The sequence below is a fragment of the Streptomyces sp. NPDC111744 genome, from assembly GCF_055634995.1.
This window is the reverse complement of sequence record NZ_JBVKCG010000007.1, coordinates 336,153-393,823: the sequence shown is the minus strand read 5'-3', so window position 1 is coordinate 393,823 and position 57,671 is coordinate 336,153. Positions and strand designations below refer to the sequence as shown.

The following is a 57,671-nucleotide window of genomic DNA, read 5'->3' as shown; positions in this document are numbered from 1 at the left end:
TCACCGTTTTACGGTCGAGCCACTGCCACGCCGCTTTCGGGCAGCCGGTAGCAGTGGCGAGGGCGCTGTCGTCGGTGCACAGGTAGAAGTCGACGACCAGTTTGGCGTTGACCTTGTACGCGACGTCGCAGCCTTGGACGGTGAGCGTGCAGTTCTTCGTCTGCTTACCGGAGAGGATCTCCGATTTGTCTTCATCGATGACGTAGAAGACGCCGTCGGCGCCGGTACCGGCACCCGTGGCTACCTGCTTGTTGGCTTCGTCCTGTTCGGCCCGGTCGGCCGCGTCCTGGGCCTCCTTGGCGTATTTGTCGGCGTCCTTGGCGGCCTGTTCGGCCTCGGTGGCCGCGGCGTCCGCGCGGTCGGCCGCCGCTCGGGCGTCCCTGGCGTCCTGTTCGGCCTGGGTTGCTGCGGAGCGGGCCGCTTCGGCATCGAGTTCGGCCGCGTCGGCGGAGTCGCGGGCGTCCTTGGCGTAGCCCTCGGCGTTGCCGGCCGCCGTGTCGGCTGCTGCCGCGTCCTCGGTGGCCTGTTTGTCGTACTCGACGGTGCGGGCCAGGGACTCGGCCGCCGCCGAGGCGGCCTTGGCGGCGTCGGCCGCGTAGCCGAGGGCCTCCTTGGAGTAGGTGCGGGCGTCGGCCGCGTACTGGGCCGCGTTCGCCGCGTGCTGATATGCCTCCTTCGCATCCCCCTTGGCCTGGTCGGCGAGGTCCTCGGCCGCCTTGGCCTCGGCTGCCGCGTTCGTGGCGTGCGCGTCTGCGACCGCCTGCTGCTGGTCGGCGATGGACTTCGACGCCTGCCCGGTCAGCACCACCAGACCGGCCACCGAGTCGGTGTCGACGTACGGCGAGCCGAGCTGTATGGCGTCATTGGCCGGGGCCGCGACCTGCTCCGCCGCCTTGCCGGCGTCCACTGCGGCCTGGGCGGTGACATGCGCGTACCCCGCAGCCTTCGCCGAGGCTGCGAGTGCCTTGCCGGCTTCTGCGTTGGCTGCGTTCGCCTGGGTCTTGGCGTCCTTGGCGTGCTGTTCCGCTTCGTTGGCGAGTTGGACCGCGGTCTTGGCCTCGGCGGCGGCGCCCTGGGAGGCCCTGATGGCGTCCGCTGTCGCGCTGGTGGCGGTCTTCACTGCCGCATCGGCCTTCAGCTTGTCGGCCTGGGCGGCATCGGCGTCGGAGCGGGCGCGTTTGGCGGCTGCTTCGGCGCGGGTGGCCGCGGCGTCGGCGTCGGCGGCCGCCTGGGTGGCGGCGTCGGCCTCGGAGCGGGCCTTCGTGGCTGCTGCTTCCGCGTCGTCCGCGTGTTTGTCCGCCTCGTTGGCGGCGGTGCGGGCGGCGTTTGCCGCGTCGCCGGAGTCGAGGGAGTCGGCGTAGGCGTCCTTGGCGTCCGCCTTGGCGCGGGCGGCGTCGGCCTTTTGTTGGGCGTCCCAGGCGTCGTCGCGCTTGTCCTTGGCGTTGTCGCGGGCCGTGACCGCGTCGTCCCGCTTGTTCTCGGCGGTTTTCTCGGCGGCTTCCGCCTTGTCCTTGGCGTCCTTCGCGGCACTCGCCTGGGACTCGGCGTTCTTTTTGTGCTCGGCGGCCTCGGCCTGCTTGGCCGCGGCGGTCTCCTTCTCCGCCTTGGCCGTCTTCTCCTCGGCCTCGGCGGACAGGCGCTTGGCGTGTGCGTCGGCGGCGGCCGCCTTCGCGTCGCCCTCGGCCTTCAGGGCGTCGGTGAGCTTAGCCTCCGCGGTCTCCTTGTCCTGCTTGGCGTTGTCCCGGTGGATCTTCGCCGCGTCGGCGGCCGCCTTGGCCTGCAACTCGGCCGTCTTCGCGGCCTCCTTGCGGAACTCGGCCTGCACCTGCGCCGCCTGGGCGAGGGCGCGCTGTGTGATGGTCTGGCTGTCCCCGGCGGAGGCACGGGTGGCGGCCTCGGCCGTCTCGGCGGCTTTCTCCATCGCCTGAAGTGCGGCGACCGACCCCTTGGTCACCTGGTCCTTCTGCTGACCGACCAGCAGACCCCGGCCCCGCGGCGCGCCGTTCGAGTCGGCGATGCCGTAGGCGGTCTGGAGGGCCGTGTCCGAGGACGTGGCGGCCTGCTGCGCGGCGGCGAGCTGCGCCTTGACGACGGCGAGTTGCTTCTTCGCCTCCGACTGCGCGTTCGTAATGTTCGCCTTGGCCTTGTCCACGTCGGCCTTCGCCGGAGCGGTGCCGGTGTGGCCCTTCGGGGAGACCTTGAACTTCTGTGCGTCCGTGCCGTTACAGGTCTTGAGGAACGCGTCCTGGCTGTCGGTGAACGTCTTCAGATCCAGGCATGTGCCTGTTGCCGCGTTCTTCAGACCGGTGGTGGCGCGGACGCCGGCTTCCCAGGTCTGGGCCGGCGACTGGTTGCACGTCCAGATCTGGATCTTCGTCGCGTTCGAGGTGTCGCTGCCGGCGTCCAGACACTTGCCCGAATTGGTGTTCCTCAGGTGCAGGCCCTTGTCGTCCTGCTCGAGCTGCCATTCCTGGCCCGCGCTGTTGTTGCAGGTGTAGGTCTGCACGGGCGTGCCGTTGTCCTTCTTGGCCCCCGCTACGTCCAGGCACTTGCCCGAAGCAGCCACCACCTTGATCACATTGGCGGCGTCGCCGATCCAGCCGATGCCGCCCTCGGTGTAGTAGTCCAGCCAGCGGGTGGAGTAGTCAGCGATCCATGACTGGCCCAGAAGCTTGCCCAGGGCGAACGTGCCGTCCTGCAACGCCTTCGTGGCGCTGACGCTGGCCGTGAGGATCTGCTGCCGCTGCGTGGCCTGAGAAGCGATCTCCTGCTGCCACTCGGCGGACGCCTGCGCCACCTCCTTGCCGAGAACCCGGTCCGGGTCGATCGGGTCGTGCCACGCGCATGAGGCGAAGCGGGACTTCAAGTCCTCGACTGCGATGCGGAACTCCGGGCTGTCCGGAGCCGGGGCCGTACGCGGGAAACCACCCGAGGACAGAAAGATACGGGCGTCATCGACGAACACCCGGGGAACGAACAACTGATTGGGTTCGATCTTGCCGGAGTTCTTCTTCCACAGCGCCCACGCCTGCTGCTCCTCTGCAGTCCCCCCGGTGGTGTACAGCTGGTCGCCGATCGCGAGCGCGGCGGCCTTCGTGCCGTCGTCAGCGGTGGGTGACGTCTCGTAGAACGGGGAGAACAGGTCGACCGACTTGAAGTACGACTGGTACAGCCACGGAAGCAGCCCGATCTGGTCGAAGATCTTGTTCGCTTCCCGCGGTGCGCCAGGGTAGGAGTCCAGGCCGCTGACCGTGCTGGACCAGACCTGTCCCTGGTCACCGACCTTCTTCACCCACTGGTCACTGTTGGTGCCGTCCGCGTAGAACGCCTGGTGCAGAGGGGTGTTGTTGTTGGAGAGGTCCCGGTCGAGCTTCTGGTGGAGCTGATCGGGAGGCAGCCCGATGGAGTTCTGCGCAAGGGCGAACAAATTGGGTCCGCCCTTGCGGAGGGCATCAGTGGCCACGCACTGGTCCCCGCGCAGCTGTTCAGCCGCTTTGGTGTCGTAGCCGTCGTAGGAATCGCCGACCAGGCTGACATGGTCCCGTCCCGTGAGGTCGGCGAGGCCGGGCCGGACAGTGAGGCCGGCGACGACCGCAACGGCGGTCAGCAGAAGGACGAGTCGGGCAACCAGCCCTGATGGTCCGGCGGTTGGAATGAGAGATCTTCGTGATCGGGAAGGCAACGGAGCATCACTTTCTTCTTCAGAAGGTGCATGCGCCGGATGGTCGGCCGATGCTCCGCAGAGCAGTGGATCTCAAGGACTCTCACGGGGAATCAGAAGCGCAGGTCCCTGGCTGGGCTCACGCACATGGATGGCCACTGCGACGGCATGGCGATGCAACCCCTCCCCGTGAGCGACGGCGTTCCCCCGGTCGCTGGCTGATGTGCGCGCACGGAGTGGTCAAGCCCCGTCAATGCGCAGCGACACTTTAAGCACACAAAGGCGAACTCGTACAGGCGTTCACTTTCGTCTCGCGAGTGATGACCTATTTTCGATCCCCGTGTCGCGATGGAGACTGCTGCATGGTGGCGAGCCCGCTCGTCGTGCAGTATGCAACGACTCTCTGAGCAGAGTCTTGTGTAATCGCGTGGCAACCCCGGGTGCTGCGGGCCTCGTAAGTTGGCGACGGCGACAATGTCCGGCCGCCAGGGCACCGGCACCCTGGACGGGGTAGCGCCAGTCGCGTGATGTTGCGCGCGCAGAAAGCCCTGTTGCCGGACCCGACGGAGAACTACCAGCAGCAACTCGAAGCCCTCAGTCGTTAGGACCGACGCGAGCGCACCGCCGCGATCCGCAACCTTGACAAGGACTTCCCCGAAAGAGCCCGCCGACTCCGTCGGCGTGGGCCATTTCGGCTTCAGCTGTCCGCGCTGTTCCAGCCGTCACCGAGCACCCATCGCGGCGCCGGCAGCTGACACTCAATGATGTGGCCAGGCGCGGGCTGCCGTGCGTCGCCGTGAACACCGCCATGGCCTCCACCCCGCGCTTGTGGCGACGATCGTGCGCGTCCACCGTCATGCCGCCGACGCCCGGCGCGTTCTGTCCGGAGCCGCCGCGCTCAGTCGTTGGCTCGGCCCGTCACCTGCGGACGCGGTGCGCGGGACGCTCGCTTGGGATCGACCCTGCCGGGCAATCAGACTCCGTTCCCATGGCGTTCCCATTTCCTTACGGAAACAGGAACATTGAATCACCCTGCGTTAAAACAGCAGGTCAAGCGTGCCCCCGGCAGGATTCGAACCTGCGACACCCGCTTTAGGAGAGGGTCTATAGCTTGCCCTGTCTGTGATGGCCTTTCCTTGGCTTCACCGTTCCTGCTGGTCAGCGCGACTCGGTCTTCCGTCCCTGGCTGATCGTTCCCTGTCTTTACACGGCCTTCCGTTCCCATGACGTTCCCATTGAGGACCCAAGACCCCGTGGAAGACGAGGGTAGGAGAGTCGGATGAGGTCAGCTGCAGTCGTAGAAGCTGTGAGCACCGCAGGCCCTTTGGGGGCGACAGCGTTCGCAAGATGTCATGGGCCAAGAGGTGCTCGACCGGGGTGGAAGCGCCGTGCCAGGCCGCCTGATACAGGGCTGTGTAGCGGTTGCGCTAGGCGGACGAGTCTCCTGGGGATGCCCACACGTATGGCACCGATACCGAGCCGGTGGGGAGGCTACGGGACAGTACCGCGCTCAGGGTTGTTCCGCAGCTCACCTCGTCCTGTGCCGTGGCGGGCGGAGTGAATCCAAGCGCCCGGTAGAGCCGGATTCGGTGAACAGCGAAGAGGCTAGTGACGTGGCGGCAGTACGCGTCGACGCCGGCCTGAAGCGAACGATGCGCGCGCCAAACGAGCAGTGCGCTCGTGGCCACCCACAGCAGTCGTGGTAACACCCCCGGGATCACAACCGCCCAAAGGGCGGCGGCCGCTGCACACACCAGGCCCTGCACTCGGGCAAAGACTCGGGTCGCGGCGGCGGTGAGTTCGTCTCGGACGGGCGTCTCCAAGACCTTGACGAATGGGTCCCAGCAGACGGCGAGGTCGAGTCCGTACGTGCGGCGCACTTCGGCCGACACCGAGACGAGCGCGTTGCCCATAGCCGTAGGGAGCAGGCGTTGGGCGTCGCTTACCCGTGGGTAGCGCGCGTACGCGGCCCGCCTTTGTGTGGCGCGCCAACCGTTCTGGCTGTTCCAGGCATCGAGGTTCTCGCTGTTCAGACCAGCTGGCGGGGCCTGGCGCCAGGTGGCCAGGTCACTGCGGCGGGCGTGATGGCGGGCCATGCAGTGTCGGGTGTACGCGACAGCGATCCGGGAGGTGCCCCAACGGCCGGCGAGCACCTCGAGTGTGAAGCCTGCCGACGCCGACAGCGCCCATGCGGACAACACCACGATCGCGGTTGCCGCCGCAGTCAGGACGATTGGCCCCAACGGTCGCTGGGCGGCGATCGTGCATGGCACATCAGCGGGGAACTTGGGTGCGCGGCATGGGTGAGTGCCTGAGCCTCGCATCCACATCACGACCAGCGCGCCCGCCAGCCAGAACAGGAGTAGAGGGCCACCCATTACCGCGCTCCACCGCTTCGCGATGGGCTCGAGCAGTCCCTTGACTAGGTCGCCCAACTTCGCCGCCCGCCTATGCCAGGACGAAAACGTTGCCGGGGTGTACCGGGCAGCAGTCGGCGTCGAAGGGGGAGTCCATGTCGCCGTCGGCCTCCTGGGAGCAATCGGCCACTGGGCACCTCCATACGATGGCGGATGGATCCGGCCCGGGGAGGCTTGCGAAAATGGGGAGCCGGAGCCCTGGGCCATAGGCCGAGGAACCTGTGTTCGCGCCCTCGCCCCGATATTCCGGCAGTGTGGCGACGGCGGAGGAGACGGAGCCCGCAGGCGATGCCGCGTATCCGAGGCCCTGATGGACAAACGCGGCCCAGTGCGTAGGGTCTCCGGCTGGGGCCTTGCCCTTGGTGTTCTTGCCCCGGGTCCGCGCCCGGGCCTCGCGTAGAGCGCGTAGTTGTGCTGTGCGCAGTGCCTCGGCGGGGGGCATACCCTCCAAGTTGAGCAACGCGTGGAAGTCCCTCATCAGGGCAGCGGTCGTGGCATCGTTCACCGCCCACAGCGACCCCACTACGGCTGCTGCGCCCGCTGCTCCGAACGCTGTAGTCAGGCTCAACGCGCTGTCGTAGTGTGCTCCGGGTACGGCCGTGGCGCAGGCCGACAAGACGACCAGTGGGGCAAGGCTCGGTCCCGGGCTATTCCAACGGAGTCGTTCGAGGACTGAGGTGACGCTGAGCCGTTGTCCGCTTGCCAGCACCAGGTGCGACTCGGCAGCCAGGGCCCGACTGCGCGCATGGCAGGCGAAGTGGGCGACCGGGTAGGCGGGCGTGGGGTCGCCGACTGGGTTGCTCAGCGCGGACAGCACCGCTCGGGGCGTGGCGGGCACCGATCCGGGCTCGCCGGACCCCCCGAACCTCTGTCCTTTGGCGTAGTACCAGCGGTAGACGTCCTCGCCCTCCTGACGGGCATGTGGCAGATCCCGGGTTGGGTCGACGACAACCATGCCGCTCCCGGTTAGCGGCAGGAGGGCGCGCAAGGCGTACTGGGACAGAGCGTGTGCGGAGGGTGCGTAGCTGAACGCCATCGACTCGATTGCGAAGCGGTGCTCCCACCCGCCAGGCACCTTCACACGGTGCCGAGCTGCATGCCAGGGGACAAGGCCGAGGGCTCCAGATGGGATGACGACGACACGCGGTGTGTCTTCAATTCCCAGGGCGGTGAGGTGTTCGTGCAGCGGCTCGATCGCGGCCTTCCACGCCCAGTCGCAGACTTCGCGCAGTGCCTTCTGCCGGGTGGAGTCTGTCGGCGCATTCCCGACGCGTAACTGTACGTCGTGCACCGTCATGAGCTGCACCAACTCGGGCGCATGTAGAAGAAGGCGGGGAAGCCGCAGGGAGGTGATGCGCCCGTTGCGGTGGACGATCAGAGCCCAGCCGCAGTGTCGTCCGGCGAGGAGGTGCACCACGGCATCGATACCCAGAAAACCGCACCATTCAGCGATGTCCTGTGGAGCGGGCGTGGGGGCGACGTCATCGAGGACGTCGCGCAAGGATTCCCGCATGCTTTCCGGCAGGGGCAGGAGACGGTGCCCGGGAATGATTCCGAGAAGTGGGTGGTGTGAGAGGTCGGCCTGCGAGGCGTTTGCCGGGGAGTGGATGGCGAGCGCAGTGTTTAGCCATTGCTCACGCGGCGATGGAAGTCCCAGCCGGGCGATTCGATCACCGATCGCATCTGCTCCAGCGGCTGCTGTCGTCAGCACGGCTCGCCCCGACTCGGCGACTTCGAGAGCGGCGCGTGGCTCACCTGCCTCCAGACACCAGCGAGCGAGTACGCCCGTCTCGGCCGCGATGAGCCGGGCCTGTTCGACCGGTCCGGCGCCGGGGTGTCGCATCACCACATCGACGACACGGTGGTGCATCTCGTGGCGAATCCCTTGGGCGTTGCCGCGGAGTTCGGCTGCCGTCCGCGGCCGACGAGGACGCCCGCGCGACGTGGCCCACTCGTCAAGGGCGGTGCGAGCACGTTGCCAATCCTCGACGTCGACGCGTCGACGGTAGTTGTCTTCGCCGCGTCGCTCGGCACGGGCCATGAGTTCTGTGGCCAATGCCACGGCTCGCTCCAGTAGGCCGGCGGCCCGCGCCTTGATTACCTCCTGGACTCGGGATTCAACCAGGACCTCGGCGAGGGTCGTTGCAACATTTGCGAGGGCATCAATGCCGCGATGGCCGTCTTCGTCGTGGGCCGCTACCGGGTACGTCCGCACGTCGTGCAGGGTCAGAAGGGCGCGTCCGTACTCGATACTCTGCAGCGCGAGCTGTTCGGAGGGCTGATCGGCCCACTGTAGACAGTGCTTGAGTAGATCGGCGGCGACTGTCGCGTCGGCTGGGGCCCGCAGCACGTCGGCGCGGGCGAGAAGGCACTGGGCGAGTTCGAAGGCGGCCGGAAGGTGCGCACCGTCCGGCGTCACGGCGGCGCGCACTGCTGCGACCGCGGCCAGGACCGCGTCATCCAGAGCACATAGGTCGCTGGCGCGTAGATACTCGGCGTGGTGTGCGGTGGCTAGCGCGGCATAGGACCGAGCACGACTGAGGAGAGCGCGGGCCGTATGTAAGTCGTGGGCAGCATTGGAGAGGTCGTAGCGCCACAGCAGCGCCTCACCGAGCGCGCCGAGCCACGCTTTGCGGGCCACGCTCGTCTCCGGCAGGGTTGGGGACTCCAGGGCGCGGGTGAGCACAGTGATCATCTGTTCTAGATGAGTGGGGCTGCCCTTTCGCTCAAAGCGGAGCCGAAGGGCGGTGATGAACGTCCCAGTCCAATCCACCCACTCAGGTGGACCGGGTTCTGCGGAGCCAGCCATGGTGAGGGCCGTGTTCAGTGCGTCCGTCGCTTGGTCCAGTAGGCCCGGCTCGGCTGAGCGTTCGTACATGGCGAGGCAGCTGTAGCCGAGACTCGCATACACCGCCGGTGAGGCGGAGGCCTCTTGGACATCACGCAAATCCTGCGACGGCTGTGCCAGCGCGAGGCTGAGGTGGGTCTCGAGAGCCCTGTCCAGGTAGGACACTTCGTCTGAAAGCGCGTAGTAATACCGCTGCAATGCCCCGACAGCGCACAACCAGCCCGACGTCACGCCCTGTTCGGCGGGCGCCAACATCGGATCCCTGGTCTCCCAGAGGGCATCGGCTGCGGCTCTCAGATCTCCGATATCACCGTTAGCCTCGTGTCGCATTTTCAGCGCGGCCCCGAGCACGCCCGTCCACACCAGCGACCCGTCACGCTCACGGGCTCCCTGAGCGCGCCGAACAGCCGCCCTGGCGTTCTCGACCGCACGCTCAAGGTCTGATGGTTGCCCGACAGCCTTATAGCGCAGCAGGAGAGTCTGAGCCAGGTCGCCGAGCGCGAAGCTCCATGCCCAGGGGCGCGGCTCATCGGCGCTGGAGTCGACAGCCGCCTGGAGCATGTCGACTGTTTGGTCCAGTGTGTCGGTGTGCCGGACACGGACTGACCGGAGGAGTTGGCTGCGGTCGAGGGTGGAGAGTCGGACCTGGTCGGTGCGAGAGGAATTCTCGGTCTCGTCCATGGACGCGTCCAGCGCGTCGCGGGTCTGACAAGTGAGGATCAGCAGGGAGAAACCGGAGGCCTCGTTCCCATAACTGCGGACGGCCTCCAGGACGGGCCGGGGAGTTCGATAGGCGGTTCGGTTCCCGTCCGCGCCCACACGAAGCAGGTCCCCTAGTTCGTCAAACCAGTCCGAATCAGGTTCGGCTCGGGCTTGCATCGCTGCACTTGAGGGTGAGGCATACATAGCGGGCACGTCAGGGAGGCGATCGAGCCGCCGCCGCAGTATCGGAAAGTCGGAGCCGAGGTCACCAGCTACCCAGAGGGCCGCGACGGCGTCAAGGAGGGCACCTTCCTGCGCGCTGCTCTCGTACGCGTCGAGTGCCCGCTCTCCGATTAGCCCTACACGTGTCTCGAGTGGCAGCTCCCGTTCGTCCCCCCGGAGCCAACGTGCGGTCAACTGCTCTACAACAGCGACGAAATGCTGTCGCCCTACCTGTGCCATTGCTGCCCCTCCCCGTACCGCTCTGGCAACGAGTGCACCCTACTCACGTCGCAGGCTGCTGCGGGGAACTCTCCACGGATGCATGAGGAGATAGGCATTTCCTTGCTAAAAGTCACGATGTATCCGGAGCTGTCCCGACGCAACCCTTCAGCCGGTAACCGCAGAGTGCGACTGGTCTGTTCACGGTGACGATAAGTGAGTCAGCGGTGGGTGAACCGTTTCTTTCACGAGCAAGACGTCTGTCATCACCTACTGACATCCCTGCTGATTCCAATGAGGGCGGGCGCGGCTGTCGGCAGGTGCGGCCGCGCCCACCGAAGCGAGAGCAGAGCCGTCGTGGAGGGCGGCGATCAGCCCTGGGCGAGGTTCGCTTCGCAGGTGCTGCACCGCCGCACGGCCGTCCGTTTCGGATTGCCCGCGGTGGCAGTCGCCGGGTAGGTGCTGCTCAACCGTTCCCACAGTCCGTGCGGAGGATTCGGGATCCACCCCCACCGCGGGGGCCGAACGTCGTCCTCGGCCATGTGGTCGCACCAGCCTGGCAGGTGCGCGCACTCCCCGGGAGAGATCAGGATCGTGTCCTCCGGATGCGCACGCCACTCCCTCTTCACGGACGTCGACACCGCACGAGAGCCCGCCGAAGGTGATGAGCCCGGCGGGCAGTCGCACCCAAGCCCGATGACGACCCGGCTGCCGCACTCCTCGCAGCGCTCCTCTTTCACAGCCCCACTCACCTCACGCGTTGCCGGAGTCGACCCGGTAGACGATCTTCCCGTCTGACTCGGTGAAACCGAGTGCCTCGTAGAAGGCCGGGGCGCCTGGGTTGTCACGGTCAGCCATCCACTCGACCCGGCTGCACCCGGGGCGTGCGGCCGCCAGGGCACGGAGTTCGCCCATGAGGCGGGCACCGATGCCCTGTCGGCGCAGGGTGCCGCGGACGTACAGCTCCTTCAGGAACAGGGAGTGGGTGGAGCCGGCGGCCGGCCAGAGAAAGGAGTAGGCGGCGAGTCCGACGATGTCCCCGGTCTCGTCCTCGACCAGCAGTGCGGAGGCCAGCGGCGGCGAGCCGAAGAGGGCCTCCTCGACCTGGACGCGGCGTTCGTCCAGCGGCTGGATGTCGGCCTCGGTCGTACCGTAGTACCGCTCGATCTCCTCGATCAGCTCGGCCATGGCCGGGACGTCCCGCTTCTCCGCAGGGCGGATCGTCACGCTCATCGGTGCCTCCCTCTCTTCCTCGGTTGCTTCGGTCGCTATCTCACTCCTTCGTACCAACGCGCGACCCCCACGCGGCGGTACGGCACCGGCGCCTACGGTGACGCGGCAGCCCCCGTCTGGGGATTCCAGCCGTACTCCCGCATAGAGCCCTGGACGTGCCGGATGAGGTGCTCCAGGTCCGCGCAGTAGACGGACGGGTTCCGGTAGCCGTGGGCGGCACTGAAGCGGTGGGGGAGGTAGCCGCCGCCGCAGACGTCCACGAGCGGGCAGGCGCGGCACTCCTCAGCCAGCGCGTTCCTGCCGTGCTGTCGGTGCCGCAGCTTCGGATGCGACAGCGCTTCGTCGAAGGAGTGGCTGAAGACGTCGAGCCCGAGCCAGGAGGCGCCCTCCTCGACCGACCGCAGGGTGTCCACCGCCTCGACGGAGCCGTCGGACTCGATCACGACGCTCGTCGGCGGGGCCAGGCCGAGCGTCTCCACCGAGCCGCGCACGCCGGAGCTGAGGGCCACGATGTCCTCCAGCATCCGGATGCTGTGCCTGTACTCGGGCCGGGCGAGCCACGCGTCGTACACCCTGCTCATCCACAGCCCGTACTCGGGCACGCCAGGGTCGGTGCGGAACGGCGGGTCGTCGTGGGTCGCGTGCGGCAGACCGAAGTCGATCACGGGCGGTTCGAAGGCCGCCAGGTAGTCGTGGACCTCGGCAGGGTCATTGGCCAGGTCCACGACGGCGAGCAGCCCCGCGAACAGATGCGGCCGCGACCGCAGGAGTTCGATGCCTTGCACGGCCGAGGCGGCGCTCGACCGCCCAGCGTGGGTCAACCGGTGCCGGTCGTTCGCACGCGGCGGCCCGTCGAGGCTGACGCCGACCGCGACCTCGTACCGCTCGAAGAGGTCCAGCCAGGCGCCGGACAGAAGCGTTCCGTTGGTCTGGAGCTCGAAAAGAACCCGGGTCCCGGCCGGCGCACCCTCCCGGACGGCTTCCAGCAGACCGGCCATGTGCCCGACGCCGACGAGCAACGGCTCCCCGCCGTGCAGTACGACGTGGATGGTCCGAAGGCCGTGCGCGGAGGCGTGCTCGCCGATCCGCCCGGCAGCGGCCCGGACCACGGCGAGGTCCATGCGGGCGGGCAGGCGTCGCGCCGCCTGGTCCCTGGAGTTGAAGACGAAGCAGTAGTCGCAGTCGATGTTGCAGCGGTTGGCGACCTTGAGGATGAACGTCCGGAAAGGTACGGGGCCTTCGGGTTCTGTCATCGAGCGGACGTGCTCACAGCGGCCAGGGCCAGATGAGCGAGGCCGCGTGGGAACCGTCGCCGAACCGTCCCGTCACGCCTTCCGCGGTCTCCTCCGCCTCCAGCCGCTGCCGGACGCGGGCGGCCACGCGGTCCAGGACGGCGGTGCTGGCCGCCGTCGGCTCCGCGGCCGCCGGGCCGACGGCCGTGATGGTGTGCGGCTCGGTGACGGACGTGGGTGACGGCATCCAACACTCCTCGCGAGGTACGTACCGGAGGCGGCACGGTGAGACGGGGTTTAAGCGACAGACCAGCCGGAACCGTAGCAGCCTCAACAACTCACCCGGGACAGGGAATTCGGCCACATGGTCGGCGCCAACCGGACCGCTACACCAGCAACTGTTCGATGTCGTCCACGGCCGCGCTCACTCCCAACCGCCGGTACACGGTCACGGCGGCTCGCAGCGAGCCCACGCCGTGACCAGGCCCGTCAACCGCCCAGTCGCAGCGGCCGATGCCCTCCAGCGCCCGCGCCTCCTCCAACGGGCAGCGGATGTCCCGAGCGAGCGTGAGGGCCTGATCGAAGTGCTGGCGGGCGGTCGTCGGTTCACCGGAGTTGAGCAGCAGCATGCCCCAGTGGTTCAGCACCTCCGCCTCCCCGCACCGGTCGCCCAGGCCTCGGAGGATCCGCAGTACTTCCTGGAACGCCTCGACCGCTCCGTCGCTCTCACCGACGCTGCTGCGAGCCGCGCCCAGCTCGCTCAGCGAGGCGGCCTCACCCCCGCGACTGCCGAGCTCGCGGTAGAGGTCCAGGGCCTCCTCCAGAAGCCGGATCGCCTCGGTCGCATCCCCGGCCACACGTTTCACGACGCCCAGGTAGCGGATGCTGTTGGCGCGGCCGAACCGGTCACCAAGCTCGGTGAAGTGCGTCAGGGCCTGGCTGTGTGCCGTCCGCGCTCCCTCGGTGTCTCCGGTCAGCCGCCGGATGGCGCCCAACTCGTTGAGCGCGTAGGCCTGGTGCTCACGGTCGTCCAGCTCCAGGTAGATGTCGAACGCTTCCTGGTGATGCCGAGCGGCCACTTCATAAGCGCCCATGAGGCAGTGCACGACGCCCAGGTCCCGCAGGGAGTTCGCCTCCCCGTACCGGTCACCCAGCTCTCGGTAGATCGTCAGAGCCTCGCTCTGCGCCTCCACCGCGGCGTCGAACCGGCTCATCTGCCGGTGTGTCATGCCGAGATCGGCCAGAGCGTTCGCCTGCCCGAGCCGGTAGTCCAGCTCACGGTAGAGGGAGAGGGCCTCGGCCTGGGCGCGGGACGCGTCCTCGTTGTCCGCGGTCAGGTACCAGACGATGCCAAGCTGGTTCAGAGCGTCCGCCTTGCCCCGCCGCTCGTCGACCGCTTCGTACGCCGTCACGGCGTCGTTCAGTGCCTCGATCGCCTGCGGATAGGCCGCCATGAAGCGGCGTACGACACCAAGTTCGGCGAGAGCTTCACCCCGGGCTCTCTGATCGCCGGTGTGGCGGGCGGCCTCGGCGGCGGTCCGGTGCAGCCCGACGGCCTGGTCCCAGGGGCCGGCCTGACGCAGGAAGGGCGCCATGGCCGCGGCGAGCCGGACCACGAGGTCGTACAGAGCGAGACCGTTCGCCTGCCGGACAGAGGCGAGGATGTTGGCCCGCTCGGCCTCCAGCCAGCTCAGGGCGCCCACCCGCGACTCCATGGCCGGAGTTTCCACCCGCGAGGCGCCGTCCGGCGCCGGAGGCACCGCGGCTCCACTGCGCACGATGTGCCCGTTCGCGACGGCGAGAGCGGCCAGGTAGTAGGTGCACACACGCTGGACGGCCTGTACGTGATTATCCATGCTGTCCCCCTCGACGGCGAGGCTCCGGGCATAGTCGCGAAGGAGATCGTGAAGTTGGTATCGGCTCCCCGGCTGCTCGTCGATCAGGTGGTCGTCATAGAGCGCCTCGAGGTGCCGACGGGCCACCAGCGCCGGAACCTCACCCAGCGCCGCGCCGACGTGCGCGTCGAGATCGGTGCCCGGGAAGAAGCCGAGCTGTCTGAAGAAGCGTTGTCGCTCCGACACGAGATCTCGGTAGGAGAGATCGAACGTCGCGGTGACGGCGCGTTCCCCGGCCCGCAGTTCTCCCAGCCGGTCCCGCGCCGCCACCAGTCGCCCGCGCAGGTCCTCGGCGGTCCAGGACGGATGGTGCCGCAGCCGTGCCGCGAGCAGGGACACCCCCAGTGGTAGACACCCGCACAGCCGCACCAGTTCGTCCACCACACCCCGGTCGAGGTCATCGCCCGGCCGCCCACTGAGCCGCACGAAGAGGTCGACCGCGTGATCCGGCGGCAGCGCCTCCACCGACATGACCACCTCCTCGCTCGCCACCAACCGCCTACGGCTGGTCACCAACACCAGGCAGCCACTCCCGCCGGGGAGCAGGGGCTCCAGCTGCCGGTAGCTGGCCGCGTTGTCGAGGATCAGCAGCGCCTTCTTGTCCGCGAGCCTGCTCCGCCACATGGCGGCCCGGGCCTCCGTGACCGCTCCGACGTCGTCCCCGACGGGTATCTGCTGCGTCGGCACGCCGGCGGCCGCGAGTAGCGAGGCGAGCGCCTCGCCGGCCTGCACCGGTGTGCGCCCCGGCGTGTACCCGTTGAGATTCACGAAGAGCTGACCATCGGGAAACCGCTCGGAGAGGAGGTGGCCGGCGTGCACGGCGAAAGTGGTCTTCCCGACGCCCGGCATCCCGTCGATCACATGAACCGGCAGCCCTTCGCCACGATCCTGGGATGCCCGCACGGAGCTCATCAGCCGTTCCAGCTCCCCGACACGGTCGGTGAACGCGGCGGCGTCGCGTGGCAACGAACGCAGCACTTGGGCGGCCCCCGGTGGTCCCGCTCCGTCCTCCGGTGGCCCTGGCGTGGTCGGAGGCCGAGCCTCGGAGAGCCCGGCGAGCAGGGCCGTCAGCCCCGCCATCGTCACGCCCAACCCGACGAACGAGAACCAGGCGTGCTCCTGCAACCACCCCAGCCAGCCAGGCCACCGTGACTTGTCGGACACGGCGTTGGTGACGAGCCCGACGAGCATGGTGGTCAAGGCGCCGCCGCCGGCGACGACGGCGATCGCGATTCCGCGGCGAGGTCTCATGCGGGGACCCCAGGGGCAGGGGGAGCCGTCGACGCTCCTCCGGTGCCGCTGACGGGACACCACACACCGCCAACCGACCTGGTCACGAAGGCCACCCCCGAGTCCGACGTCCCAACTTTCTTAACGGAACAGCCGTCGTGGACCTTGGTCAAGGGCGCGTCTGAGTCATGGTGGACGAAGACCAGCCATCGGCTCCCGGCACCGAGCTTCGCAAGGTGGTCTGCTGGCCGCCCCATGCACAACCAGGGCTAGGATTCCTGTTCTTGTCGATCAAGGGGGGCGCGCTGTGGACGGCATTCAAAGACCAGAACTTCTGCCCGACTGCGAGGTACCTGCTCGCTACAGACAACCGGACGAGTTGATTTCTGACTGCCTCGTCAACTTGGCTGACGATGCGCTCCCGGACAACCGGCGTATCAGCGCCTTGGATGCCTGCGGCATTCGCGGTGGTGCGGCCCTGGCGGCTGCGACGTTCGTGGTCAAGACGCCGGGACCCGGGCATGAGGACTTGCAGCGCATTGTCCGGGAGTCGCATGTCGACGTTGATCGACCCCGCTTCACCTACGGCGACAACATTCTGGGCCTTTGCTATGTGACGGGCACCAAGGGGTTGTCACCAAGCACGAGACATCGAGCAGCTGATGCCCTGGTATCCCGCTTCCGCGACGACGTGGGCTACGCGGAAGCCCGTCACCTCCTGTCCAAGAACGACTGGGACTGGCTTGCCGAGGCTGTCCGCGAGGGATGGGCTCTCTGGACTGCGCAGGTCTTTGCGGGCGACGGGACGGCCCCGCTCAAGACGCGTATGAGAGTCGGTCTGGCACTCGCAGAGCACAACACTCCGGTTGGCTATGTGCCCGAGGCTGTCGCGCAACTCGTCGCGCACCCGGGTGGTGTGAGCAGCGACCGCCTTGCCCTCGCCGTGGCCGTGGCACGTCGTGATCCCAAGGCGGGGCTGGATCTACTGCGCTGTGTCGCGTCGGACCCACTGGTCCAGGCTGGGCACCGGATGCAGGCCATCGGTCTACTGGACGGGGCGGACCCGGCTGTAGCACAGGAGATGAGGGCACTCCAAGTCCAACTGCCCTCGGGCCGTGACGCTCGTGACCGGCAGCGGGAGGCGGCTGAGCGCGCCAAGCGCGAGGAAGCCGCCCGGCGGGAGCGGGAGGCCCCGGAGGCCGTCACGAAGAGGCTTGACGCCGAGATTGAAGACCTTCTGGACAGCTTGCGCATCCTGGACCCGGACAACGGTCACGGCGGCCGTCTCGACGACCACCTTGCCGAGAGCGACTGGCAAGGCGTAGCGCAGGACATCGTCGACATCTTTGACGCGGTCTGCGATGAGGACATCGACGCCTCCGTTCGTCTCCTGGCTGCCCTGAATCGCATCCGGTACGGAGACCAGATCGAGGCGGCCCCGGATGAAACCGTGTCCGGTGATCCGGACGCCGACGTCATTCCACGGCTCACTCGAGAAGATCTGGAGACATACGCGAAGGAGCAGGCAGAGCGCTCGTGGACGATATGGAGGGAAGCCGCCGAGAAGTACGGCTGGGATGACGACGATCGAATCGGCGAAGTGGAGCGTAAGAACGATGAGATCACTGGGGAAGTACGCGGCCTGATCCTTCGGAAGGCCAGCGATCACCTTCGAGCCCTTGAACGCCACCTGACGTGGGAGACCTGGCCGGCTCTCCGGGATGCTGCCGAAGAGAGAGATTTCACAGCTGTCTGGGGACACCTGGCGACGGCCCGGCTCCTTGCTGAGGAATCCGAGAGCGCGGAGGTCCTGTGGAAGGGCGCGACGGCGATGAGCTACTACTTCGATCCGCTGTCGATGCCTTGGCCGCGCGAGTTCTGGCTGGTGTTGGAGGAGTGGCGGCACGGCGCGACCGGACGGTGAGGCCCGTGCGGCCCGGCTCGGCCCTCGATCTTGACCCCTGCGACCCCTGACGGCTTCCGGGGATACCCTGGCGGGCGGTCCAAGAAGCAGCAACCAGCCGCTACGCTTCGGGCATCTTCGCCTACCCTACGTACAGAACGGAGTCTCGCTGTGGCCCAGCAGGAAGCGTCTGAGCAGCTGGAACTGCTGCCAGATGCGGCCGGAGGGCTCACGCTCAGTGAGCTAGAGTCGCATTTGCTCGGCGCTGCCCATCTCCTGCGCGGGCTTGTCGACCAGGCAGATTTCAAGAGCTACATCTTCCCGCTGCTCTTCTATAAGCGTCTGTGCGATGTTTACAGCGAGGAATTCGACGATGCTCTCGCACATTCCGACGGCGACCGTGACTTCGCGGCTAAGGCGGATCAGCACCGTTTCGTCATCCCGGAGGGGCATCGCTGGGGCGATGTCGTAGCGGCGCCTGATGAGAAGCTCGGCCGTGCGCTCCTTGACGCGCTCCGCGCGATTGAGAAGGCCAATCCGGACACCCTCGACGGAATCTTCGGTGACACCCCGTGGACCAATCGTGACCGTGTCCCTCCCCGCGTGCTGCGAGCGCTCCTCAACCATTTCTCCGCACGTTTTCTCGGTGATGCGCGTGCCGACGCGGATCTTCTTGGCCAGGCGTACGAATACCTGATCAAGAAGTTCGCCGATCTGTCCAACAAGAAGGCCGGCGAGTTCTATACGCCTCGTGCCGTGGTCGAGCTACTGGTGAACATCCTCGCCCCGGAGCCGGGCCAGACGGTGTACGACCCGGCGTGTGGTACCGGTGGGATGCTGATCGAGGTCGCCCACCACTTCGCCCGACAGGGTGCGGCTCACCAACTGCTCTGGGGCAAGGTCTTCGGTCAGGAGAGGAACCTCACGACCTCAGGCATCGCGCGCATGAACCTCATCCTGCACGGGATCGATGATTTCCGGGTGGAGCGCGGAGACACCTTGCGCGAGCCCCGTTTCTTCGCCCCGGACGGGGGTCTGCGGACCTTTGACTGCGTGATCGCGAACCCGCCGTTCTCGCTGGCCGCGTGGGGCGAGACGGGATGGGCTAGGGACCCCTACGGGCGCGGTGAGACTGGAGTGCCCCCGCGCAGTACGGCCGACTGGGCCTGGGTCCAGCACATGCTCGCCTCGATGCGGCCCGGCACCGGTAGGGCAGTTGTCGTACTGCCGCAGGGCATTCTCTTCCGGGACGGCACCGAAGCCCGTATCCGCAGGAAGATCATCGAGTCGGACGTGATCGAGGCGGTCATTGGACTAGGGGAACGCCTCTTCTACGGCGCGCCCCTGGCCGCCTGCGTCCTCGTGCTGCGCGCGCAGAAGCCGAAGGACCGACGAGGGAAGATCCTCTTCATCGACGCTTCCGACCAGCTGCGTAGGGGACGGAACCAGAACGTGTTGGAGGCTGAACACACCTCCCGCATCCTGGGCTGGTACCGCGCCTTCGCGGACATCAAGGAGCGCAGCCGCCTGGTCGACCTCCCGGAGATCGAGAGGAACGACGGCAACCTCAACATCCCGCTCTACGTCGGGAAGGACCGCACGGCCGAATTGCCCCCGTTGAGCGAGGCGGTCGCCGCCTTGGAAAGCGCTCTGATGGACGCCGCCGCGGCGGAGAACGAACTGCGTGGTCGGCTCAAGGAATGGAGGCTCCTCGGATGAGCGGCGTCAGAGGTGCTGCGGATGTGCTGCCCGGTACGGATGCAGCAGTGGGGCAGTTGGACCAGCGGGAGCTGGAGAACTATCTATGGGGAGCGGCGGTCCGGCTGCGGGGGCTCATCGATGCGGGCGACTACAAGCAGTTCATCTTCCCACTGCTCTTCTTCAAGCGAATCTGTGACGTGCAGGACGAGGAGCGCGAGCAGGCCCTCGCCACGTACGGTGGGGACGCGGATCTGGTGGCGAAGGAGGAGAACTACCAGTTCCAGATCCCCGACGGTCACCACTGGGCAGACGTTCGGGAGGTTCGTTCCGGCCTCGGCTCGGCGCTCGCCCAGGCCATGAGGGCCATCGAGAAGGCCAACTCGGAGCAGCTCTGGGGAGTCTTCGGGGATGCGCAGTGGACGAACACGGAACGACTCTCGGACGCCACTCTTCGTGACCTGCTGGAACACTTCTCCACTCAGGTGCTTTCCCTGGCGCGGGTCCCGGAGGACGAACTCGGCCGAGGGTATGAGTACCTGATCAAGAAGTTCGCGGACGACTCTGGGCACACGGCTCAAGAGTTCTATACGAACCGGACGCTGGTCCAGCTCATGACCCGGATGCTCGAACCGGAGCCTGGGGAGACGGTCTACGACCCCACGTGCGGCACGGGCGGCATGCTGGTCACGGCTGCGGCCGAGCTGAAGCGCCAGGGGAAGGAACATCGCCAACTCGCTCTGTACGGGCAGGAGTTTAATGTGATGACCTCCTCGATCGCCCGCATGAACCTCTACCTGCACGGCATTGAGAACTTCCGCATCGAGCGCGGTGACACACTCGCCGAGCCCTTGTTCTTCGAAGGCGACCAGCTGCAACGTTTCGACGTGGTGCTCGCCAACCCCCCGTATTCGATCAAGCAGTGGAACCGACCGCTCTTCGCCAAGGACCCCTACCAGCGGAACATGTGGGGTGTGCCCCCGCAGGGGAGAGCGGACTACGCGTTCTTCCAGCACATTGCCGCCTCACTGGACCCCGAGACGGGCCGGTGCGCCATCCTGTTCCCCCATGGAGTGCTCTTCCGAGAGGATGAGCGGGCCATGCGGGAGAAACTGATCAAGTCCGATCTGCTGGAGTGCGTGCTGGGACTTGGGCCGGGGCTCTTCTACAACTCGCCGATGGAGGCGTGTGTGGTCGTGCTGCGCACCCGGAAGCGGCCTGGGCGGAAGAGGAAAGTCCTTTTCATCAACGCGGTGCACCTGCTGAACCGGGTGCGAGGCCAGTCGTTCCTGAGCGACGGACACATCGCGGAGATTGTCCGGGCCTATACGAGTGACGACGCAATCGACGGGCTCTCGCGCTGGGTGACAGCGGACGAGATTGAGCAACACAGGACCAGCCTGTCCCTGGGCCTCTACTTCGGCCAGGAAGCGAGGGACGGTGGCCAGGAGACCCGGGAGGAACTCGCCATCGATCTTGAAAGCTGGGGATCCTCCTCCCAGGAGGCAACGGTCCGTGCCGCCGCCCTGCTCAAGATCCTTGGTGGAACGCAATGACTACGCACAATGATTGGCAAACCGTCAGGTTCTCTGACATTGCAGAAAATTCGGGTGAGAGGGTGGATAATCCTAGCGCCTCCGGCGCATCCCGCTATGTGGGCTTGGAACACGTGGATAGTGGTGAGCTGACGGTAACTCGGTGGTCTGACCCCCGTGTGGTGACGGCCACGAAGCTTCGGTTCACGGCGGGAGATGTCATCTTCGGCAAACGTCGTGTGTATCAGCGTAAGGCGGCAGTGGCCGACTTCGACGGGATCTGCTCCGCGCACGCGCTGGTCCTGCGAGCACGGAGGGAGTATGTGGCCCCGGAGTTTCTGCCGGTGTTCCTACACTCCGACACGTTCGTCGACCGAGCCGTGGCCATTTCCGTCGGCTCCTTGTCGCCGACGATCAACTGGCGAACTCTCGCGCAGCAGGAATTCTCCCTCCCACCGCTCTCGGAGCAACGCAAAATCGCTGATCTTATCTGGTCGTTCGAGCGCACTGCCCAGGCGAAGGCCACCGCGCTGGAGGCCGCGCGGCAGGCAGAGCTCACGGCACTGGCCGAGCTGTACGACGTGCCGGAGTGGCCGGTGCGTCGAGTGCGAGAGGCGGGGGAAGTACAGCTGGGCATGAAGCGTGAGCCCAAGGTGCACCAGGGTACGGATCTGCGTCCCTACCTCCGTGTCGCGAACGTTGGGGACGACGAGCTGTTCCTGGACGATGTGCTGGAGATGAACTTCGCCCCCTCCGTCTTCGCCAAGTACGCGCTGCGGCCGAAAGACGTGCTGCTCAACGAAGGGCAAAGCCTCGAGTATGTAGGCCGCGCGGCGATGTACCGCGGGGAGATCGAGGACTGCTGTTTCCAGATGACGCTGCTGCGCTTTCGTGCGACCGATGATGTGCTACCAGAGTTCGCTCTCGGCTGGTTCCGCCGCTGCCAGCGCCTGGGGGCATTTGCCCGTGTAGCCAAGCGCACCACGTCCATGGCTCACCTCCCCGCCGGCCTCCTCTCGGCCCAGCCGATCCCCGTCCCCCCTCTCTCCATCCAACAACGCGTGGTCGAGCGGCTCGAAGCCGCCCGCGAACTGCGTATCACCCTCGCCGAGGACCTGACACAGACGCGTAATCTGATGCAACGCACCTTGAACGTGCTGTTGCAAGGCCCAGGCGCGTCGGCGAGCACAACGGCGGCTGCGGGGGTCGACCGCAGCGCGTGAGATGTGGAGTGAGAGACAACTGAGGGTGAGCGAGGGGCGGGGGATGTTCAGCGAGAGAGACACGGTCCAGGCATTCGTCACCGACCGGCTCATTGCCTTGCCAGAGCTCGCGTGGGTCGAGCAGGACACTCAGCCGGACCGGGCCGAGCAGGATGTCCTCGTCGAGTCCGAGCTACGCGATGCCCTGGTCCGTCTCAACCCGACCATCTCGGCCGATCCCGAGCTCGCTGACGAGGTGCTTTACCAGCTGACTGCGCTGATCCGGTCGGCACGTGGTGAAGGTGTGGTCAAGGCCAACGAGGGCTTCCGCTCATGGCTTCTCGGTGAGAAGTCGATGCCTTTCGGGCCGGACCATGAGTATGTCACCGTGCAGCTGGTCGACTTCGATGACCCCACCCGTAACCGCTACCACCTCAGCACGGAGGTCGTCTTCTGCCGCGGTACCACCCGGCGCCGTTTCGATCATGTGCTGTGGGTCAACGGGATTCCCTTGGTCGTGGGTGAGGCGAAGTCCGCCACACGTGCCGGCATAACCTGGGCCGATGGGGTGCTCCAACTCGACGGTTATCAGGACGACGTACCGGAGTTCTTCGTCCCCAATGCCCTGTGTTTCGCCATCGACGGACGCGATCTGCGCTACGGCAGCCTCCGGCTACCCCTTCACCTGTGGAGCCCGTGGTGGTCTCCGGGGCTGCGGAAGCAACATCCTGAGCCCGGCCCCGAATACCTCCGTCAGGCTGTCGACGGTCTGCTGAGTCCGTCGACGCTTCTGGACATCATCCGGAACTTCACGGTCTACAGCACTGACGACCGTCACCGGAAGATCAAAAACATCTGCCGTTATCAGCAATACGAGGCCGGCAGGCGGATGGCTGACCGTGCCGCTGCAGCGGCGCACGACCCGGACGCGCCCCGGCAGGGACTCGTGTGGCACTTCCAGGGTTCCGGCAAGTCTCTGCTGATGGTGTTCACAGCTCAGGCGCTGCGCACCGATCCGCGTACTGGTGCGCCCACGGTGCTGATAGTGGTGGACCGGCTGGACCTCGACACCCAGATCACTTCCACCTTCGGCGCCTCGGACATCCCGAACGTGGTCACGGCGGGCTCCGGTGACAATCTCGGGGAGATGCTCGCGACGGGCCAGCGGAAGATCATTGTCACCACGGTCCACAAATTCAAGAGCCTGGATCGCGTCCTGTCCGCGCGCCGTGACATCGTCTGCCTCGTCGATGAGGCGCATCGCACCCAGGACCGGGATCTGGGGCAGCGAATGCGCGAGGCGCTGCCTAACGCGGTCTTCTTCGGTCTGACCGGCACTCCGATCAACCGAACCGACGTCAACACCTTCAAGACGTTCGGTTACGAGGAGGACGAGGGCCGCTACCTCTCGCGGTACACCCAGGCCGATTCGCTGCGTGATGGGACGACGCTCCCGCTGCATTTCGAGCCGCGTGACGCGCGCTTCCAGATCGACGGTGACGTCATTGATGCCGAGTTCAAGAAGCTCGCCGAGCGTCTGTCCCCGCGTGAGAAGGCCGCTGTGACCAATCGGGCCGCTCGTATGGGGTGGTTGGTCAAGGCCGATGGGCGGATTCGCATGGTGTGCGAGGACATCGCACGTCACTTCAGGGAGAAAGTGGAGCCCGAGGGCTTCAAGGCGCAGGTCGTCGTCTTCGACCAGGAAGCATGCGTCCTGTACAAGAAGGAACTGGACGCGCTGCTGGGACCGGAGACCAGCGAGGTCGTGATGTCCACCCAGGGGCAGCCTGAGGAGGTCCGGGAGCGTTTCGGGCGGGATAAGGACGAGGAAGCGGCACTGCTGGACCGCTTCCGTGACCCGGACGATCCGCTGAAGATCCTCATCGTGACGGCGAAACTCCTCACGGGTTTCGACGCCCCGATCGCCCAGACGATGTACCTGGACAAGGTCATGCGTGACCACACGTTGCTCCAGGCCGTCTGCCGGGTGAACCGCCCGTACCGGCAGCCGGGCAGCGATCAGGCGAAGTCACACGGTCTGATCGTGGACTACCTCGGTGTCTTCGCCCGCCTCGGGCGGGCAATGCGCTTCGACGAGCGGGCTGTCGAGCGTGCGGTTACCAGCATCAAGGAGCTGTGGGATCAGTTCCCCGGCGCCCTTCACAAGTGCCTGAACTTTTTCCCCGGGGTCGACCGTGCCGAGGACGGTTACGAGGCCCTTTTTGCGGCTCAGGACAAGCTGCCTGATGACGGGACACGACAGGCTTTCGCAGAGGCGTTTGCCCGGTTGTCCCGGCTGTGGGAGGCGTTGGCCCCGGACGAGCGGCTGAGTGAGCACGTCACCGACTACCGCTGGCTTGCGAAGGTGCACCACTCCGTACGGCCCAGCAACGCCACGAGCCCTCTGCTGTGGCGGGTACTCGGCCCCAAAACGCGCGAGCTGGTCAACGCCCACATCCACGCGGACGTGCCACCCGAACGGCTTGAAACGCTCGTTATCGACGCCAAGATGGCCGAGTACCTGCAGCGTGCCCCCGACCGGGGGATCCGGCAGCTTGAGCCGCAGCTTCAAGACCGGCTCGGCCGTCGTCGCGGTGAACCGCGCTTCGACTCCCTGGCGCAGAAGCTGGAGCGACTGCGCCAGCAGTACGAGGCGGGACAGCTGGTGAGCCGGGAGTATCTCTACCAGCTGCTGGACCTGGCGGAACAGACCGCGCAGGCAGAGGCTCATGAGAAGGAGCAGGATCCGAGGGAACGGGGCAAGCACGCTCTCACCCGGCTGTTCGAATCGTCCCGCCCGGAGGGCACGCCCGTGGCGGTGGCGAAGCTTGTCGAGGAGATCGACAGCATCGTCGACGCGGTGCGGTTCCCGGGGTGGCAGCACACTGCGGGCGGTGAGCGCGAGGTGAAGAAGGCGCTGCGCCGCACACTGGTCCGCTACCAGCTGCAACGGGACGAAGAGCTGTTCCAGAAGGCGTACGACTACATCCGGCAGTACTACTGAGGCGGCCCTCGGATCATGACCCACCGGATGTCAGTCCTCGGCCGTATGGTGCCATCAGGCATGGACTTCACCTGGGCCTTGCAGGCCGGCACCCAGGCGAGACGCGAAAGGAGGCGAACGTCATGACCCCGGCTCACGACCTCCGCGCGTCGGCCACCCGGCCCACCGTCGTGACCGTGCGCGAGGCGCTCGCCCAGCTTCGCGACGGAAATCTGCGCCAGCCCTCCGAGCCGTCCAGGAGCGCAGAGTGGTCGGACCACCGCAAGCACGTGCTCCTTGACTCCGTGCTGCGCGGCTGGCCCATCGGCACGCTGCTCGTCGCGCGTGAAGCGGACGGATCACGAGTCCTGCTCGACGGCCAGCGACGCCTAGCGGCACTAGAGGAATTCGTACGCGGCGACCTACTGGTCGACGGCCACCTCACCCCTACGGCTCTTGCCTTGCGGGAATCTGACGGAAAGACATACGCCGCTCTGCCGCAGGGGCTGCGCACCGCGCTCGACGACTACCCCTTGGTGCTCCTGGAGCTCGACGAACTGCCACCTGCCGAGTTGCGTACCGCCGTGCTGCGGCTCAACTCCGAAGCCGGACTGACCGAAGCAGGACGCAAACTTGTCGAATCGGGGTCGTTCGGCGAGCAAGTCCGGGTCCTTGTGGCTTCGGCGGTCGACTGGGGCCTGGGGGAAGAACGCATCGGCTTCGGGAACGTCGGCCTGGCCTACGAGGACGTGATCAGCCGAGTGCTGGTCGCCGTAGAGGCAGGCAGCGTCCAGGCCGCGGCAGTCGGCAGCGAACAACTGAACTACCGCCTGCGCTCCGGTGACGCGGTGGATGACCAGACCCGGGACGAAGTGGCTGACGCGCTCAAGGGACTGTTGTCACTGCCCGCACTCGATATGCCTGCTGTTCGGTTTACCAAACCCACTTTGCTGAGCTGGATGCTGGTGATGGTCCGGGCCCGGCGTGCATTCGGCCCTGGCGCCGAACATCACCTCGGGTTTCTCCTCGAATGGCTGGAGCCGGAACGTCGGAGGCGAGCTGCCGAACTCGGGCCTGGTGCGACTGCACCACTCAAGACCGCCTTCCGTGAACTGCCATACGGCGCCCTGCTAGAGCGGTTCAACGAAGTGGCCGCAGTGGGTGCGCACACACCCGAGTCGACGGTGCTGCGGGATGCCATCGGCTGGTTGTTCCTCGTGGCGACAGGAGGTGCCCCGTCTCGTAGGACTGCCCCTGTGCCGGACGTGCTGCGCATGTACGCGGCGCTGACCAGCGCAGATGATGCACTGTTCACAGAAGACGGGATCGACCAAGTGCTTTGGGAAGACGGGGCACTGAAGTCGTGGGGGGAGTGGAGTTGAGCCGGGACGCAGAGGATGACGAGGTCCTCCGTCGGGCCCAGATCAATAACCACTACCGTAAACTGGCCAATGGCCAGGTGCGTTCACCGTTGCGCAGGGTCGAGATCGACGGGCACGCGCACCTCGGCTCGCTTACCGCCGAGATGGCGCCGGGCATCACTCTTCTCTGCGGGGTTAGTGGCGCGGGCAAGACGCAGTTCCTACGAACGCTCGCACGCCATCTGCAGCAACAGGCGCCGCCGGACGGCGTGCCGCACCCCACTGCTGTACGGCTGACGGGCCAGTCACGGCACCAGAAGGGCGACCGCAACGGACCGGCGGCGGGGGACGTGGAACTTGCCGACGCCAAAGCTCCGTGCGTGTACATCGACACCGCACGGGAGTGCTTCGATGTGCTGACCCAAGTGAGCCGAGTTCCGGCACACGAGCTCGAAAGCGAGCGCGCCACGGCCGAGAAGGCTCCCCGCAGCGCCTGGTTCGACCATGCACTGGGCACCATCATGGGACGTCCCTACGACCTGGTCACCCACCAGGAGCTGGACCGCCGCTCCCCTGCTTCCGGCGAGCCACCCACCTGGTTCTACTACGAGCTCGGCCGCCACGGCGACACCTACGGGCCCGAACAGATGAGCCTGGGGGAGCTCGCTTCCTGTGTCATCCTGCGTGCCCTGCGTGGGGTGGGACGGGGCAGCATCGTGCTGCTCGACGAGCCCGAGAACTTTCTCTCGCCCCGCGCTCGCGAACGGCTGCTCGACATCATTGTCGCTCGTGCGGTCAAAATGGAACTGTCGGTCGTCCTCGCCTCGCACTCCCCGGAGTTCGCTTACCGCCTGCCCAGCACTTCTCTCCGCACACTCGAGCGCGGCGTGGGCGCCGCGGCTCAGGCAACCATCTCCGCCGGCGTCATTCCTGCTCAAGTCAGCCGGAAGCTGGGCATGGCTCCACGGACCGAGGCAGTGTTGCTGGTTGAGGACCGCTTCGCTCGGCTGATGCTGGAGGAACTGCTCCGCTGTCACCTACCGGAGCTCGCCCCGCATCTGTGCGTGCAGGATCTGCGTGGCGCCGACACCGTCGCAGCCGTCGCCCGTGTCCTCGGACCGACCAGACCGGCTGCGGCATTTCTTGGCGTGCTGGACGGAGACACACGCTCTGAACCGAATCGTCAGGGAGAGTGGCTGGAGTACCTGCCGGGCCATCACGATCCCGAGGCAGTCGTCATGCAGCTACTCCAGGCACGCACGGGGGCAGCAGCGAAAGAATTGGGCGTGACAGAGGACACCCTGAAGTACGCCCTGGAAGAAGCACACGTCTCCAACATCCACGACCAACCTGCCGTCGTGAGCGAACACACCGGTGTGGACGAGGTACGGCTGATCGCCTTCGCGGTGCGCAGGATCCGCTCTGTGCCGAACTTCCGCAGAGACACGGACCGGCTCATGGAACGCGTTCGCGCACTCGTGGCCCCTTCGCCGTGAGCCTGGCCACCGAGAGAGGCACGGCAAAGGCTAACGAGCGAGTCATCCTCAGTTCAGCGAGGTCAACAACCGACATACTGGGCTCGCCGTGCCCTCAGCATCTCAAGCGGCTGAGATCCAGCCGACGAAGTAACCGTCGGCTACAACGTCTTCTGCCGGTGCCGCTGAGTCGCTGCCCCGTCTCAATTGATCCGGTCCGGACCTGGAGGTGGGCTGGACGATCAGATGGGTTGAGGCGGCTGCCTGACGTGGATCTCGACTGAAGTACCCAGGATCCGCACTCCCGAGGCGGGGAGACCGCTGGGCGTAGGTCACGATCGCCGCCTGTACCCAGTTCCGGCTCACCGTGAAGCCGGGGCGGATCTCCGCCGCACCGGGGAGAGGCCGGCCGAGCCCGCACGGCTCACCCCGGCCCCTTGCCCGCCAAGTGTTTCGGAACCTCCGCTCCGCACGCACCTGCACTGTCCGGCTTGTGCACCGAACCAGATCGAAGCGGTGAGCGCCGCTTTCGCCAGTGGATTCTCCAGATGCGCGAGCCAGGCGCTTCCGTTCCGCTCAGCATCGCCCAGAGAGCAGTTCGCCGGGGCTGCCAATTTCCCCTAGATCATGATGAAGCTACAAAAAGCAACCATGAGGTGATCGCGAAGGGTTACTATTCGCTACTCATCGTGCCGTTCCCATTAGGTTCCCATCTAGGACAAAAGCACCCCTCCGTGATGCTCACGGAGGGGTGCTATGTCCAGTTATCTGGCATTTTGTTGTGCCCCCGGCAGGATTCGAACCTGCGACACCCGCTTTAGGAGAGCGGTGCTCTATCCCCTGAGCTACGAAGGCGGGGCTTGTGGGAAACGCTCTTGGTCAAGCCCTGAGCGATCTGGGGTGGCTACGTCGTAGGGTCACGCGGATTGCGCGTGGCACGGCGCAACGCCCGTCAGAGCGCTCGATCCACAGGGTACCGGATCGGGGCTCGGGCGGGCGCTGGTGTTGAGGGGCAGGGCCTGCGGGTTCGTCCGGGTAGTGGGTTTTCGCCGCGTCACGACAGGGCGAGGACGCAGAACTCGTGGTCCTCGGGGTCGGACAGGCACGTCCACGGGACGTCGTCCTGGCCGAGGTCGAGGTCGGTGGCACCGAGGGCCCGCAGCCGGGCCACCTCGGCCGCCCTGTCGTCGCCGGGGTACGGCAGCAGGTCGAGATGGACGCGGTCCGGCACGGTCTTCGCGTCGGGCGTGCGGAGGAACTCGAGATACGGGCCTACGCCCTTGGCAGAGCGCAACGTCGCGTGATCGTCGGTCACCTCGTGCAGGGTCCAGTCCGTCGCCTCGCTCCAGAACCGGGCCATGGCCCGCGGCTCCGTGCAGTCCACCGCCACCGCGGCGATCGGCCCGGTGTCCCGGTAGATCTCCCGAGGTTCAAGGACACAGAACTCGTTGCCCTCCGGGTCGGCGAGGACCGTCCACGGCACTCCGCCCTGGCCCACGTCGGCGGGCGTCGCACCGAGAGCCCGGAGGTGCGCGACCAACTCCGCCTGATGGGCCGCGGAGGTGGTGGCGAGATCGAGGTGCACACGGTTTTTCGTCGTTGCCTTGGGTTCCGGGACGGGAACGACATCGATACCGAGGGCGACCGGGTCCGGCCAGACGAGTCCGCCGACGGGTCCCACGTAGGTGGTCACACCGGCGCTGTAAGCACTCCAGCCGAGCGCCTCCGCCCAGAACCGGCCGATCGCCGAGGCGTCAACAGCCTTCACGTTCACATGAACAGGTCGCAGTGCCATTCCGGCGATCCTATGTGCCCGCTCTGTTGCGTCCAGGAAGCGGTGTACGGGTCCGTGGGTGCGGCCCGTGTCGGCAAGCTGCCGCCGGGAAACGCGGCGTGGGCCGGGGCAGCGGCCAGCAGGGGCTGTCCTCACGACAACATGCGGATGCACGCCGGGAGATGCGCGGCAGAGTCCCCTTGCTATGGTGCGCCGATGTCGTCAACCAAGCAGTTCCAAGTCACCTTCGACTGCGCGGAACCTGCGCGCCTCGCCGGTTTTTGGTGCGAGGTGCTGGGGTACGTCGTACCGCCGATCCCGAAGGGTTTTGCCACTTGGGAGGCCTACCATCGCTCGCTGCCGCCTGAGGATCAGGTCACCTACTTCGCGTGCAGTGATCCCTCGGGTGTGGGCCCGCGCCTGCTCTTCCAGCGGGTTCCCGAAGGGAAGGTCGTCAAGAATCGGGTGCACCTCGACGTGCGGGCCGGCACCGGGCTCGTGGGTGAAGAGCGCCTCGCCACACTGGAGGCCGAATGCGCACGACTGGTCGCGCTCGGTGCGGTACACGTACGAACGCTGCTCGCCGATGACGACAACGAGTCGTGCATCCTGATGCAGGACATCGAGGGCAACGAGTTCTGTCTCGACTGAGCGTCCTCTGCCACGGCGAGACCGGGGCAGGTCTTCATCCGTGCGAAGGCGTGCGTGAGAAGGCGTGCTCGACGCGGGCCCGGGCCTTGCGGTGGGACGTGTTGTGCCGCTCCCTACCCGTGGTCCGCTGCAGGAGCCGGGAACGGGCGAGGGCCCCAGGGTCCTGTCCGGCCCCGGTCTGTGCAGCCGATGGCCGTTCCCGCCGGACGGTTCCCACGCCTTGCGGTCGTTGCGGTTGCCGGTGACCGGCCGGCCGACGGCGACGACCCGTCATCGGGGTGGGATCTCAGGTGAGCGGGACGCGGGTGAAGCGGGAGGCGATGCGCAGGTCGGTCTGGATGCCGGCCGCGGTGGTGCGGAGGTCGGGGAGGAGTTCCGTCACGCACTCCTCCAGGGTGCGGCGGGCCGCGTGGGTGGCCACGTTCAGGGCGGCTGCCGGGCGGCCCGTGCGGTCGCGTACCGGTACCGCGATCGAGCGCAGGCCCGACTCCAGTTCCTCGTCCGCCAGGGCGTATCCGGTTGGCCCGTCGGGGTCGAGGAGGGCCCGGCCGAGGGAGGTGCGGCGTGCCGGGAGGCGGGTGCCGACCGTGATGTCCACGGTCAGGACGCGGTTCGCGGTCGCCACCGCGATGTACTGGATCTCCGGCGGGTCGGTCCCGGGGACGAGTACGGCCAGAGCCGTCGGCTCGTGCAGGTGGTCGGCCAGGGCTCGGAGACGGGGGGTCGCCAGGCGGGCGAGGGTGGTGCGGGACAGCGGCGGGTAGCCGAGGGACAGGACCCGGGGCGTGAGGGCGAAGGTTCGGCCCTCTGCCGTCACCAGACCCAGGTGCTCGTACGTGATCAGTGCCCGTCGGGCCGTCGCCCGCGCCAGGCCCGTCGCCTTCGCCACGTCCGTCAGGTTCAGGGCAGGGCGGCCCTCGCCGAACGCCGTCAGGACCGTCAGGCCGCGGGCCAGGGACTCCACGAAGTCGCGGCCCAACTCGTGCTTGGAGGCCGTGGTCCAGCCGGCCAGGCCGGAGGGCGGCGGGCCCGGCTGGGGCGGCGGGGCCTCGCGCAGTTCCGTCTCCATCGCCGTGACCGCCGTACGCAGACGGGGCAGCAGGGTGTCGCGCAGGTCCGCCGCCGTGTGACGGCTGGTGTGGCTGACGACGCTCGCCACGCAGGCGACCCTGCCGGTGGCCGGGTCGCGGACGGGGACGGACACCGCGACCAGGCCCGGTTCGATCAACTGGTCGTCCAGGGCCCAGCCGTCCCTGCGGGCCCGGTCCGCCCTCGCTTGGAAGTCATCCTCCCCACCGGGTGCGCGGGGCGGTACGGCCGGGAATCCCGCGTCGGTCGGGTCCGCTGTGCGCCGTGCGCGCCAGGCGTGCCATTCCTCTCGCGTCCACTCGGCCGCGAACAACGGGCCGGGGGCGGTGCGTTCGGCCGGCAGCAGGTCGCCGATGCGGAAGCTGACGGACATCGCGCGGCGGCGCGTGGCCTGGTGGATGAAACGGATGCCGTCCCGGTCGGCGACCGCGAGCGAGACCGACTCGTCGAGCTCGTCGGCGAGCGCCTCGGCGTGCGGGTCGAGGAGGGCGGGCAGGCGGAGGGCGGCCAGGTAGGCGTTGCCGAGTTCCATCACGCGGGGGGTGAGCACCGCGTCCCGGCCGGTCTGGCGGACGTATCCCATACGGGCGAGGGTCGCGGTGATCCGGTCGACCGTGGAACGGGCCAGGCCGGTACGGCGTTCCAGCGCGCTCGCGCTCAGCGTCCCGCCCGCCTCGGTCAGTGCATCCAGCACCGCCACACCCCGGATCAGCGGCGCGACCGCCCCGACGGGCGGCTCGTGCGGTGCGGCGGAGGAGGGCAGGGGGGCGGCGGCGGTCATCGACTCTCCGGTACGGCCATCAGCGCAGGCCTCGGTCAGGGCACGCCTACCGTAAACCGTGGCCGACCCCGTCCGCCTCGTCCGATCCGTCCGCCCGTCTGGCCTCTTCCGATCCCGCGCGGCCCCCTCGGATGCCGCGCGTCCCCCTGGGATCCCGCGCGCCCTCCTCGGATCCCGCGCGCCCTCCTCGCACTCCGGCGCGCCCTCCTCGCACTCCGGCGCGGCCCCCTCGGATCCGGCGCGCCCTCCTCGGATCCCGCGCGGCCCCCTGGGATCCCGCGCGCCCTCCTCGCACTCCGGCGCGGCCCCCTCGGATCCGGCGCGGCCTCCTCGGATCCCGCGCGCCCTCCTCGGATCCCGCGCGGCCCCCTGGGATCCCGCGCGCCCCCCTCGGACCCCACCCGCCCCCATCCGATCAGCTGGCCCCCTCGGATCCCGCCCGCCCCCCTCCGATCCAGCCGCCCCCCTCCGATCGCGCCTGAAGCGTTACCCCCGAGTGACCCGCACCCGATAGTCCCCCGCCGCGTCCACCCCCGACACCCGCACCTCGATCCCGTGCTTGGGGTCCTTGAAGGTCTCGCCCGGCCCGAACGTGGCGTCGGAGAGTTCCGCCTGGACGTTGGGGCTGCGGGTGCAGCCGCCGGTGTCGCCGTGGGCGTCGTACACCTTGATCGGTCCGCGGCCGGTGTCGACGTTGGCGTCGACCTTGTAGATGAGGACGCCGGGGCGGCAGACCTCCTCGTCGTTGCCGCCCTTGGTCCGCACCTCCAGGGCGTAGCCGGTGCGGGCGTCGACCGGGACGAAGACCAGCTTTTGGCCGCCGGCGCGGGAGAGCGGGGTCAGCGTGTACTCGGTGGCGTCGTGAGCCGCCGCGCAGCTCACCTGGTCGGCGTCGAGCCAGCCCAGCTTCCACTTGTGCCAGGCGAGGAGGTCGTTGTCGGCGCCCCAGTCCTCGCTCATGATGTCCCAGTGCCCGACCGCGCCCCCGCCCTCCTGGGTGTAGAGGTCGGGCAGGCCGAAGACATGGCCGTTCTCGTGGGGGAGGACCCGGTAGCCGGTCTGGGCGTAGGAGCCGGAGCCGTCGTCCTGGCGGGAGTAGACGAAGGATGCGTTGGCGACCGGGACGCCGTCGGCGACCGGGGCGTCGGAGTTGCCGGCGAAGGTCACCGACAGCACGGTGTCCAGGGCGGAGGGGCCCGCGTTCGGGGTGATCAGCACGTTCAGGAGGTCGTACGACCGGAAGTCCACGTCCGGGTCGGCGGTGGCCACGATGTCCTGGACCAGCTGCCGGTAGCCGGGGTCGAAGGGGGCCCCGCGCTCTATGCCGTACGCCGCGAACGGCTTGGGCATCCGCAGCCAGTGGTCGATGGGTGCCGCCGGCTGGTAGTCGAGCTTGCCGTAGGAGGCGGTGCGGAACCAGTCCTGGGTCTGCGGGAAGAACTCGTGGTAGCGGTCGAGCGCGCTGCCCTGGCCGGGCGCGTCGGAGAAGTCGACCATCAGGGTCAGGGCGTGCACGGTGCCGGTGGAGCGGGAGTAACCGCCCGGGGTGGGGACGCCCTCGGTCATCTGCACCCCGTGGCCGCCGCTGATCAGACAGGGTCCGTAGGCCGAGGAGCGGGCCAGCGCGATCGGGCCGGCGCCGGCCGGCGTGGGCGCCGCCGTGCGGAGTCCGGTGCCCGCCGAGGTGCCGACCGCGAGGATCAGCACGGTCACGGCGGCGAGGGAGACCGCACGGCGGTGGCGTATCGGGCGGGTCGAGGGCGTGCGCGAGGCGCGGGGTGTGCGCGGGGCCCGTGGGGTGCGACGGTGCGCGGGTATCGGGCGGCTGGGCTGCGGCTGCATGCATGGACCTTTCGCGCCACGGCAGCCACCGGTTTCCGGCTGCACCCTCTCGATCACCCTGTGTCTGCGGGGCGGCGGGCGCGCGTTGGAGAGGCCGATCGTGGGATTTCCCGGGCCCAAGAGGTGTGATGCAGGTCACAAGGAATGAGGAGAAGGTGTGGAAATAACCGGGGACCCTTTCCCCGTTTGGACCTGTGTCCGCGCGAAACGGGGAGCGGATCCCCGGATCGTGGAAGCCCAGAGGATCACCCAGACCACCAGACCAGGAGTGCGCCGTGCAGACCGCGACCGCCATCCCCACCGTGCGCAAGGCACCCCGGCCCCGCGCCGACGCCCTGCGCAACCGGGAGCGGATCGTCACCGCCGCCCGCGAGATGTTCACCGAGTACGGCCCCGACGTGCCGCTCGACGAGATCGCCCGCCGGGCCGGCGTCGGCAATGCCACGGTGTACCGCAACTTCCCCGACCGTGACGCGCTCGTCCGTGAGGTCGTCTGCTCCGTGATGGACCGGACGTCGGAAGCGGCCGAACTCGCGCTCGCGGAGACCGGGGACGCCTTCGGGGCGCTGGAGCGCTTCGTGCACGCCTCCGCCGACGAGCGGGTCAGCGCGCTGTGCCCGATGGTCTCCAGCACCTTCGACAAGAACCATCCCGACCTGGAGGCGGCGCGCGAGCGGTGCGAGCAGCTCATCGGGCAGCTCATGGACCGCGCCAAGGCGGCCGGACAGCTCCGTCCGGACGTGGGTGTCGGCGATGTGATGATCGCCGCGGCCCAGCTCAGCCGGCCCCCGGCCGGCACCGGCTGCCTGGTCAACGACCGCTTCGTCCACCGTCATCTGCAGCTGTTCCTGGACGGACTGCGGGCCCCGGCCCGCTCCGCCCTGCCGGGCACGGCCGTGACCATGGAGGACCTCCGCCAGGCCTGAACGACCGAGAGCGACCGCACCGTCCCGTAGGGGCCGATCAGTTTCGGACCGGGCACCGGTCCTTCATCTCGCGCGCCCCTTGATCCGCACCGACCACCGTCAGACCACCGTCAGCGCCTGACCACCGTCTGCGCTTCACCGATCCCATTTTCCGTAACGCACGCTGACATTCCGTCACGAATCACTAATCACGAATCATCGACTTTCCGTCACGAAGTCACGAAGTGGGTACCCCCATGTCTGAAACAGCCGCAAAGGCTACCGGCGCACCGGCGCAGTCCGGTGACGCCAACCGCTGGAAAGCGCTCGTCTTCATCGCGCTCGCCCAGCTGATGGTCGTCCTCGACGCCACCATCGTGAACATCGCGCTGCCCTCCGCCCAGACCGACCTGGGCATCTCCGACGGCAACCGGCAGTGGGTCGTCACGGCCTACGCCCTCGCCTTCGGCGGTCTGCTCCTCTTCGGCGGCCGGATCGCCGACCTGTGGGGCCGCAAGCGGGCCTTCGTCATAGGCCTGACCGGCTTCGCCGCCGCCTCCGCGCTCGGCGGCGCGGCGACCAGCGGCGCGATGATGTTCGGCGCCCGCGCCCTCCAGGGCGTCTTCGGCGCCATGCTCGCCCCGGCCGCGCTCTCCCTGCTCGCCGTGATGTTCACGGACGCCAAGGAGCGTGCCAAGGCGTTCGGCATCTACGGCGCGATCGCCGGTGGCGGCGGCGCCGTCGGCTTCATCCTCGGTGGTGTGCTCACCGAGTACCTTGACTGGCGCTGGACGTTCTTCGTCAACATCCCGTTCGCCATCGTCGCCGCGCTCGGCGCGTACTTCGTCATCCGCGAGCCGGAGGGCGGCCGCAACCGCAACCCGCTCGACATCCCGGGCGTGCTCCTGTCCACCCTCGGCCTGGTCTCCCTGGTGTACGGCTTCACCCGCGCCGAGTCCGACGGCTGGAGCGACGTCACGACCATCGGCCTGTTCGTCGCCGCCGTGGTGCTGCTGCTCGCGTTCGTGGTCACCGAGACCCGGGTCAAGGCCCCGCTGCTGCCGCTGCGCGTGGTCACCGACCGCAACCGCGGCGGTATCTACCTCTCGCTCGGTGTCGCCATCATCGCGATGTTCGGCACCTTCCTCTTCCTGACCTACTACCTCCAGGTCGTCAAGGGCTTCTCGCCGATCAAGACCGGCTTCGCCTTCCTGCCGATGATCGTCGGCATGATGATCGGCTCGACCCAGATCGGCACCCGCCTGATGACCCGGGTCCCGGCCCGGCTGCTGATGGGCCCCGGCTTCGTGGTTGCCGCGGTCGGCATGCTGCTGATGACCCAGCTGGAGATCGGCTCGTCGTACGCCTCGACGATCCTGCCGGCGATGGTGCTGCTCGGTCTCGGCATGGGTACGGCGTTCATGCCGGCCATGTCCCTGGCCACCCTGGGCGTCGAGCCCCGGGACGCCGGTGTCGCCTCCGCGATGGTCAACACCTCGCAGCAGGTGGGCGGGGCGATCGGCACCGCCCTGCTGAACACGATCGCCGCGTCCGCGACGACGGCGTACATCAAGGACCACATCGCCACCGCGGCCTCCAAGTCGCAGCAGCAGCTGGTCCAGCTCCAGGGCCAGGTGCACGGCTACACCAACGCGATCTGGTTCGCCGTCGGCATGCTGGTGCTGGCCGCGGTCATCGTGGTGACCTTCGTCAACGCCGGTACGCCGAGCGCCACCCCGGTGGCCTCCGGTGAAGGCGCGGAGGACGAGCTGGCGATCCCGGTGGTCGCCCACTGAGCCTCTGAGCCACCACCGACCGACCGGGTACCCGCACGCGGGCCTGTCCTTAGCTCCTCAGCGGAGCCAGGGCAGGTCCGCGCCCGCTTCGTTGGGCTGCAGGCCCTCTGCGACGATCTGCATGATCTCGCCGAGGGTCTGCTGCTGTTCCGGGGTCAGCCGCTCGAACAGCGCCTGCCGTACGGCGGTCACATGGCCCGGCGCGGTGCGCCGCAGCACCTCGGAGCCCTCGTCGGTCAGGACGGCGAACTGGCCCCGCTTGTCTGAGGGACAGTCCTCCCGGCGTACCCAGCCGTTCTTCTCCAGGCGCGCGATGGCATGCGAGAGCCGGGACCGGGTGATCTTCGCGCCCATGGCCAGCTCGGTCATCCGCAGCCGCTGCCCGGGCGCCTCGGCGAGCCCGACGAGCAGGCCGTAGTAGATGTGCGGCATCCCCGCGTCCCGCTGGAGCTGGCGGTCCAGATGGTCCTCCAGCAGGGTCGTGGCGTGCAGATACGAGCGCCAGACGCGCTGTTCGTCGTCGCTGAGCCAGCGGTGCCCGGCTGCGGTCGCGGATGTGGATGCCGTGTTCATGTATCCCACTGTACGAGGCCTCTCCTTGAAGGTTAAACAAGTAGGGCGTATGGTGTAGGGCGGAAAGCTTGAGATTTAAAGCATTAGGGTTCTGCGGGGCCGGGTGAAGGTCCCGCTCGCCGTCCGTGGAGGGAGCCGCCGTCATGACCGCCGCCGCACAGGAGCGATCCGCCGCTTCCCAGGAGCGCATGCCCGCCCTCTATCTGAGCCACGGCGCGCCGCCGCTCGCCGACGACCCGGTCTGGCCCGGCGAGCTGGCCGCCTGGAGCGCCGGGCTGCCCCGCCCCAAGGCGATCCTGATGGTCTCCGCGCACTGGGAGGAGGCCCCCCTCGCCCTCGGTGCCGTACGGACCGTCCCCCTCGTCTACGACTTCTGGGGCTTCCCCGAGCACTACTACAAGGTCCAGTACGCGGCCCCCGGCGCGCCCGGGCTCGCCGAGTCCGTGCGCAAGCTGCTGCGCGCCCCCGGTACCCCCGTGCAGGACATCCCGGACCGCGGGCTCGACCACGGCGCCTATGTGCCCCTGGTGGAGATGTTCCCGGCCGCGGACATCCCTGTCCTCCAGATTTCCATGCCCACCCTCGACCCGGTCCGCCTGATGGAGATCGGCCGCCGGCTCGCCCCGCTGCGCGACGAGGGCGTCCTGATCGTCGGCTCCGGCTTCTTCACCCACAACCTGGCCGCCCTCCGCCATACCGGGGCGGGGGTGCCGTCCTGGTCCTCGGAGTTCGACGACTGGGGACACCGGGCCCTGGAGAGGCGTGACTGGGACGCGCTCCTCGACTTCCTCGACAAGGCCCCGGCGGGCCGTTACGCCCACCCGCGCACCGAGCACTTCGCCCCGCTCTTCGTCACCATGGGCGCGGCAGAGGCCGGCGGCGAGCTGGACGCGCAGAAGTCGGTGATCGACGGGTTCTGGATGGGGATGGCCAAGCGGTCGGTGCAGTTCGGCTGAGCTGCGGCAAGGGCGCTCGGCTAGAGCGGGCGCTCGTACCAGGCGACGTCCCAGTAGCGGCCGAACTTGCGGCCCACCTCACGGTACGTGCCGACGTACCGGAACCCGAAGCGCTCGTGCAGCCGGGTGGACGCCTCGTTCGGCTGCGCGACGCCCGCGTAGGCGCGGTGCAGGTCCTCGCCCGCCAGCGCCTCGAAGAGGGCCCTGTAGAGGAGTGTGCCGACGCCGCGCCGGCCGGCGTCCGGGGCGACGTAGACCGTGGTCTCCACCGAGGTCCCGTAGGCGGGTTTCGCGCGGTAAGGGCTGGATGTGGCGTACCCGAGAATCTCCTGTGAGTCCGCCGAGGTGGCAACCATCAGCCGGTACGGGCCGTCTTCCGGGTGGGAGAGCAGCCACGCACGACGCTCTTCCGATGTGAAGACCACCGTGTCGAATGTGATGGACGTCTCACGTACGTAGTGGTTGTAGAGCTCCGTGAGGGCTTCGAGGTCCCCCTCGACTCCCGGCCTGACCTGCACCTCTGTACGTTCCGATGACATCACGCCCCCTCGGCTGGTCGGACAGGGTACTGCATGATCAGAAAAATCGGGGGGCGGCATGGGAATTCTGTCCGGATTCCAGTCGTTGTTTCCTTCGAATGCCGGGCACCCGACCAGGACGCGGGAGTTCCAGAAGCGGACTTCCGCGGCGCCGAGAGCCGAGCCGACATTCATGAGAAGACCGAGAAGAACCGGATAGGACCACCCGCCCGCCCACCATCGCAAGGGAGCACCGCATGGCAACCCGTGCCGTCGCCCGTCGTCAGTCCGCCACCGGCGAGACGGCCGACTCGGCAAGCAGTGTTCGCGCCCATAGCGGCGAGATCGCCGATCGCGACCTGGTCGGCATGTATCTCGACGAGATCGCGCGCACACCGCTGCTCGACGCCGCCAAGGAAGTCGAGCTGTCCCAGACCATTGAGGCGGGTGTGTTCGCGCGGCAGGTCCTCGACGGCGAGGAGGAGTCCGCGTCGGACGCCACCCGTGAGGAGCTGGAGGCGCTCGTCGCCGCCGGCGAGCGGGCGAAGGACGTCTTCATCCGCTCCAACCTCCGCCTGGTCGTGGCCGTCGCCCGACGCTACCCGCGCAGCGGCCTGCCCCTGCTGGACCTGGTCCAGGAGGGCAACGCCGGCCTGGTGCGCGCCGTCGAGAAGTTCGACTACCGCAAGGGCTTCAAGTTCTCCACGTATGCCACCTGGTGGATCCGCCAGGCGATCACCCGCTCCATCGCCGACCAGTCCCGGACCATCCGGCTCCCCGTCCACCTGGTGGAGGAGCTTGGCCGGATCCGCCGCGTCCAGCGCGAGTTCAACCGGGAGCACGGCCGCGACCCGGAGCCCGCGGAGATCGCCGCCGAGCTCGGCTCCAACCCGGAGCGCGTCATCGACGTCCTCGACTGGGCCCGTGACCCGGTCTCGCTGAACATGTCGGTGGACGACGAGGGCGAGACCCAGTTCGGGGACCTTCTGGAGGACACGTCGGCGGTCAGCCCCGAGCAGTCCGTCATGACCCTGCTGCGCAGCGAGGAACTGGACGACCTGATCGGCCGCCTGGACCAGCGCACGGCCTCCATCATCAAGATGCGGTACGGCATCGAGGACGGCCGCGAGCGCACGCTGACCGAGGTCGGCAAGGAGCACGGCCTGACCCGCGAGCGCATCCGCCAGATCGAGAAGCACGCGCTGCTGGAGCTGAAGAAGCTGGCCCGCAGCACGGGGTTCGAGCCGGCGGCGTAAGGAAGTCGCGAGGGGGGGCCGTGCGCCTGGGGCTCCCGCCGTCTGCGGGGGCGCCCGGGTTCGCTGGGCTCCGGGGTCTGTGGGGGCTCCGGGGTCCGTGCGGGTTCACGAGCCTGGGGGCGTGTGCGGGTTCACGAGCCTGGAGGCGTGCGTGGCCATGCTCGCGCCGGGCGCGTGCGCTGGGTGGCGAAAGACGGCGCAAACATGGCGCGGTACCGCCGCTTCAGGGCTCCGTGTGTAGGGAACAACCATTCCGGGCCCGGGCAGTCGAGGGCTCAGACCGCCCCTGACCTCTGACGACGTATGACGAACCCTCGGTGAGCCTCGTCCCGACGCGCCATCCCCCCCGGCGCCGGGACTTCCGCAGAGCCGGGCTTCGGCGCCTACCCCCCCCGGGCGCCGGAGCCCGGCTTCATTGCTGTGGACGTGCTGTGGGCGGGCGTGGGGCGACTCGCGCGGTGGGTTTGCCGGGTTCCGTCCCTCCTGGGAATGCTGGAACGGTGGTTCACCCCGTACCTGAACCACGGGGTGAACCACCGGATGGCAGATTCTGCCACAGCGGCATAGCCTGCCGAGGTGAGCACCCCCAGCCCCACCGGCAACACTCCCCGGCACGATCCCCCCGGTGTCTCCCTGACGGAGCGGCGCAAGGCGGAGACCCGGATGGAGATCGCCCGGGCGGCCGCCGGCCTCTTCGTACGGCGGGGCCTGAGGGCCACCCGCGCCGAGGACATCGCACACGCCGCCGGCATCGCTCCCCGCACGTTCTACCGCTACTTCGCCACGAAGGAGGAGGCGGTCGCCCCGCTCTACGCGGCGGGCGCACAGCGCTGGGCGGAGGCCGTACGGTCGGCTCCGGCGGCCCTCTCGGTCCCCGAGGCACTCGAACACGCCGTCCACCACACCCTGACACCCGGCGTGGGCGTCTCCGCCGCGTCCTGGGAATGGGTGCGCACCCTGATCCACCTCGCCGACACCAGCCCGGCCCTGCGCAAGGTCTGGGCGGAGGTCTGCCAGTCCTCGGAAGACCTCCTGACGACGATCCTGGCGGAGCGCACCACACCGGACACCGGACCCGACACCACACCGGACACCACACCGGACACCGGACCCGACACCAAGTCCGACAACGTTGCCCCCACCCCTCACCTCCGCTTCACCTCGGCGGTGGCCAGCGCGGCGGTCCGGGTGGCGGTGGAGTCCTGGGCGGCGGGCACGGCGTCCCCGTCGGGCGCGGAGGGACCGGCGGCGCTGGCGCTGCGGAACCTGCGGGATCTGCGCGGGTTCGCCTGGGAGGAGCAGGCGTAGTCGGTACGGCTGCTCAGCCGCTGGGGACAGTTACCCACCCGCTCCGGCCCGAACCAACCGATTCCCCAACTCCCGCACGCACTCAACGAGTTCCCGCGGCTCCCGCACCACGAACTCATGCCCCGCCATCACCAACCGCACCGCCAGCCACTCCATCGGATCCCCGGTGACTCCCCGCAACACGCACCATCCACCCCCTTCGTCCTCCGGCGTCCCCACCCACCGCGGCACCCGGGCCCCCACCTCCTCCACCGTCCCGGCGAACGCGATCACGAACTCGTACGTCTCCTGGTGCCGTTGGATGGACCGCCGCAGATACTCCGCCGCACTGCCCGCCGGCATCTCGCGCGGAGCGAACCGCGCCCCGGTCGCGAACGGCTCGCTCACCCGGTCGACCCGGAACGTCCGCCAGTCGTCGCGTTCGAGGTCGTACGCCACGAGGTACCAGCGCCGCCCCGTCGACACCAGCCGGTACGGCTCGGCCTGCCGTCGCGTCTGGCTCCCGTCGGCCGCCCGGTAGGCGAACCGCAACCGCTCCTGCCCCGCCACCGCCGACGCCATGACGGTCAGCGTCTCCGGCGCGATACTCGCCCCGTCCCCGCTGGTCAGCGGCGTGGTCGCGGCCTGGAGCGTGGTCACCCGGTGCCGCAGCCGGGCCGGCAGCACCTGCTCCAGCTTCGCCAGCGCCCGTACCGAGGCCTCGTCGACCCCCTCCACGGCGTGCCCCGCCCCGGCCCGCAGCCCGACCGCGATGGCCACGGCCTCCTCGTCGTCCAGGAGCAGCGGTGGCATCGCCTTCCCGGCGACCAGCCGGTACCCGCCGTCGGCCCCCTTGCTGGCCTCCACGGGATAGCCCAGCTCCCGCAGCCGGTCGATGTCCCGCCGCACGGTGCGCCGTGACACCCCGAGTCGGTCGGCCAGCTCACCGCCGGGCCACTCACGGGGCGTCTGGAGCAGGGAGAGGAGTTGCAGAAGCCGAGCCGGAGTGTCCGTTGTCATGCGTCCGAGGATGCCGTACGACTAGGACAACATCTGGCCTAATCGGCTCCTACGTTGTCGGCATGACTTTCACCGACGGCGGCACCGACGCCCTCAAGGGGCGCGAGACGGTATCCATCAGCGGCTCCGCCGCGGGGCGCGCCCAGCCGCAGACGACAGCCACTCGGCACACCACCTCCACCCCCACGACGCTCCCCGCACCCCCGTCCGACCGAACCCGATGGCTCGCCCTCGCGATCGTCATGACCGCCGCCTTCATGGACCTGGTCGACGTCACGATCGTCAACATCGCCATCCCGTCCATCCAGCGGAGCGCCCACACCTCGTTCAGCCAGATCCAGTGGATCACCGCCGGCTACGCCCTCGCCTTCGCGGCCGGTCTGATCACCGGCGGCCGCCTCGGCGACATTCACGGCCGTAAACGGATCTTCCTCATCGGCGTCGGCGGTTTCACGCTCGCCTCGGCCCTGTGCGGCTTCGCCGCCAACCCGGAGATGCTGGTCGCCTCCCGCATCCTGCAGGGCGGCATGGCCGCGATGATGGTCCCGCAGGTCCTGTCGATCGTGCACGCCACCTTCCCGGCGCACGAACGCGGCAAGGTCTTCGGCCTGTTCGGCGCGATCGTCGGCCTGGGCGCGGTCTCCGGCCCACTGCTCGGCGCCCTCCTCACGGAGTGGAACATCCTCGGCCTCGAATGGCGCCCGATCTTCCTCATCAACCTCCCCGTCGGCATCGCTGCCCTTCTCCTCGGCCGTCGTTACATCAGCGAATCCAAGGCTCCGCACGCCCTGAAACTGGACCTGGTCGGCGTGGCCCTGGTGACCCTCGGCCTGCTGATGCTGCTCTATCCGCTGACCCGCGGCCGCGAGCTGGGCTGGCCACTGTGGGGGTATGTGTCGATGGCCGGGGCGCTCGGTGTCTTCGGTGCGCTGGTGGCCTACGAACGCCGTAAGGCGGCCCGTGACGGGTCCCCGCTCATCGAACCCTCCCTGTTCAAGGTGAAGAGCTTTGCCGCGGGCATCGCCGTGCAGACCGTCTTCGGTGTCGCGCTCGGCATCTTCTTCCTGGTCTGGACGCTGTACATGCAGGACGGACTGGGCTGGAGCCCGCTGCACGCGGGCCTGACCGGGGTGCCGTTCTCGATCGCCGTCTCCGTCGCGGCCGGCCTGTCCGTGCAGAAACTGGTCCCGCGCTTCGGCCGCAAGGTGCTCCAGGCGGGCGCCCTGGTGATGGGCCTCGGCGTGCTGCTCTACATCTGGGAGTCCGATCGCTACGGCCTCGCCATCGCCTCCTGGCAGATGGCCCTGCCGCTGGTCGTGATGGGCGTCGGCATGGGCCTGATCGTCGCCCCGCTGACCGACGCGGTGCTGTCGGAGGTGCCGCGTGAGCATGCCGGGTCGGCCTCCGGTCTGATCAACACCGTGCAGCAGATGGGCAACGCGCTCGGCCTCGGCCTGGTCTCGGTCGTCTTCTTCGGCGTCATCGACGACCGCCTGACCCCGGCCCGGCTCGGCCCGGCCTACGCGAACGCCTTCCAGCATGCGCTGCTCTGGGTGGCCGCCGTCATGGCCGTGATGTTCCTGCTGATGTCCGCCTTGCCGAAGCGCCCGGCGCAGCATGTGGAGGCGGCCGAGGCGGCTCACCCCGCACCGGAGAAGGAACCGGCACTCGTGCCCTGACCAGGCACGACCACGGGCCCGGCACCGAAAGGCGCCGGGCCTTCCGCGCGCCCGGGACCGCGCACTCTCTCACCGGAAGTCCGGCCATGCTCTTCACCGAAGTCCGGCCATGCTCTTTACCGAAGTCCGGCCACGATCTTCACCGAAGTCCGGGCATGCCCGGATCACGTCCGAACCTGTTTACTTTCCGGAAATCCGGGCGTAGCCTCCGAGAGAAGCCACAAGTTCGGGCATGAAGCGGAGGCGAACGGACATGTACGCACCGGAGCGGCAGCAGGAGATCCTCCGGCTCGCCCGTGACGGCGGCCGGGTGGACGTCGTGTCGCTCGCCGAGGAGTTCCAGGTCACCGCGGAAACCATCCGCCGCGACCTGAAAGCCCTGGACCGCGCCGGCCTGGTCCGCCGGGTGCACGGCGGTGCCATCCCGGCCGGCCGGCTCGACTTCGAGCCGGACCTCGCCGAACGCGAGTCCACCTCGGCCGACGAGAAGGACCGCATCGCCAAGGCCGCCGTCTCGGAACTGCCGACCGAGGGCACCCTGATCCTCGACGCCGGCACGACGATCGCCCGCCTGGCCGCGGCCATCCCGCTGGAGGCGTCCCTCACCGTCGTCACGCACAGCCTGCCGATCGCGGCCCGCCTCGCCGACCACCCGGGCATCCAGCTCCACCTGGTCGGGGGGCGCGTACGGCACCGCACGCGCGCCGCCGTGGACGCCTGGGCGCTCCGCGCGTACGGCGAGATCCGCGCGGACGTCCTCTTCGTCGCCGCCAACGGCTTCTCCGCCGGCCACGGCCTCACCACCCCCGACCTCGCCGAGGCCGCGGTCAAGCGGGCGGCCGTCGCCGCGGCCCGCCGGGTGGTCCTGCTCGCCGACTCCGCAAAGCACGGCCAGGAGCACTTCGCCCGCTTCGGCGACCTGAGCGACGTGGACCTGCTGATCACCGACAGCGGGCTGAGCCCCGAGGACGCCGCCGCCATCGAGCGCGGCGGCACGGAAGTAGTACGAGCATGAGCACCACGAACAGCGCGAGCGCGACGAACGGCACGAGCGGCACGGCCATGATCCTCACCGTCACCCCCAACCCCTCCCTTGACCGCACCTACGAGGTCCCCGCCCTGGAGCGCGGCGAGGTCATCCGCGCCACCGGCGAACGCATGGACCCCGGCGGCAAGGGCGTGAACGTCTCCCGCGCCGTCGCGGCCGCCGGCCGGCGCACGGTCGCCGTACTGCCTCTGGGTGGTGCGCCCGGCGCGCTCGTCTCCGACCTGCTCGACGCGCAGGGCATCGAGGTCGCGCCGGTCCCGGTCGCCGGAGCCACCCGTTCGAACATCGCCCTCGCGGAGTCCGACGGGGTGCTCACCAAGATCAACGCGCCGGGTCCGGAACTCTCGCGGGCGGAGCAGGAACTGCTCCTGGAGACGGTGCGCGAGCAGTCCCGTGACGCGGACTGGATCGCGTGCTGCGGGAGCCTGCCCCGGGGGCTCGCGCCGTCCTGGTACGCCGATGTGGTCGCCCGGGCGCACGCCGGGGGCGCGCGCATCGCCCTGGACACCTCGGGGCGCGCGCTGCTGGAAGCGCTGCGCGAGCGCCCCGACGTGGTGAAGCCGAACGCCGAGGAGCTCGCGGAAGCCGTCGGGCGCCCCCTGGCGACGGTCGGCGACGCGCTGAAGGCGGCCGAGGAGTTGCGCGGCATGGGCGCCCGCGCCGTCCTCGCGAGCCTGGGCGCCGACGGTCAGCTGCTCGTGGAGGACACGGGCGCCTGGTTCGCGAGCGCCCGCGTGGACACGGTCCGCAGCAACGTCGGCGCCGGCGACTCCTCCCTCGCCGGTTTCCTCATCGCCGGGGGCAGCGGCCCCGAGGCCCTCGCCTCCGCCGTGGCCCACGGCGCCGCCGCCGTCCAGCTGCCCGGCAGCGTGATGCCCACCCCCGCCGACCTGGACCCCACGGCGGTGACCGTCACCGACCGCGTCCCCGTCGACCGCGAACTGACGGAGCCGGTGTCATGAACGCTCGTACGACCCCGCACGCGGCCGCGCTTCTCCCCGGCGCCGTCCGCCGACAACCGGCCCAGGAGCGGCGAGGTTCCTCCTTACTCACCGCGCCGACGGGCCGACGGGGCACCCTGAGCCGTCCCGCCGTCCCCGGGAGGCGGGGCTTCCCCGGCCCCGTCTCCCACCCCGCCCCCCACGGCATCCCCGTCCCCACCGCCCACCCCACACCCCGGGCGATACGCGTGCATAGGAGCCCGCGATGAGCGACATGATCACCGCGGACCTGGTCGATCTCGACCTGTCCGCCGACACCAAAGAAGCGGCGGCGCGCGCCCTCGCCGAGCGCATGGTGGCCCTGGGCCGGGTGACCGACCTGGAGGGCTTCCTCGCCGACGTGGCCGCCCGCGAGGCCCAGATGCCCACCGGTCTCGACGGCGGCATCGGCATCCCGCACTGCCGCAGCGCCCACGTCACCGAGCCGACGCTCGCCTTCGGGCGCAGCGCCGCCGGCATCGACTTCGGCGCGGCGGACGGCCCCGCCGACCTGATCTTTTTGATCGCGGCCCCCGCCGGCGCCGACGACGCCCACCTCACGATCCTCTCCTCACTGGCCCGCCAGCTGATGAACAGCGAGTTCACGGACGCCCTGCGGTCGGCGGTCGACGCGGAGACGGCCGCGGCGCTGATCCGCGGCGACGAGACCTCCGCGAAGGCTGCGGCGGCCGCGGGCGCCGGTGACACGGGCGTCGCCGCGGGCGCTGAGGGCGCCGCGAGCGCCCCCCAGAGCACCGCTGCGACGCCGGCGGCGGCCTCCGCCGGCGTCGCAGCGGCAGAATCGGCGCAGGCGCCCGCCCAGGGCTCCGGCGTGGATACCACTGCCGAGCGCCCCTTCCGTATCGTCGCCGTCACCTCCTGCCCCACCGGCATCGCCCACACCTACATGGCGGCCGAGGCGCTGGAGAACGCGGGCCGCGAGGCGGGCGTCGAACTCGTCGTCGAGACACAGGGCTCGGCCGGTTTCACCCGGCTCGACCCCGAGGCGATCGCGGCGGCGGACGGCGTGATCTTCGCGCACGACGTCCCCGTGCGCGACAAGGACCGCTTCGCCGGCAAGCCGACGGTCGACGTCGGCGTGAAGGCGGGCATCAACCGCCCCGCCCAACTGATCGGCGAGGTGCGCGAGAAGGCGGCCCGCGGCGAGGTGACCTCCGGCTCCGCGCCGGCCACCCCGGTCGAACGCGCCGGTGATGCCGGCGAGGGCTACGGCACCAAGCTGCGCAAGTGGCTGATGTCCGGCGTGAGCTACATGGTCCCCTTCGTCGCGGCCGGCGGTCTGCTGATCGCCATCGGCTTCGCGATCGGCGGATACAAGATCAACAAGGCACCGTCGGTCATGGACCACTTCCTGTGGACGCAGGCCGACAGCTGGGGCGCGCTGTTCTTCCAGATCGGCGGCGTGGCCTTCGCCTTCCTCGTCCCGGTCCTCGCGGGCTACATCGCCTACGGCATGGCGGACCGGCCGGGCCTGGTCCCCGGCTTCGTCGGCGGCTCGATCTCCCTCACCATCAACGCCGGCTTCCTCGGCGGCCTGGCGGCCGGTCTGATCGCCGGTGCGGTGGTGATGGGCATCCAGAAGGTCAACATCCCGGCGGCACTGCGCGGCATCATGCCGGTGGTGGTGATCCCGCTGATCTCCTCGGCGATCGTCGGATTCCTGATGTTCGTCGTCATCGGCAAACCCATCGCGTCGGCCCAGAAGGGCATGACGGGCTGGCTGAACGGGCTCACCGGCACCAACGCCGTCCTGCTCGGCGCCCTGCTCGGCCTGATGATGTGCTTCGACCTCGGCGGCCCGGTCAACAAGGTCGCCTACACCTTCGCCACCGCCGGTATCGCGGTCTCCAACCCCAGTGACTCCGCGATGAAGATCATGGCGGCGGTCATGGCGGCCGGCATGGTCCCGCCGCTGGCGATGGCCCTGGCCACCACCGTGCGCGGCAAGCTCTTCACCGAGACCGAACGCGAGAACGGCAAGGCCGCCTGGGTCCTGGGCGCCTCCTTCATCTCCGAGGGCGCGATCCCGTTCGCGGCCGCGGACCCGCTGCGCGTCATCCCGTCCTCGATGGTCGGCGGCGCGGTCACCGGCGCCCTGTCGATGACCTTCGGCGCCACCCTGCGCGCCCCGCACGGCGGCATCTTCGTGGTCCCGCTGATCGGCAACCCGTTCCTCTACCTGATCGCCATCGCCGCCGGTGTCTGTGTCACCACGGCCCTTGTCGTCATCCTGAAGGGCCTGCGCAAGCCGGCCCCGCAGACCCCGGCGGGCGGCTCCGCCGCCGGCCCGGCCACCACGAAGGAGACCAAGCAGCCCGTCGCGGCCTGATCACCCGCACCCTCTTGTCCCTTTGATTCGCTGTGAGTTGTTCACGGCACCTGCGAGATACGTCACGGTCCGGGACCAAGGTCCCGGACCGTGGTGTGTACTGGGGCGCATGCCTGAGCACGTCGCGCCCCTCCAGCTGATCGGAGTGACGGCCCTCGCCCTGGCCACCGTCGCCTGGGTGGTCGTCCTGACGCGCGTGCTGCGCCACACCCGCCGTGAGGCCAACGCCTGGCGCACGGCCCGCGTCCTCCCCCTCCACCCGCACCAGCTCCAGGCCGGCCCGCCACGGGAGTCCGTGGAACTCACCCCGGCCGAACAGGACGCCTTCGCCGGCCTGGTCCGCCGACTCGGCGGCCGCTGAGGCTCGGTGCGCTCGCCCCGCCGAGGCGGGGCGCGCTCGGCTCAGGGCCGCGGCGCCGCCAGCCGCTCCATGGCCTCCCGGGCCGCGGTCTCCGACGGGTACACCTCGCACATGTGCCGGCCGTCCGACGTCGCCGTGTGCTCGACCTCCCACAGCGACAGCTCCCGGCCGTCGCTCAGCAGGAACGCGTGCTCGTAGAGCGAGAAGCTCAGGCCGGTCCGGCCCGCCCGCCCCGGCCGTCCGAACGCCTGGGTGATCTGGTGCGCGAACGCCGTCGCCAGCACCTGAGCCGTCTCCTCGTCCGGCCGGTCGGCGTTCTCCGCACGGCGCAGAAGCCGCCGCGCGTGGTCCGCCGAGTCGTCCGGAACATACACATGCCGGGGCTCGGGGACCGCCGCCAGCGTCATCAGTACCGGCAGCTCGAAGTCCGGGGCGTCCGGCGGCAACGGCAACCGCGCCGTCGCGGCCCGCAGCTCCTCCTCGTCGACGTACACCTCGGCCTGCGGGTCGCTGCCCGGCGCGGTGTTGTGCACCAGCTCCCACAGAGTGACCGCCGACCCGTCGGCGAGCAGCCAGGTGTGCCGGTACGTCTCCCGGTGCAGCCCCGAACTGTGGTGCGCGGAGTGCAGCGAACTGTCGTGCGCCAGCGCGCAGTCCAGCTGCCTCAGGGCCTCGTCGGGCAGTTCGAAGGAGTTCAGGGCACGGCCGAGGAGCCGCGCGAGATGCTCCTCCGGAGACTCGGGCGACTCGGCTGGTTCGTACGCTGCCGTCTCGTACGGAACGCTCAAGGCTTCTCCCGGCGTTGCTGCATGTCACCTTGTGGGTGCATACCGTAGCTCCTCGGTCGGACATCATGTCCGGGAACCGAGAAAACGTACGCCGGGAAAACACGCGGGCCGCGCGAAAAGTTCCCGCGCGGCCCGACGATCTGTCAAAACCCGCCGGTCAGACCGCGCTTCCGGCGGTCCACTCGCTCCAGGACAGGTTCCATCCGTTGAGCCCGTTGTCCGGCTGCACGGTCCTGTCGGGGGAGTTCTTCACGATCACGACGTCCCCGATGAGGGAGTTGTCGTAGAACCACTTGGCCGTCGTGTCCCCCTGCGCGCCCTGCACGTCCGCGAGCCCCACACAGCCGTGGCTGGTGCCCTCGCGCCCGAACGGCGGGTTGCCCTTGTTGTACCAGTAGTTGCCGTGGATGAACGTTCCCGACTGCGTCAGCCGCATCGCGTGCGGCACGTCCGGGATGTCGTACTCCCCGCCCAGCCCGACCGTCTGGCTGTTCATCCGCGTCTGGGTGAACTTCTCGGAGATCACCATCTGCCCGTTGTACGTCGTGTGCTCCGGGCTGCCCGTGGACACCGGCACCGACTTGAGGGTCTTGCCGTCCCGGACCACCGTCATGGTCTGCGTGTTCGCGTCGACCGTGGAGACCTGCGAACGCCCCACGGTGAAGGTCACCGTCTTCTTCTGCACCCCGTAGACGCCGTTCGCGCCCTCGACCCCGTCCAGGTCGATCTTCATCGTGACCTTGGAGCCGGCCTTCCAGTACTCCTGCGGCCGGAAGTCCAGCCGCTGCGAACCGAACCAGTGCCCCACCACCTGCTGGCCGCTGCTGGACGTGACCGTGATGTGCGACTGCACTGCCTTCTTGTCGCTGATGACCTTGTCGAAGGTGAACGACACCGGCATCCCCACACCGACCGTCGTCCCGTTGTCCGGCGTGTACGTCCCGATGTAGCTGTTCGACGAATTGACGGTGGTGAAGATGGAGTTGGCCGCCGCCGTGAGCCCCTTGGAGTCCTTGGCGGTCGCCGATATCTCGTACTTCGTGCCGCGTTCCAGCTGTTCCTTCGGCTTCCAGGTGCTGCCGTCCGCCGAGAGGGTGCCGTCCACGGCCTGCCCCGACCCCGCCACGGTCATTTTCACGCCGGTCAGCCTGCCGTCGCTGACCTGCACGCCGGTCGTGTTGATGGACGCGCCGGTCGAACCGTCCTTCGACGAGATCACGATCTTCGCGGCCGACGTCTTGGCGGCACTGTCCTGCCCGCCCTTGCTGCCGTCGCTGTTGGCGCTGGCGTTGCCGCCGCAGGCGGTCAGGGTGAGGGCGCCGACCATCAGGGCGGCACAGGCCCCCAGTACCCGCCGCGCTGCAATGTCCGGCTTTGTCACGGGCTGCTCCAGGTTCTTGTGATGTGGGTGATCCGCTCCAGTGCGTGGAGAAAGAGGGCGCCGACGCGGGTTCAGGTTCCCCCGAACGGCCGTGAATGCCACCACGTGACAGAACCGGGACAATCAGCGGGGGCGCGCGACAACCAGGGCGCGCCCCTCGCCGCTGTCATCGCTCCCCGTACAACTCCCCGTACGACGGCCACACTCCGCCCGGCCCGGCCACGGACTCGGCGGCCCGTACGGCGCGCACGATGGCGCGCGTCACCAGATCCGCGCCGGCCGCGAGGAGTTCGTTGAGCGCGGTCGGGCTCGCGTCGAGCGGGCGCGCGCCCGTGGCCAGCGCGAACACCGTGTCCCCGTCGTGCAGCAGGTGTACCGGTCGCACGGCGCGGGCGATGCCGTCGTGCGCCGTCCCGGCCAGCTTCTGCGCCTGTGCCTTGGAGAGTTCGGCATCGGTCGCGACCACCGCGAGGGTGGTGTTGAGCGGCGGGAGCCCGTTCTCGGCGGCGGTCCCGGCGAGCCGCCGGCGCGCGGCCTCGTGCACCCGCTCCTCGGGGTACTCCACACGCCCCTGGAACAACTCCCCGTACAGCACGCCCGTTTCGGGATCCATCACCGCGCCGGCGGCGTTGGCCACCACCAGCGCGGCCACCGTGATCCCCGAGTCCAGCACCACGCTCGCGCTGCCCACCCCGCCCTTCAGCGCCCCGGCCGCGGCGCCCGTACCGGCCCCCACGCAGCCCTCCCGCACAGGGGCCCCGGGCGCGCTCGCCGCGGCCTCCTCGACCGCCGCGCGCCCCGTGGCCGCGTCCGGCCGGGCCCGGAAGTCCCCGCCCCGCCCCAGGTCGAAGACGCAGGCGGCGGGCACCACCGGCACGACATGCGCCGGATCAGCCCCCACCCGCACCCCGCGCCCCCGCTCCTCCAGCCAGGCCATCACCCCGGACGCCGCGTCCAGCCCGTAGGCGCTGCCGCCCGTGAGCACGATCGCCTCCACCCGCTGCACCAGGTTGCGCGGGTCGAGCGCGTCCGTCTCCTTGGTACCCGGACCGCCACCGCGCACGTCCACCGCGGCGACCGCGCCGCCCTCGGGAGCGAGGACCACCGTGGTGCCGGTGAGCCAGCCGTCGCCGCTGCGGGTCGCATGTCCCACCCGCAGCCCCGCCACGTCCGTCAATGCGTCAACTGTCATGACTGCCAGTCTGGCTCAGCCCGATGTCGTCCCGGAGCGTCAGGAGGCGGCCGCAGGGGCGTCCGCCGGGCGCTCGCGGCCGGCCGTGCGCGCCGTCAGCGCCGTCCCGGTCGCCACCGCCAGCGCCGACACCAGGCCCGCCGCAGGCACCGCCCAGTCGCCCAGGAAGGTGCAGCAGATCACCAGCAGCGCCGTCATCGGCAGCACCGACTGCTGGGCGATGCCGACCTTGAAGTACCGCGAGTGCAGCGCCCACACGGTCAGCAGGTACAGCGCCGTCGGCAGGGTCACGGCCGCCGAGGCGGCCAGCGTCGAGAGGTGCGCCTTGCCGACCGCCTGCTCGACGGCCACCTCCAGGCCCGCGCCGATCGAGGCCGCCGACGCGAAGATCAGGTAGTGGCCGTACCCCCACAGGAACGACTGCCTGTTGGAGCGCAGATGGCCGTGGATCGGCACCACGAAGTAGATCCACCACGCGGAGAAGACGATCAGCAGACCGCCCGCCGCGATCGGCAGCAGCTCGCCCAGCGCGTCATGCTCGGCCACCGCCGACTTCACGGCGACGGTCGCCGCCGCGATCGTCTCCCCGAGCACGATGATCGTGAACAGCCCGTAGCGTTCGGCGATGTGGTGCGGATGCCAGGAGGTGGCCCAGGCTCTCTCCGCGTACAGCGGCACACACATCTCGACGACCGCCATCACCAGGAACACCCAGGGACGCGCGTGCTCCGGCAGCAGCACCAGACCGAGCCAGCCGACCTGGCACAGCAGCACGCCACCCGCGTACCGGAGGTCCGCGGTTCTCTCGGTGCCCTCGGCCGATCGCGCGGCTCTCAGCCACTGCGCGACCATCGCCAGCCGCATGATCACATAGCCCAGCAGGACCACCATGTAGTCGTGGTCCGCGAAGGCCCGCGAGATACCGGCCGCCAGAACCAGGACGCCGGCGATCTGGATCAGGGTGACGACCCGGTAGAGCGCGTCGTCGTTGTCGTACGCCGAGGAGAACCAGGTGAAGTTCATCCAGGCCCACCAGATGGCGAAGAACAGCATCGCGTAGTTCAGGATGCCCTCGCCCGCGTGCCCTTCCGTGATGGAGTGCACCAGCTCCGCGCCCGCCTGTGCGATGGCCACCACGAAACACAGGTCGAAGAAGAGCTCGAGCGGCGAGGCGACGCGGTGGGCTTCGGCGCGCCCGCGCGCGGTGAGCCGGCGCAGCGGCCGGAGGGGCTGGGGCGCGCCCTTGGAGGCGGGCGCCGGAGCGGAACTGGACGTCATACGTCCAGCACAGCAGAAATGAGCACCGAAAGCTTGTGAACGGATTCACGACTGGAGAGGGGTGCGAGGGACAGAAGGGGTGCAGATGCAGTCCTGACCGGACCGCCGGATGGACGGCGTACTCCTCGTTGCCGAAGCCATCGCCCTCTCCCGCGGCCACCGCGGCTGCGGCCTCGCCTCCGTCAGACCGGGCGGCAGGCCCGGGGCGGGCGGTCGCCTCGGCCGGGCCGGGACCGTACGGACCGTACCCTTGAGGCATGAGCACTGCAGTCCCCGAGCCCGAGCCGCGCGACCCGAAGGCTGCGCTGATCTTCGACGACCCGCTGGACCGGCAGTCGTCGGACGACACGGACCGCGGCTGGGGCGAGCGCCCGGAGGGCGACTCCGCGGCCGACCTCAAGCGCTTCCTCGACGAGAAGCCGCCCCACCACCTCTGAGCCGTCCGCGCCACCGCCCGGACCCGCCGCCGCGCGGCCCGCGCCACCGCCCGGACCCGCCGCCGCCGCGCGGCCCGCGCCACCGCCCGGACCGCACCCGGCAGCGCCGCTAGCGCTCGTCGTGCCCCGACCCGCGCTGTGCGACCAGGGCGTCGCGGATCTCCTTCAGCACCTCCAGCTCGGTCACCTCGACGACCTCGCGCGTGCCCTCCTTCGCCCTCCTGCGGGCCTCCACCCGGGCCAGGTACTTCGCCATCGGCAGGACCATCAGGAAGTACACGACCGCCGCGGTGATCACGAAGCTCAGCGTGGCCCCCAGGACGGAGCCCCACATGATCGGAATGCCGCTCTTCACCGTGCCGTCCGCGTTCAGCGCGCACGGGTCCTTCAGGCACGAGCTGTAACTGTCGAGGTTCTTGGTCCCGATCGCGCCGACCAGCGGATTGATGAGCCCCTTCACCACCGAGTTGACTATGTTCGTGAAGGCGGCGCCGATGACCACCGCGACTGCCAGATCGACGACGTTGCCACGCATCAGGAAGGCCTTGAAGCCGTGCCAGATGCCCGGATCCTTCTTCTCGCTCACCTCGGGGACTCTCCTCGCATGCACAGGGTGTGGAACAAAACGCTCCGCAACCTACGTCACCGTGCGTCCATTGAGCCCAGTCGGGTAACTCGAACGAGGGACTTGACAGGATTCGACCAAGAAATCTTCCCAGGCTGTTCAGCACAACGTCACCGCCAGTCGCGCCGTGGCGCTCGCGCCGACCAGCCGGGCCGCGGCGGCACGCGGAACCGAGAGCACGACGAGTGCCCCGCTCTCCGAGGTCCCGTCGATCGGCTCCGGCAGCTCCGTGACGCGCACTCCGCGGGCGATCACCCGGGCGTCCCCGCCCGTCGCGGGATCCCCGGCGGCGATGACGTCCACCCGGTCGCCCGGGCGCAGCAACCGGACCGTGGCGCCGTCGGCGATCCGCACCGGCGCCGTCACCATGTCCACGGGCGGGGCGTGCCGCCGTACCGGTTGAGTGACCTGGTGCTTCCGGGGCCGCTCGGCGCGCTGGGGATCCATGGCGGCACGGGGTCCGGCCGCGACGAGCGCCGCCGCCGTGACCGCCAGGCCGGCCGCGAGGGCCCGCCTGCGGTGCCGCAGCAGCCGCCCCAGCCGATACCCACCGCCGCCTACGCGCACCGGCTCGAACTGCGGGATCTCGCAGGTCGCGGGGGCGTCCGTGCCCAGCGGGCGCGGGACGCGGAGGGGAGGGGGGAAGACGGGGGACGAGGGCGGGGGAACGGACATGTGGATCACCACCTGCGACGAGGAATCGGCTTGCGAGGCCACGATGAGGCCTCGCGCCGAAACGCGTCGGAGCCGGTGCGCTACCCACGGGTTGTGGACAACTCCGCCACCCGAACGAGGAGTTCCGCCCGTTTTCCACAGGGGCACGGACGCTCGGCAACCGCCCGCCGGCCGTGCTACGGCAGCGGGAACCCCGGATCCATCCCGCCGAGCGCGTTCGTGCACAGGCAGTCCCGTGCCGTGTTCTCCGGCAGGGCCGCCACCGCGTCGAACAGCACGCCCCGCAGCCGGTCCACGTTCGCCGCGAACACCCGCAGCACCTCGTCGTGCGAGACGCCCTCGCCGGTCTCGGCGCCCGCGTCCAGGTCGGTGACCAGCGTCAGCGACGCGTAGCAGAGCTCCAGTTCACGGGCGAGCGCCGCCTCGGGATGACCGGTCATTCCCACCACCGACCAGCCCTGCGCCTGGTGCCACAGCGATTCGGCGCGGGTCGAGAAGCGCGGTCCCTCGATCACGACCAGGGTGCCCCCGTCCACCGGCTCCCAGTCCCAGCCGCGGGCCGCCTTGAGCGCCGCGGCCCGCCCGGTGGGGCAGTAGGGGTCGGCCAGGGACACGTGCACCACGTTGGGCACGGCGCCGTCGGGCAGCGGCAGCCCGTCGAAGTACGACTGCACCCGGGACTTCGTACGGTCCACCAGCTGGTCCGGTACGAGCAGCGTGCCCGGTCCGTACTCGGGTCGCAGACCGCCCACCGCGCACGGGCCGAGCACCTGGCGCACGCCGACGGAGCGCAGCGCCCACAGGTTGGCCCGGTAGTTGATGCGGTGCGGCGGCAGATGGTGGCCGCGTCCGTGGCGGGGCAGGAAGGCGACCCGGCGGCCGGCGATCTCGCCGAGGAAGAGGGAGTCGCTGGGCGGCCCGTAGGGCGTGTCGACCTGGACCTCGGTCACGTCGTCGAGGAAGGAATAGAAGCCGGAGCCGCCGATTACGCCGATCTCTGCGTTCACCATGCTCAGCACACTAGCTGGCCGCCGGAGCGCGCAGCAGCCGGTGCCTGGGAACACCTCGGACCCCGCCGTCGCACGACTGCGGGGTCCAGGAGGAGGAGTCTCAGGCGGCGGAGCTGCTGGCGGAGCCCGACGAGGACGTCGAGGTCGAGGACTTCGAGTCGGACGACTTCGAGTCGGACGACGTGCTCGACGAACCGGAGCTCGACGGCTTCGACGCGGGGCTGCTGCTCGACGAGGAGCCGCGGCTGTCATTGCGATAGAAGCCCGAGCCCTTGAAGACAATGCCGACGGCGGAGAACACCTTCTTCAGGCGGCCACCGCAGTTGGGGCACTCGGTCAGGGCATTGTCGGTGAACTTCTGCACCGCCTCGAGGCCCTCGCCGCACTCGGTGCACTGGTACTGGTAGGTCGGCACTGTCTTCCTCCTGGCACTCTCACTCGATGAGTGCTAACGACGATCCATAGTGACGTATTCCCGAGGATCAGTCCACCGCCACCGGCGCGCGGTGACCGACGCCACGTGCGACCGTACGGTTCCGGGGCCGGGTGACGAGCCGCGAGCGCAGCGCCAGCAGGGTCACCAGGGCGAGCACCGTGCCCGCCATCGGCACCAGGAACCCGGCGCCGCCCCACAGGCGGTCCTCCAGCTGTCCGGCGACCGTGACCGCGGCCGCCTGGCCGAGCGCGACCGCGCCGGTCAGCCAGGTGAACGCCTCGGTGCGGGCGCCGGCCGGGACCAGGCCCTCGACCAGCGTGTAGCCGGTGATCAGCGCGGGTGCGATGCACATGCCGACCAGCAGACCGAGGCCGGCCAGGACGAGCACCGAGTGCGACGTCCACAGCGCGGACGCGGTCAGCGCGAGCGCCGCGTAGCCGACGACCAGGCGCCGGTGCGGGGCGGTCTTCCAGGCGATCGCGCCGCAGACGATGCCCGAGAGCATGTTGCCCGCGGCGAAGGTGCCGTACAGGACGCCGTTCAGGCCGGGCTCGCCGATCGACTCGGTGAACGCGGCGAGCGAGACCTGCATGCCGCCGAAGACGGACCCGATGCCGAGGAAGGCGACGGCCAGCACGCGCACGCCGGGGACGTGGAGCGCGGAGACGTGCCGCACGCGCGCGTGCCCGGTGCCGGTCACGCGCGGCTGGGTGCTGTTCCGCGCGGCGAAGAGGAGACCGCCGACCAGGGTCAGCGCGGCCTCCGTGACCAGGCCGGCGGCCGGGGTCACGGTGGTGCACAGGGCGGTCGCGAGCAGCGGGCCGAAGACGAAGGTGAGCTCGTCAGTGACGGACTCGAAGGCGGCGGCGGTGGACATGAGGGGCGAGTCCTGGAGCTTCACACCCCAGCGGGCGCGCACCATGGGGCCGATCTGCGGCACCGAGGCGCCGGTCGGCACGGACGCCGCGAACAGTGCCCACAGGGGCGCGTGCGCCAGCGCGAGCGCCGTGAAGGCGAGGCCCGACAGGGTGTGGACCAGCACTCCGGGGATCAGCACCGCGCGCTGCCCGTAGCGGTCGGCGAGGCGGCCGCTGTAGGGAGCGAACAGAGCCATGGAGACGCCGGTGACCGCCGCGGCCGCGCCCGCGGCGCCGTACGAGCCGGTGG

At 69.1% G+C, this 57,671-nt stretch carries 40 protein-coding genes and 1 tRNA gene (2 of these 41 cut by a window edge); 19 read left to right on the top strand and 22 right to left on the bottom strand.

Annotated features, from left to right (window positions below; all coding sequences use genetic code 11):
- The 6 genes from ACZ7OO_RS19310 to haaT form a co-directional block, all read right to left on the bottom strand.
- Positions 1-3,463 carry the 5' portion of an RICIN domain-containing protein gene (locus tag ACZ7OO_RS19310; protein WP_471505957.1) on the bottom strand. 1,214 nt of this gene lie to the left of the window's left edge, so only the first 3,463 of its 4,677 coding nucleotides appear in the window; it begins with the start codon at positions 3,461-3,463; its stop codon lies beyond the left edge, outside the window.
- A 2,646-nt stretch (positions 3,464-6,109) separates the two neighbouring features.
- Positions 6,110-9,607 (bottom strand): CHAT domain-containing protein, encoded by a 3,498-nt coding sequence (locus ACZ7OO_RS19305; RefSeq protein WP_471505956.1) that lies wholly within the window; start codon positions 9,605-9,607, stop codon positions 6,110-6,112.
- A 1,215-nt stretch (positions 9,608-10,822) separates the two neighbouring features.
- A complete protein-coding gene (gene haaN / locus ACZ7OO_RS19300; RefSeq protein WP_471505955.1) occupies positions 10,823-11,302 on the bottom strand; it encodes a cyclophane-containing RiPP N-acetyltransferase HaaN in 480 nt (159 codons plus the stop codon).
- 92 nt (positions 11,303-11,394) lie between these two features.
- Positions 11,395-12,555 carry an FxsB family cyclophane-forming radical SAM/SPASM peptide maturase gene (locus ACZ7OO_RS19295; RefSeq protein WP_471505954.1) on the bottom strand — a complete coding sequence of 387 codons (1,161 nt, stop codon included), beginning with the start codon at positions 12,553-12,555 and terminating at the stop codon, positions 11,395-11,397.
- Positions 12,556-12,568: 13 nt separating this feature from the next.
- Entirely contained in the window at positions 12,569-12,781 is a 213-nt protein-coding gene (gene haaA, locus ACZ7OO_RS19290) for a HaaA family cyclophane-containing RiPP peptide (RefSeq protein ID WP_471505953.1), read from the bottom strand.
- Positions 12,782-12,920: 139 nt separating this feature from the next.
- Positions 12,921-15,680, bottom strand: coding sequence for a cyclophane-containing RiPP biosynthesis TPR protein HaaT (gene haaT / locus ACZ7OO_RS19285; protein WP_471505952.1), 2,760 nt, complete (start codon positions 15,678-15,680; stop codon positions 12,921-12,923).
- Positions 15,681-15,966: 286 nt separating this feature from the next.
- On the opposite strand from haaT, the gene ACZ7OO_RS19280 reads away from it, so the two are divergent.
- The 7 genes from ACZ7OO_RS19280 (at position 15,967) to ACZ7OO_RS19250 (ending at position 27,837) form a co-directional block, all read left to right on the top strand.
- Complete coding sequence (locus ACZ7OO_RS19280) at positions 15,967-17,583, top strand: hypothetical protein (protein WP_471505951.1); 1,617 nt, start codon at positions 15,967-15,969, stop codon at positions 17,581-17,583.
- 150 nt (positions 17,584-17,733) lie between these two features.
- Complete coding sequence (locus ACZ7OO_RS19275) at positions 17,734-19,281, top strand: type I restriction-modification system subunit M (protein ID WP_471505950.1); 1,548 nt, start codon at positions 17,734-17,736, stop codon at positions 19,279-19,281.
- Positions 19,278-20,816, top strand: a complete 1,539-nt coding sequence (locus tag ACZ7OO_RS19270) for a type I restriction-modification system subunit M (RefSeq protein ID WP_471505949.1) — start codon at positions 19,278-19,280, stop codon at positions 20,814-20,816. The genes ACZ7OO_RS19275 and ACZ7OO_RS19270 overlap by 4 nt, the downstream gene beginning before the upstream one ends.
- Positions 20,813-22,018: a restriction endonuclease subunit S gene (locus tag ACZ7OO_RS19265; protein WP_471505948.1), complete on the top strand. Its 1,206-nt coding sequence runs from the start codon at positions 20,813-20,815 to the stop codon at positions 22,016-22,018. Before ACZ7OO_RS19270 ends, ACZ7OO_RS19265 begins: the two co-directional genes overlap by 4 nt.
- Positions 22,019-22,061: 43 nt before the next feature.
- On the top strand, positions 22,062-25,001 hold the full coding sequence (locus tag ACZ7OO_RS19260; protein ID WP_471505947.1) for a type I restriction endonuclease subunit R: 2,940 nt from the start codon (positions 22,062-22,064) through the stop codon (positions 24,999-25,001).
- 122 nt (positions 25,002-25,123) lie between these two features.
- Entirely contained in the window at positions 25,124-26,362 is a 1,239-nt protein-coding gene (locus ACZ7OO_RS19255) for a DUF262 domain-containing protein (protein ID WP_471505946.1), read from the top strand.
- Positions 26,359-27,837, top strand: coding sequence for an AAA family ATPase (locus ACZ7OO_RS19250; RefSeq protein ID WP_471505945.1), 1,479 nt, complete (start codon positions 26,359-26,361; stop codon positions 27,835-27,837). The genes ACZ7OO_RS19255 and ACZ7OO_RS19250 overlap by 4 nt, the downstream gene beginning before the upstream one ends.
- A 761-nt stretch (positions 27,838-28,598) precedes the next feature.
- Here the strand turns inward: ACZ7OO_RS19250 and ACZ7OO_RS19245 are convergent.
- Together ACZ7OO_RS19245 and ACZ7OO_RS19240 are read right to left on the bottom strand one after the other, a co-directional pair.
- Positions 28,599-28,671: transfer RNA gene (locus tag ACZ7OO_RS19245), tRNA-Arg, on the bottom strand.
- A gap of 199 nt (positions 28,672-28,870) precedes the next feature.
- Positions 28,871-29,611 (bottom strand): VOC family protein, encoded by a 741-nt coding sequence (locus ACZ7OO_RS19240; RefSeq protein ID WP_471505944.1) that lies wholly within the window; start codon positions 29,609-29,611, stop codon positions 28,871-28,873.
- A 195-nt stretch (positions 29,612-29,806) separates the two neighbouring features.
- On the opposite strand from ACZ7OO_RS19240, the gene ACZ7OO_RS19235 reads away from it, so the two are divergent.
- On the top strand, positions 29,807-30,241 hold the full coding sequence (locus tag ACZ7OO_RS19235) for a VOC family protein (RefSeq protein ID WP_471505943.1): 435 nt from the start codon (positions 29,807-29,809) through the stop codon (positions 30,239-30,241).
- A 286-nt stretch (positions 30,242-30,527) separates the two neighbouring features.
- Here ACZ7OO_RS19235 and ACZ7OO_RS19230 read toward each other — a convergent pair whose 3' ends face one another.
- The gene (locus tag ACZ7OO_RS19230) at positions 30,528-32,111 is read right to left on the bottom strand and encodes an IclR family transcriptional regulator domain-containing protein (protein ID WP_471505942.1); all 1,584 of its coding nucleotides are present in this window, start codon (positions 32,109-32,111) and stop codon (positions 30,528-30,530) included.
- 486 nt (positions 32,112-32,597) lie between these two features.
- Positions 32,598-33,953 carry a M6 family metalloprotease domain-containing protein gene (locus ACZ7OO_RS19225; RefSeq protein ID WP_471505941.1) on the bottom strand — a complete coding sequence of 452 codons (1,356 nt, stop codon included), beginning with the start codon at positions 33,951-33,953 and terminating at the stop codon, positions 32,598-32,600.
- A 275-nt stretch (positions 33,954-34,228) separates the two neighbouring features.
- On the opposite strand from ACZ7OO_RS19225, the gene ACZ7OO_RS19220 reads away from it, so the two are divergent.
- Together ACZ7OO_RS19220 and ACZ7OO_RS19215 are read left to right on the top strand one after the other, a co-directional pair.
- Complete coding sequence (locus tag ACZ7OO_RS19220) at positions 34,229-34,879, top strand: TetR/AcrR family transcriptional regulator (protein WP_471505940.1); 651 nt, start codon at positions 34,229-34,231, stop codon at positions 34,877-34,879.
- Positions 34,880-35,115: 236 nt separating this feature from the next.
- Positions 35,116-36,654, top strand: coding sequence for an MFS transporter (locus ACZ7OO_RS19215; protein ID WP_471505939.1), 1,539 nt, complete (start codon positions 35,116-35,118; stop codon positions 36,652-36,654).
- 57 nt (positions 36,655-36,711) lie between these two features.
- Here the strand turns inward: ACZ7OO_RS19215 and ACZ7OO_RS19210 are convergent, their stop codons facing one another.
- A complete protein-coding gene (locus tag ACZ7OO_RS19210) occupies positions 36,712-37,227 on the bottom strand; it encodes a MarR family winged helix-turn-helix transcriptional regulator (RefSeq protein ID WP_471505938.1) in 516 nt (171 codons plus the stop codon).
- Between the two features lie 143 nt (positions 37,228-37,370).
- Here ACZ7OO_RS19210 and ACZ7OO_RS19205 point away from each other — a divergent pair, with 143 nt between their 5' ends.
- Entirely contained in the window at positions 37,371-38,183 is an 813-nt protein-coding gene (locus ACZ7OO_RS19205) for a dioxygenase family protein (RefSeq protein WP_471505937.1), read from the top strand.
- Between the two features lie 20 nt (positions 38,184-38,203).
- Here ACZ7OO_RS19205 and ACZ7OO_RS19200 read toward each other — a convergent pair whose 3' ends face one another.
- Positions 38,204-38,722: a GNAT family N-acetyltransferase gene (locus ACZ7OO_RS19200; RefSeq protein WP_471505936.1), complete on the bottom strand. Its 519-nt coding sequence runs from the start codon at positions 38,720-38,722 to the stop codon at positions 38,204-38,206.
- A 236-nt stretch (positions 38,723-38,958) separates the two neighbouring features.
- On the opposite strand from ACZ7OO_RS19200, the gene ACZ7OO_RS19195 reads away from it, so the two are divergent.
- Together ACZ7OO_RS19195 and ACZ7OO_RS19190 are read left to right on the top strand one after the other, a co-directional pair.
- Positions 38,959-39,957 carry a sigma-70 family RNA polymerase sigma factor gene (locus ACZ7OO_RS19195; RefSeq protein ID WP_471505935.1) on the top strand — a complete coding sequence of 333 codons (999 nt, stop codon included), beginning with the start codon at positions 38,959-38,961 and terminating at the stop codon, positions 39,955-39,957.
- Between the two features lie 663 nt (positions 39,958-40,620).
- Positions 40,621-41,265, top strand: coding sequence for a TetR/AcrR family transcriptional regulator (locus ACZ7OO_RS19190; protein WP_471505974.1), 645 nt, complete (start codon positions 40,621-40,623; stop codon positions 41,263-41,265).
- Positions 41,266-41,295: 30 nt separating this feature from the next.
- Here the strand turns inward: ACZ7OO_RS19190 and ACZ7OO_RS19185 are convergent, their stop codons facing one another.
- On the bottom strand, positions 41,296-42,264 hold the full coding sequence (locus ACZ7OO_RS19185; protein ID WP_471505934.1) for a helix-turn-helix transcriptional regulator: 969 nt from the start codon (positions 42,262-42,264) through the stop codon (positions 41,296-41,298).
- Positions 42,265-42,506: 242 nt separating this feature from the next.
- Here ACZ7OO_RS19185 and ACZ7OO_RS19180 point away from each other — a divergent pair, with 242 nt between their 5' ends.
- From ACZ7OO_RS19180 to ACZ7OO_RS19160, 5 genes are all read left to right on the top strand, one after another.
- A complete protein-coding gene (locus tag ACZ7OO_RS19180) occupies positions 42,507-43,943 on the top strand; it encodes an MFS transporter (protein ID WP_471505973.1) in 1,437 nt (478 codons plus the stop codon).
- Between the two features lie 253 nt (positions 43,944-44,196).
- Positions 44,197-44,958, top strand: a complete 762-nt coding sequence (locus ACZ7OO_RS19175; protein ID WP_471505972.1) for a DeoR/GlpR family DNA-binding transcription regulator — start codon at positions 44,197-44,199, stop codon at positions 44,956-44,958.
- Positions 44,959-45,005: 47 nt separating this feature from the next.
- Positions 45,006-45,953, top strand: coding sequence for a 1-phosphofructokinase (gene pfkB / locus ACZ7OO_RS19170; RefSeq protein ID WP_471505971.1), 948 nt, complete (start codon positions 45,006-45,008; stop codon positions 45,951-45,953).
- A 244-nt stretch (positions 45,954-46,197) separates the two neighbouring features.
- Positions 46,198-48,321, top strand: a complete 2,124-nt coding sequence (locus tag ACZ7OO_RS19165; RefSeq protein ID WP_471505933.1) for a PTS fructose transporter subunit IIABC — start codon at positions 46,198-46,200, stop codon at positions 48,319-48,321.
- Positions 48,322-48,430: 109 nt separating this feature from the next.
- Positions 48,431-48,682, top strand: coding sequence for a hypothetical protein (locus tag ACZ7OO_RS19160; RefSeq protein WP_471505932.1), 252 nt, complete (start codon positions 48,431-48,433; stop codon positions 48,680-48,682).
- A gap of 41 nt (positions 48,683-48,723) precedes the next feature.
- Here ACZ7OO_RS19160 and ACZ7OO_RS19155 read toward each other — a convergent pair whose 3' ends face one another.
- The 4 genes from ACZ7OO_RS19155 to ACZ7OO_RS19140 form a co-directional block, all read right to left on the bottom strand.
- Positions 48,724-49,470 carry a DUF6227 family protein gene (locus ACZ7OO_RS19155; protein ID WP_471505931.1) on the bottom strand — a complete coding sequence of 249 codons (747 nt, stop codon included), beginning with the start codon at positions 49,468-49,470 and terminating at the stop codon, positions 48,724-48,726.
- A 157-nt stretch (positions 49,471-49,627) separates the two neighbouring features.
- Positions 49,628-50,851: a L,D-transpeptidase gene (locus ACZ7OO_RS19150; RefSeq protein ID WP_471505930.1), complete on the bottom strand. Its 1,224-nt coding sequence runs from the start codon at positions 50,849-50,851 to the stop codon at positions 49,628-49,630.
- A 166-nt stretch (positions 50,852-51,017) separates the two neighbouring features.
- Positions 51,018-52,043: a P1 family peptidase gene (locus ACZ7OO_RS19145; protein WP_471505929.1), complete on the bottom strand. Its 1,026-nt coding sequence runs from the start codon at positions 52,041-52,043 to the stop codon at positions 51,018-51,020.
- A gap of 39 nt (positions 52,044-52,082) precedes the next feature.
- Positions 52,083-53,321: a low temperature requirement protein A gene (locus ACZ7OO_RS19140; RefSeq protein ID WP_471505928.1), complete on the bottom strand. Its 1,239-nt coding sequence runs from the start codon at positions 53,319-53,321 to the stop codon at positions 52,083-52,085.
- Positions 53,322-53,578: 257 nt separating this feature from the next.
- On the opposite strand from ACZ7OO_RS19140, the gene ACZ7OO_RS19135 reads away from it, so the two are divergent.
- Positions 53,579-53,758, top strand: a complete 180-nt coding sequence (locus ACZ7OO_RS19135; protein WP_471505927.1) for a hypothetical protein — start codon at positions 53,579-53,581, stop codon at positions 53,756-53,758.
- A 109-nt stretch (positions 53,759-53,867) separates the two neighbouring features.
- Here ACZ7OO_RS19135 and mscL read toward each other — a convergent pair whose 3' ends face one another.
- From mscL to ACZ7OO_RS19110, 5 genes are all read right to left on the bottom strand, one after another.
- Complete coding sequence (gene mscL / locus ACZ7OO_RS19130; RefSeq protein ID WP_471505926.1) at positions 53,868-54,344, bottom strand: large conductance mechanosensitive channel protein MscL; 477 nt, start codon at positions 54,342-54,344, stop codon at positions 53,868-53,870.
- 138 nt (positions 54,345-54,482) lie between these two features.
- Positions 54,483-55,058 carry a hypothetical protein gene (locus ACZ7OO_RS19125; protein WP_471505925.1) on the bottom strand — a complete coding sequence of 192 codons (576 nt, stop codon included), beginning with the start codon at positions 55,056-55,058 and terminating at the stop codon, positions 54,483-54,485.
- A 176-nt stretch (positions 55,059-55,234) separates the two neighbouring features.
- Positions 55,235-56,068, bottom strand: coding sequence for an S-methyl-5'-thioadenosine phosphorylase (locus ACZ7OO_RS19120; protein ID WP_471505924.1), 834 nt, complete (start codon positions 56,066-56,068; stop codon positions 55,235-55,237).
- A gap of 100 nt (positions 56,069-56,168) precedes the next feature.
- The gene (locus ACZ7OO_RS19115; protein WP_471505923.1) at positions 56,169-56,483 is read right to left on the bottom strand and encodes an FmdB family zinc ribbon protein; all 315 of its coding nucleotides are present in this window, start codon (positions 56,481-56,483) and stop codon (positions 56,169-56,171) included.
- Positions 56,484-56,550: 67 nt separating this feature from the next.
- Positions 56,551-57,671, bottom strand: partial view of an MFS transporter gene (locus ACZ7OO_RS19110; protein ID WP_471505922.1) — the 3' portion only. 172 nt of this gene lie beyond the right edge of the window; 1,121 of the gene's 1,293 nt are visible here — the last part of the coding sequence; the start codon falls outside the window, past its right edge; the stop codon is at positions 56,551-56,553.

Excerpts from the sequence above, each read along its gene's own strand:
- ACZ7OO_RS19305 (WP_471505956.1), bottom strand. The coding sequence starts at position 9,607 with ATGGACGAGACCGAGAATTCCTCTCGCACCGACCAGGTCCGACTCTCC.
- haaN (WP_471505955.1), bottom strand. The coding sequence starts at position 11,302 with ATGAGCGTGACGATCCGCCCTGCGGAGAAGCGGGACGTCCCGGCCATG.
- ACZ7OO_RS19295 (WP_471505954.1), bottom strand. The coding sequence starts at position 12,555 with ATGACAGAACCCGAAGGCCCCGTACCTTTCCGGACGTTCATCCTCAAG.
- haaA (WP_471505953.1), bottom strand. The coding sequence starts at position 12,781 with ATGCCGTCACCCACGTCCGTCACCGAGCCGCACACCATCACGGCCGTC.
- haaT (WP_471505952.1), bottom strand. The coding sequence starts at position 15,680 with ATGAGACCTCGCCGCGGAATCGCGATCGCCGTCGTCGCCGGCGGCGGC.
- ACZ7OO_RS19270 (WP_471505949.1), top strand. The coding sequence starts at position 19,278 with ATGAGCGGCGTCAGAGGTGCTGCGGATGTGCTGCCCGGTACGGATGCA.
- ACZ7OO_RS19265 (WP_471505948.1), top strand. The coding sequence starts at position 20,813 with ATGACTACGCACAATGATTGGCAAACCGTCAGGTTCTCTGACATTGCA.
- ACZ7OO_RS19260 (WP_471505947.1), top strand. The coding sequence starts at position 22,062 with ATGTTCAGCGAGAGAGACACGGTCCAGGCATTCGTCACCGACCGGCTC.
- ACZ7OO_RS19255 (WP_471505946.1), top strand. The coding sequence starts at position 25,124 with ATGACCCCGGCTCACGACCTCCGCGCGTCGGCCACCCGGCCCACCGTC.
- ACZ7OO_RS19240 (WP_471505944.1), bottom strand. The coding sequence starts at position 29,611 with ATGGCACTGCGACCTGTTCATGTGAACGTGAAGGCTGTTGACGCCTCG.
- ACZ7OO_RS19235 (WP_471505943.1), top strand. The coding sequence starts at position 29,807 with ATGTCGTCAACCAAGCAGTTCCAAGTCACCTTCGACTGCGCGGAACCT.
- ACZ7OO_RS19230 (WP_471505942.1), bottom strand. The coding sequence starts at position 32,111 with ATGACCGCCGCCGCCCCCCTGCCCTCCTCCGCCGCACCGCACGAGCCG.
- ACZ7OO_RS19225 (WP_471505941.1), bottom strand. The coding sequence starts at position 33,953 with ATGCAGCCGCAGCCCAGCCGCCCGATACCCGCGCACCGTCGCACCCCA.
- ACZ7OO_RS19215 (WP_471505939.1), top strand. The coding sequence starts at position 35,116 with ATGTCTGAAACAGCCGCAAAGGCTACCGGCGCACCGGCGCAGTCCGGT.
- ACZ7OO_RS19210 (WP_471505938.1), bottom strand. The coding sequence starts at position 37,227 with ATGAACACGGCATCCACATCCGCGACCGCAGCCGGGCACCGCTGGCTC.
- ACZ7OO_RS19205 (WP_471505937.1), top strand. The coding sequence starts at position 37,371 with ATGACCGCCGCCGCACAGGAGCGATCCGCCGCTTCCCAGGAGCGCATG.
- ACZ7OO_RS19200 (WP_471505936.1), bottom strand. The coding sequence starts at position 38,722 with ATGTCATCGGAACGTACAGAGGTGCAGGTCAGGCCGGGAGTCGAGGGG.
- ACZ7OO_RS19195 (WP_471505935.1), top strand. The coding sequence starts at position 38,959 with ATGGCAACCCGTGCCGTCGCCCGTCGTCAGTCCGCCACCGGCGAGACG.
- ACZ7OO_RS19190 (WP_471505974.1), top strand. The coding sequence starts at position 40,621 with ATGGAGATCGCCCGGGCGGCCGCCGGCCTCTTCGTACGGCGGGGCCTG.
- ACZ7OO_RS19185 (WP_471505934.1), bottom strand. The coding sequence starts at position 42,264 with ATGACAACGGACACTCCGGCTCGGCTTCTGCAACTCCTCTCCCTGCTC.
- ACZ7OO_RS19180 (WP_471505973.1), top strand. The coding sequence starts at position 42,507 with ATGACCGCCGCCTTCATGGACCTGGTCGACGTCACGATCGTCAACATC.
- ACZ7OO_RS19175 (WP_471505972.1), top strand. The coding sequence starts at position 44,197 with ATGTACGCACCGGAGCGGCAGCAGGAGATCCTCCGGCTCGCCCGTGAC.
- pfkB (WP_471505971.1), top strand. The coding sequence starts at position 45,006 with ATGATCCTCACCGTCACCCCCAACCCCTCCCTTGACCGCACCTACGAG.
- ACZ7OO_RS19165 (WP_471505933.1), top strand. The coding sequence starts at position 46,198 with ATGAGCGACATGATCACCGCGGACCTGGTCGATCTCGACCTGTCCGCC.
- ACZ7OO_RS19160 (WP_471505932.1), top strand. The coding sequence starts at position 48,431 with ATGCCTGAGCACGTCGCGCCCCTCCAGCTGATCGGAGTGACGGCCCTC.
- ACZ7OO_RS19145 (WP_471505929.1), bottom strand. The coding sequence starts at position 52,043 with ATGACAGTTGACGCATTGACGGACGTGGCGGGGCTGCGGGTGGGACAT.
- ACZ7OO_RS19140 (WP_471505928.1), bottom strand. The coding sequence starts at position 53,321 with ATGACGTCCAGTTCCGCTCCGGCGCCCGCCTCCAAGGGCGCGCCCCAG.
- ACZ7OO_RS19135 (WP_471505927.1), top strand. The coding sequence starts at position 53,579 with ATGAGCACTGCAGTCCCCGAGCCCGAGCCGCGCGACCCGAAGGCTGCG.
- ACZ7OO_RS19125 (WP_471505925.1), bottom strand. The coding sequence starts at position 55,058 with ATGTCCGTTCCCCCGCCCTCGTCCCCCGTCTTCCCCCCTCCCCTCCGC.
- ACZ7OO_RS19120 (WP_471505924.1), bottom strand. The coding sequence starts at position 56,068 with ATGGTGAACGCAGAGATCGGCGTAATCGGCGGCTCCGGCTTCTATTCC.